This window comes from Paraburkholderia sp. Ac-20340, assembly GCF_017104965.1.
Classification (GTDB): Bacteria; Pseudomonadota; Gammaproteobacteria; order Burkholderiales; family Burkholderiaceae; genus Paraburkholderia.
The window spans coordinates 1-57374 of record NZ_JAAGPR010000022.1; the positions used below are offsets into that span (position 1 = coordinate 1).

52 protein-coding genes (1 of these 52 running past the window's edge) are annotated in these 57374 nt (G+C 63.7%); 37 read left to right on the forward strand and 15 right to left on the reverse strand.

Going from position 1 to position 57374, the window contains the following annotated elements; genetic code table 11:
• Both sdhC and G3N59_RS24055 read right to left on the reverse strand, forming a co-directional pair.
• Positions 1 to 235, reverse strand: a 235-nt coding sequence (gene sdhC, locus G3N59_RS24050; RefSeq protein ID WP_205985180.1) for a succinate dehydrogenase, cytochrome b556 subunit, incomplete at its 3' end; no start/stop codon positions are given.
• Positions 236 to 382: 147 nt separating this feature from the next.
• The gene (locus G3N59_RS24055; RefSeq protein ID WP_205985308.1) at positions 383 to 1192 is read right to left on the reverse strand and encodes a GntR family transcriptional regulator; all 810 of its coding nucleotides are present in this window, start codon (positions 1190 to 1192) and stop codon (positions 383 to 385) included.
• Between the two features lie 545 nt (positions 1193 to 1737).
• Here G3N59_RS24055 and G3N59_RS24060 point away from each other — a divergent pair.
• The 7 genes from G3N59_RS24060 to G3N59_RS24090 all read left to right on the forward strand — a co-directional run bounded on the left by G3N59_RS24060 (position 1738) and on the right by G3N59_RS24090 (position 9891).
• Positions 1738 to 2721: a malate dehydrogenase gene (locus G3N59_RS24060; protein ID WP_205985310.1), complete on the forward strand. Its 984-nt coding sequence runs from the start codon at positions 1738 to 1740 to the stop codon at positions 2719 to 2721.
• 181 nt (positions 2722 to 2902) lie between these two features.
• Positions 2903 to 3904 (forward strand): aldolase/citrate lyase family protein, encoded by a 1002-nt coding sequence (locus G3N59_RS24065; protein ID WP_205985311.1) that lies wholly within the window; start codon positions 2903 to 2905, stop codon positions 3902 to 3904.
• Between the two features lie 236 nt (positions 3905 to 4140).
• Positions 4141 to 4668: a hypothetical protein gene (locus G3N59_RS24070; protein ID WP_205985313.1), complete on the forward strand. Its 528-nt coding sequence runs from the start codon at positions 4141 to 4143 to the stop codon at positions 4666 to 4668.
• An 18-nt stretch (positions 4669 to 4686) separates the two neighbouring features.
• Complete coding sequence (locus G3N59_RS24075) at positions 4687 to 5412, forward strand: MmgE/PrpD family protein (protein ID WP_205985317.1); 726 nt, start codon at positions 4687 to 4689, stop codon at positions 5410 to 5412.
• 121 nt (positions 5413 to 5533) lie between these two features.
• Positions 5534 to 8251, forward strand: a complete 2718-nt coding sequence (gene acnA / locus G3N59_RS24080) for an aconitate hydratase AcnA (RefSeq protein ID WP_205985318.1) — start codon at positions 5534 to 5536, stop codon at positions 8249 to 8251.
• Positions 8252 to 8748: 497 nt separating this feature from the next.
• Positions 8749 to 9342 carry a YigZ family protein gene (locus tag G3N59_RS24085; protein WP_205985319.1) on the forward strand — a complete coding sequence of 198 codons (594 nt, stop codon included), beginning with the start codon at positions 8749 to 8751 and terminating at the stop codon, positions 9340 to 9342.
• A gap of 309 nt (positions 9343 to 9651) precedes the next feature.
• On the forward strand, positions 9652 to 9891 hold the full coding sequence (locus G3N59_RS24090) for a hypothetical protein (protein WP_205985320.1): 240 nt from the start codon (positions 9652 to 9654) through the stop codon (positions 9889 to 9891).
• Positions 9892 to 9979: 88 nt separating this feature from the next.
• On the opposite strand, the gene G3N59_RS24095 is transcribed toward G3N59_RS24090, so the two are convergent.
• Together G3N59_RS24095 and G3N59_RS24100 are read right to left on the reverse strand one after the other, a co-directional pair.
• Positions 9980 to 10555 carry a hypothetical protein gene (locus G3N59_RS24095; RefSeq protein ID WP_241023947.1) on the reverse strand — a complete coding sequence of 192 codons (576 nt, stop codon included), beginning with the start codon at positions 10553 to 10555 and terminating at the stop codon, positions 9980 to 9982.
• Between the two features lie 124 nt (positions 10556 to 10679).
• Positions 10680 to 11069, reverse strand: coding sequence for a hypothetical protein (locus tag G3N59_RS24100; RefSeq protein ID WP_205985322.1), 390 nt, complete (start codon positions 11067 to 11069; stop codon positions 10680 to 10682).
• A gap of 650 nt (positions 11070 to 11719) precedes the next feature.
• On the opposite strand from G3N59_RS24100, the gene G3N59_RS24105 reads away from it, so the two are divergent.
• Positions 11720 to 12124, forward strand: a complete 405-nt coding sequence (locus G3N59_RS24105) for a helix-turn-helix domain-containing protein (RefSeq protein WP_205985323.1) — start codon at positions 11720 to 11722, stop codon at positions 12122 to 12124.
• Positions 12125 to 12133: 9 nt separating this feature from the next.
• On the opposite strand, the gene G3N59_RS24110 is transcribed toward G3N59_RS24105, so the two are convergent.
• Positions 12134 to 13816, reverse strand: a complete 1683-nt coding sequence (locus tag G3N59_RS24110; protein WP_346777926.1) for a sensor domain-containing diguanylate cyclase — start codon at positions 13814 to 13816, stop codon at positions 12134 to 12136.
• 216 nt (positions 13817 to 14032) lie between these two features.
• On the opposite strand from G3N59_RS24110, the gene G3N59_RS24115 reads away from it, so the two are divergent.
• A complete protein-coding gene (locus G3N59_RS24115; RefSeq protein WP_205985324.1) occupies positions 14033 to 15622 on the forward strand; it encodes an inorganic phosphate transporter in 1590 nt (529 codons plus the stop codon).
• Positions 15623 to 15690: 68 nt separating this feature from the next.
• Here the strand turns inward: G3N59_RS24115 and ppk2 are convergent, their stop codons facing one another.
• From ppk2 to G3N59_RS24130, 3 genes are all read right to left on the reverse strand, one after another.
• Entirely contained in the window at positions 15691 to 16644 is a 954-nt protein-coding gene (ppk2, locus tag G3N59_RS24120) for a polyphosphate kinase 2 (protein ID WP_205985418.1), read from the reverse strand.
• 153 nt (positions 16645 to 16797) lie between these two features.
• Positions 16798 to 17196 carry a VOC family protein gene (locus G3N59_RS24125; protein WP_205985325.1) on the reverse strand — a complete coding sequence of 133 codons (399 nt, stop codon included), beginning with the start codon at positions 17194 to 17196 and terminating at the stop codon, positions 16798 to 16800.
• Between the two features lie 139 nt (positions 17197 to 17335).
• Complete coding sequence (locus G3N59_RS24130) at positions 17336 to 18115, reverse strand: FCD domain-containing protein (RefSeq protein WP_205985326.1); 780 nt, start codon at positions 18113 to 18115, stop codon at positions 17336 to 17338.
• A 253-nt stretch (positions 18116 to 18368) separates the two neighbouring features.
• On the opposite strand from G3N59_RS24130, the gene G3N59_RS24135 reads away from it, so the two are divergent.
• The 12 genes from G3N59_RS24135 (at position 18369) to G3N59_RS24190 (ending at position 31566) form a co-directional block, all read left to right on the forward strand.
• Positions 18369 to 19190: a (Fe-S)-binding protein gene (locus G3N59_RS24135; protein WP_205985327.1), complete on the forward strand. Its 822-nt coding sequence runs from the start codon at positions 18369 to 18371 to the stop codon at positions 19188 to 19190.
• Positions 19187 to 19966, forward strand: coding sequence for an LUD domain-containing protein (locus G3N59_RS24140; RefSeq protein WP_241023952.1), 780 nt, complete (start codon positions 19187 to 19189; stop codon positions 19964 to 19966). Before G3N59_RS24135 ends, G3N59_RS24140 begins: the two co-directional genes overlap by 4 nt.
• On the forward strand, positions 19963 to 21429 hold the full coding sequence (locus tag G3N59_RS24145; RefSeq protein ID WP_205985328.1) for a LutB/LldF family L-lactate oxidation iron-sulfur protein: 1467 nt from the start codon (positions 19963 to 19965) through the stop codon (positions 21427 to 21429). The genes G3N59_RS24140 and G3N59_RS24145 overlap by 4 nt, the downstream gene beginning before the upstream one ends.
• 97 nt (positions 21430 to 21526) lie before the next feature.
• Positions 21527 to 23236: a lactate permease LctP family transporter gene (locus G3N59_RS24150; RefSeq protein ID WP_205985329.1), complete on the forward strand. Its 1710-nt coding sequence runs from the start codon at positions 21527 to 21529 to the stop codon at positions 23234 to 23236.
• A 172-nt stretch (positions 23237 to 23408) separates the two neighbouring features.
• Positions 23409 to 23870, forward strand: a complete 462-nt coding sequence (locus G3N59_RS24155; RefSeq protein ID WP_205985330.1) for a carboxypeptidase regulatory-like domain-containing protein — start codon at positions 23409 to 23411, stop codon at positions 23868 to 23870.
• Positions 23871 to 24342: 472 nt separating this feature from the next.
• Positions 24343 to 27144, forward strand: a complete 2802-nt coding sequence (locus G3N59_RS24160; RefSeq protein WP_205985331.1) for a monovalent cation/H+ antiporter subunit A — start codon at positions 24343 to 24345, stop codon at positions 27142 to 27144.
• Complete coding sequence (locus G3N59_RS24165) at positions 27144 to 27503, forward strand: Na+/H+ antiporter subunit C (protein ID WP_205985332.1); 360 nt, start codon at positions 27144 to 27146, stop codon at positions 27501 to 27503. The genes G3N59_RS24160 and G3N59_RS24165 overlap by 1 nt, the downstream gene beginning before the upstream one ends.
• Positions 27500 to 29125 (forward strand): monovalent cation/H+ antiporter subunit D, encoded by a 1626-nt coding sequence (locus G3N59_RS24170; protein ID WP_205985333.1) that lies wholly within the window; start codon positions 27500 to 27502, stop codon positions 29123 to 29125. Before G3N59_RS24165 ends, G3N59_RS24170 begins: the two co-directional genes overlap by 4 nt.
• A 3-nt stretch (positions 29126 to 29128) precedes the next feature.
• Complete coding sequence (locus tag G3N59_RS24175) at positions 29129 to 29623, forward strand: Na+/H+ antiporter subunit E (protein WP_205985334.1); 495 nt, start codon at positions 29129 to 29131, stop codon at positions 29621 to 29623.
• Positions 29617 to 29892, forward strand: a complete 276-nt coding sequence (locus tag G3N59_RS24180; protein WP_027816980.1) for a K+/H+ antiporter subunit F — start codon at positions 29617 to 29619, stop codon at positions 29890 to 29892. The genes G3N59_RS24175 and G3N59_RS24180 overlap by 7 nt, the downstream gene beginning before the upstream one ends.
• A gap of 24 nt (positions 29893 to 29916) precedes the next feature.
• Positions 29917 to 30372: a Na+/H+ antiporter subunit G gene (locus G3N59_RS24185; protein WP_205985335.1), complete on the forward strand. Its 456-nt coding sequence runs from the start codon at positions 29917 to 29919 to the stop codon at positions 30370 to 30372.
• Positions 30373 to 30780: 408 nt separating this feature from the next.
• Positions 30781 to 31566, forward strand: a complete 786-nt coding sequence (locus G3N59_RS24190; RefSeq protein WP_205985336.1) for a DUF4397 domain-containing protein — start codon at positions 30781 to 30783, stop codon at positions 31564 to 31566.
• Between the two features lie 40 nt (positions 31567 to 31606).
• Here G3N59_RS24190 and G3N59_RS24195 read toward each other — a convergent pair whose 3' ends face one another.
• A complete protein-coding gene (locus G3N59_RS24195; RefSeq protein WP_205985337.1) occupies positions 31607 to 32509 on the reverse strand; it encodes a LysR family transcriptional regulator in 903 nt (300 codons plus the stop codon).
• 182 nt (positions 32510 to 32691) lie between these two features.
• Here G3N59_RS24195 and G3N59_RS24200 point away from each other — a divergent pair, with 182 nt between their 5' ends.
• The 7 genes from G3N59_RS24200 (at position 32692) to G3N59_RS24230 (ending at position 42701) form a co-directional block, all read left to right on the forward strand.
• Entirely contained in the window at positions 32692 to 34827 is a 2136-nt protein-coding gene (locus tag G3N59_RS24200) for a 3-hydroxyacyl-CoA dehydrogenase NAD-binding domain-containing protein (protein ID WP_205985338.1), read from the forward strand.
• Between the two features lie 57 nt (positions 34828 to 34884).
• A complete protein-coding gene (locus G3N59_RS24205; protein WP_205985339.1) occupies positions 34885 to 36081 on the forward strand; it encodes an acyl-CoA dehydrogenase family protein in 1197 nt (398 codons plus the stop codon).
• A gap of 11 nt (positions 36082 to 36092) precedes the next feature.
• On the forward strand, positions 36093 to 37235 hold the full coding sequence (locus tag G3N59_RS24210; protein ID WP_205985340.1) for an acyl-CoA dehydrogenase: 1143 nt from the start codon (positions 36093 to 36095) through the stop codon (positions 37233 to 37235).
• 93 nt (positions 37236 to 37328) lie between these two features.
• A complete protein-coding gene (locus G3N59_RS24215) occupies positions 37329 to 38555 on the forward strand; it encodes a CaiB/BaiF CoA-transferase family protein (RefSeq protein ID WP_205985341.1) in 1227 nt (408 codons plus the stop codon).
• 42 nt (positions 38556 to 38597) lie between these two features.
• On the forward strand, positions 38598 to 39347 hold the full coding sequence (locus G3N59_RS24220; protein WP_205985342.1) for an electron transfer flavoprotein subunit beta/FixA family protein: 750 nt from the start codon (positions 38598 to 38600) through the stop codon (positions 39345 to 39347).
• Between the two features lie 25 nt (positions 39348 to 39372).
• A complete protein-coding gene (locus tag G3N59_RS24225) occupies positions 39373 to 40308 on the forward strand; it encodes an FAD-binding protein (protein ID WP_205985420.1) in 936 nt (311 codons plus the stop codon).
• Positions 40309 to 40436: 128 nt separating this feature from the next.
• Complete coding sequence (locus G3N59_RS24230) at positions 40437 to 42701, forward strand: VTT domain-containing protein (RefSeq protein ID WP_205985343.1); 2265 nt, start codon at positions 40437 to 40439, stop codon at positions 42699 to 42701.
• Between the two features lie 5 nt (positions 42702 to 42706).
• On the opposite strand, the gene G3N59_RS24235 is transcribed toward G3N59_RS24230, so the two are convergent.
• Positions 42707 to 42982, reverse strand: coding sequence for a hypothetical protein (locus G3N59_RS24235; protein ID WP_205985344.1), 276 nt, complete (start codon positions 42980 to 42982; stop codon positions 42707 to 42709).
• Between the two features lie 245 nt (positions 42983 to 43227).
• On the opposite strand from G3N59_RS24235, the gene G3N59_RS24240 reads away from it, so the two are divergent.
• The 5 genes from G3N59_RS24240 (at position 43228) to G3N59_RS24260 (ending at position 47262) form a co-directional block, all read left to right on the forward strand.
• On the forward strand, positions 43228 to 44304 hold the full coding sequence (locus G3N59_RS24240) for a Dyp-type peroxidase (protein WP_205985345.1): 1077 nt from the start codon (positions 43228 to 43230) through the stop codon (positions 44302 to 44304).
• Positions 44297 to 45118, forward strand: coding sequence for a family 1 encapsulin nanocompartment shell protein (locus G3N59_RS24245; protein WP_205985346.1), 822 nt, complete (start codon positions 44297 to 44299; stop codon positions 45116 to 45118). The genes G3N59_RS24240 and G3N59_RS24245 overlap by 8 nt, the downstream gene beginning before the upstream one ends.
• A 604-nt stretch (positions 45119 to 45722) precedes the next feature.
• Complete coding sequence (locus G3N59_RS24250) at positions 45723 to 46004, forward strand: hypothetical protein (RefSeq protein ID WP_205985347.1); 282 nt, start codon at positions 45723 to 45725, stop codon at positions 46002 to 46004.
• A complete protein-coding gene (locus tag G3N59_RS24255; protein ID WP_205985421.1) occupies positions 46004 to 46630 on the forward strand; it encodes a type VI secretion system amidase effector protein Tae4 in 627 nt (208 codons plus the stop codon). The genes G3N59_RS24250 and G3N59_RS24255 overlap by 1 nt, the downstream gene beginning before the upstream one ends.
• Positions 46627 to 47262: a hypothetical protein gene (locus G3N59_RS24260; protein ID WP_205985348.1), complete on the forward strand. Its 636-nt coding sequence runs from the start codon at positions 46627 to 46629 to the stop codon at positions 47260 to 47262. The genes G3N59_RS24255 and G3N59_RS24260 overlap by 4 nt, the downstream gene beginning before the upstream one ends.
• Before the next feature lie 84 nt (positions 47263 to 47346).
• Here G3N59_RS24260 and G3N59_RS24265 read toward each other — a convergent pair whose 3' ends face one another.
• Entirely contained in the window at positions 47347 to 49392 is a 2046-nt protein-coding gene (locus G3N59_RS24265; protein ID WP_241023954.1) for a TonB-dependent siderophore receptor, read from the reverse strand.
• Between G3N59_RS24265 and G3N59_RS37360 the strand changes: the two genes are divergently transcribed.
• From G3N59_RS37360 to G3N59_RS24275, 3 genes are all read left to right on the forward strand, one after another.
• Positions 49391 to 49522, forward strand: coding sequence for a hypothetical protein (locus tag G3N59_RS37360; protein ID WP_277397932.1), 132 nt, complete (start codon positions 49391 to 49393; stop codon positions 49520 to 49522). The genes G3N59_RS24265 and G3N59_RS37360 overlap by 2 nt on opposite strands.
• Before the next feature lie 475 nt (positions 49523 to 49997).
• A complete protein-coding gene (locus G3N59_RS24270; protein WP_205985350.1) occupies positions 49998 to 50327 on the forward strand; it encodes a pyrimidine/purine nucleoside phosphorylase in 330 nt (109 codons plus the stop codon).
• 314 nt (positions 50328 to 50641) lie between these two features.
• Complete coding sequence (locus tag G3N59_RS24275; RefSeq protein ID WP_205985422.1) at positions 50642 to 51913, forward strand: chloride channel protein; 1272 nt, start codon at positions 50642 to 50644, stop codon at positions 51911 to 51913.
• Positions 51914 to 51925: 12 nt separating this feature from the next.
• On the opposite strand, the gene G3N59_RS24280 is transcribed toward G3N59_RS24275, so the two are convergent.
• The 4 genes from G3N59_RS24280 to G3N59_RS24295 all read right to left on the reverse strand — a co-directional run bounded on the left by G3N59_RS24280 (position 51926) and on the right by G3N59_RS24295 (position 56785).
• Complete coding sequence (locus G3N59_RS24280; RefSeq protein ID WP_205985351.1) at positions 51926 to 53074, reverse strand: enoyl-CoA hydratase/isomerase family protein; 1149 nt, start codon at positions 53072 to 53074, stop codon at positions 51926 to 51928.
• Positions 53075 to 53077: 3 nt separating this feature from the next.
• Positions 53078 to 53863, reverse strand: coding sequence for an enoyl-CoA hydratase (locus tag G3N59_RS24285; protein ID WP_205985352.1), 786 nt, complete (start codon positions 53861 to 53863; stop codon positions 53078 to 53080).
• A gap of 19 nt (positions 53864 to 53882) precedes the next feature.
• Positions 53883 to 55586 carry an AMP-binding protein gene (locus tag G3N59_RS24290; RefSeq protein WP_205985353.1) on the reverse strand — a complete coding sequence of 568 codons (1704 nt, stop codon included), beginning with the start codon at positions 55584 to 55586 and terminating at the stop codon, positions 53883 to 53885.
• Between the two features lie 65 nt (positions 55587 to 55651).
• Positions 55652 to 56785: an acyl-CoA dehydrogenase family protein gene (locus G3N59_RS24295; RefSeq protein WP_205985354.1), complete on the reverse strand. Its 1134-nt coding sequence runs from the start codon at positions 56783 to 56785 to the stop codon at positions 55652 to 55654.
• A 252-nt stretch (positions 56786 to 57037) separates the two neighbouring features.
• On the opposite strand from G3N59_RS24295, the gene G3N59_RS24300 reads away from it, so the two are divergent.
• Positions 57038 to 57374, forward strand: partial view of an AraC family transcriptional regulator gene (locus tag G3N59_RS24300; RefSeq protein ID WP_241024004.1) — the beginning only. 656 nt of this gene lie beyond the right edge of the window; only the first 337 of its 993 coding nucleotides appear in the window; its start codon is at positions 57038 to 57040; its stop codon lies off the right edge, out of view.

The window sequence follows — 57374 nt, forward strand, 5'->3', positions numbered from 1 at the left end:
CGAGCTTGACGATGATGTTGGAGAGGAAGCCCCGGAAGACTTCGAAGCTGAGTTCCGAAGTGAGGCTCTGGTCAAACAGGAACAACAGGAAAGGCAGGAAAATGAATAGAAGTGCACCGCTCACGCGATGACCGATCGATACGCGACCGGCCAACGGCAGGCGGTATGCGAACAATATCTGCCCAAGCCCGATGTTCCGGTATTCCGGCCTCGGTTTTTTTGCGGCTTCTGCCATGCTAGACCCCTACTATGTGTTAACACTAATACGCAATTTTACCGCCATTTCTTTTCGCGCTGCAGCGAAATCAGCCCTGCTAACCGCTGATGCGCGCACGAAAAGACCGGCGCTGGGGAGAGCCCGCTTGTCTCCTGCGGGCATTTTTCAACTCAAGTCATTCTGATAGTAGTACCCAGTTGTGACATACCAACCTCGGCGTACCTCGACCGGTCGGTCTCCATAGGTATAGGACACCCGATCGACGGAAAGCAATGGAAAGCCAGCCGGCACATTGAGCAGATCGGCCACTGCGGGCTCGGCGGCCACGGCGCGGATCTTCTCGGTCGCACGGATCATGCGCGTGCCGAAGTCGGCTTCGAACATGGCGTAGAGCGGGCCTTTGTATTCAGCGAGGCGCTCGGCCGTGAGGCCGCGAAACACGCCGCCCGGCAGCCAGATTTCGTCGAGTACGGTACTCTCGCCGTCGAACTGCAGCAGACGCTTGATGAGCACCACCGGATCGGCGGGCTTCAAATCGAGCTGACGTGCGATCTCGGCGGAGGCGCGCATGCGGCGGCATTCCAGCAGACGGCTGACGTGCGGATGCTCCGCGCCGTCATCTGCCAGCAATCTAAGAAAGCGAAACTGGGCGCGCTCTTCGTTGTGCGTCGCAACAAATGTGCCCTTGCCTTGACGCCGCACCAGCAGGTTGTCGGCGGCCAGTTCGTCGATCGCCTTGCGCACGGTCCCCTGGCTGACCTTGTATCGGGCAGCCAGTTCGACTTCGCTGGGGATGATTTCACCGGGCTTCCACTCGCCGGTTTCGAGGCTCTGGGTGATGAGCCCTTTGATCTGCTGGTAGAGTGGACTGAAGGTAGGGGACGGCGAAGGCGCCGCGGACGCGGACGCAGGCGTTCCGCTCTCAGGAGCGGAAGAGTTCGCGTTGCTGACCGGGTTCGCATTCATGGCGCGCATTTCAACATAAAGCCCTCTGGAAATCTACCCTTTTGGGCACAACAGATATGTCTTATATAAGACATAAGATAGTGTTGACTTTACCCATTGCGAATCCTAAACTCCCGATCGAGCAAGGGTTTGCGGGTGCCCGCGGGCAATTCATTTGTCGCCGCCGGCTGCATCCGCACTTCGTGGCGAATGCGCCGCAGTCCGCCTTGCACATGCTGTTCCTTCTAGCAGTCATGCAGTAGCGGTTTCGATCCGCCCCGCCCGCGCACCCTCCGCGCGGCGCGCCTGTGGACCGTCCCAGCCGAGCTGTTGCAGGAATCGGCACACGCAAGCGGTCCGCGTCAGGCGCCCTGTCAAGGGCGTTCCAGTTCATTCCCAGGCTTCGTCGTACAGGTTACCGGCATGGCGGCCCGCCCGCCGGCGCGCACACCAGGCCCAGCAAGGCCTCGGCAGCACGCCGACAAGAGACCGTCTGATTCACGAACGCTTCGCGTAACGCGCATATAGAATGGCGCTTTACCCTGGCGAATAACGCATCTTCCTGGAGATTTTCAATGGCTAAGCCCGCAAAGCGCGTTGCCGTCACCGGCGCCGCAGGTCAGATCGCTTACTCCCTGCTGTTCCGCATCGCCAACGGCGACCTGCTCGGCAAGGACCAGCCCGTCATCCTGCAACTGCTGGACCTGCCGCAGGCGCAAGCCGCCGTCAACGGCGTCGTGATGGAACTGGACGACTGCGCATTCCCGCTGCTCGCGGGCGTGGTCATCACGGACGACCCGAAGGTCGCGTTCAAGGACGCCGACGTCGCACTGCTGGTTGGCGCACGTCCGCGCTCGAAGGGCATGGAACGTAAGGATCTGCTGTCGGCCAACGCTGAAATCTTCACGGTTCAGGGCAAGGCGCTGAACGACGTCGCCAGCCGCGACGTGAAGGTGCTGGTCGTCGGCAACCCGGCCAACACGAACGCCTACATCGCCATGAAGTCGGCGCCGGATCTGCCGAAGAAGAACTTCACGGCCATGCTGCGTCTGGACCACAACCGCGCGCTGTCGCAACTGGCAGCCAAGTCGGGCAAGCCGGTCGCTTCGATCGAAAAGCTCGCCGTGTGGGGCAACCACTCGCCGACGATGTACCCCGACTTCCGTTTCGCCACGGTCGAAGGCCAGTCGCTCAACGCGCTGATCAACGACGACGAATGGAACCGCAACACGTTCATCCCGACGGTCGGCAAGCGCGGCGCGGCGATCATCGAAGCGCGCGGCCTGTCGTCGGCAGCTTCGGCCGCCAACGCAGCGATCGACCACGTGCGTGACTGGGTCCTCGGCACGAACGGCAAGTGGGTCACGATGGGCATCCCGTCGGACGGCTCGTACGAAATCCCGGAAGACATCATCTACGGCGTGCCGGTTACCTGCGAAAACGGCGAGTACAAGCGCGTCGAAGGCCTGGAAATCGACGCATTCTCGCGCGAAAAGATGACGGGCACGCTCAACGAGCTGCTCGAAGAGCGCGACGGCGTCGCTCACCTGCTCAAGTAAGCTCGATGCAGGCAAACCGGAACCCCGTTGCAATGCGGCGGGCTCCGGTTCTTGCGCGGGAATCCGTGGCCTTCGATGCCGCCGTCCCGCGCACTGATCCGCACGCGCCTTGACCCGCTCATGGCGCACAGGACGCGTACGAATCAGGTTTTCCCCCAAACTACGATCCCTGACGCCGAAGATGCGCGCCATTCTCCCAGCCGAAGTGCTGTTTGACGGCGAAGCGCCGCCTACCCTCCTGCCCGCGTGCGATCACTACGCCGGCAGCGAGAAGCTGATGCTGAAGTCTCTCGCGCTGCAGCAGCAGCTCGGCCCGGTATTCGACATCACGCTCGACTGCGAAGACGGCGCCCAGGTCGGCCGCGAAGCCGAACACGCGGAACTCGTCGCTTCCCTGCTCGGCAGCGAACACGACCGGTTCGGGCGTGTCGGCGTCCGTATCCACGATTTCCATCATCCGCACTGGCGCGACGACGTCCGCCTGATCCTGCGCGCCGCCAAACGCGCGCCCGCCTTCATCACGCTGCCGAAGATCCGCACCGTGGGCGACGCCGCCGAGATGACTGCGTTCATCGAAGCCACGCGCGTCGAAATGGGCATCGACAAAGCCATTCCCGTCCAGTTGCTGATCGAAACGCATGGCGCACTCGCGCGCGCCTTCGATCTGGCCGCGCTGCGCGGCGTGGAATCGCTGAGCTTCGGGCTGATGGACTTCGTTTCCGCCCACGACGGCGCGATTCCCGACAGCGCCATGCGCTCGCCCGGCCAGTTCGATCACCCGCTCGTGCGGCGCGCCAAGCTGGAAATCGCCGCGGCTTGCCACGCCTTCGGCAAGGTTCCGTCACACAACGTGAGCACCGAAGTGCGCGATATGGACAGCGTCGCGAATGACGCCCGTCGCGCGCGCAACGAATTCGGCTACACACGCATGTGGAGCATTCATCCCGCGCAGATTCCGGTCATCGTGACCGCTTTCGCGCCGCGCGACGAAGAAATTACGACCGCCGCCGAGATTCTGCTGGCCGCCCAGCACGCCCAGTGGGGCCCGACGCGCCACGGCGATACGCTGCACGATCGCGCGAGTTATCGCTATTACTGGTCGGTGCTGCGCCGTGCGCGCTCGACCGGCCGCGCGGTGCCGCTCGAGGCCGCACCGCTGTTCGGCGAGACAACCAGCGCATGAGGCAAAGACGTGCGAGGAGACAGGAGCAGATCGCACATCATCGGGTTGCCCGGAACCTGGGGTTCTCCCTGGTCTCGCGCATTTTTTTGCGCACCGGAAAAACTGAAGTTCGTACCCATAAATAGGTGAAAATAGCGTCCGCTGCGCGCTCACGGGGCGCGCGCAGTGCAACCGGCGGCCGCCGCTTTGCGGCCGCGCACTGATCAACCGATTTAAGAGATAAAAGGTCTGACTCCATGAAGAAACTGCTGATCGCTACCGTCATCGGCGCGCTGTCCTCGACGCTGCTGCTGGCCGCTACCGACGCTGCCGCGCAAGGCACCACGACGACCGCCAAGAAGCCCGCGAAGCCGGCTCCGAAGCACCGCATCATCAAGCGCAAGGCCAACCCGGCCAAGGAAGCCAAGGTCGACGCGATCCCGGAAGGCTCGGAACACTGGAGCTGCGCTGAAGGCATGCAGTTCGACCTGAAGGGCGACATGGCACGTGACCAGATCGTCACCGTTCACTGGGCGAACAAGAACTACAACCTGCCGCGTCAAACCACGACGACGGGCGCGGACCGCTTCCACGACGCCGCTACCGGCCTCGACCTGGTCGTGATCCCGACCAAGGCGATGCTGTTCTCGGACAAGGACAGCTCGCGTCTGGCCGACGAGTGCAAGACCGCGGCCATGCAACAAGGCGCGATGGCGCCGACGCAAGCCAACGCGCTGAACCGCGCGGCTCCGGCTGCTGGCGCGAGCGCGGCTTCGGGTCAGTAAAGGCCGCGGGACGCCTCGATGTCCGCACCGGTCGCCAACGTCAGGCCGCAGCCCGATCCGGTACTCGTCGATATCGTCGACGATGTGCTTGACGGGTTTGCCAAAGACGGGCTCGACAGCGCGCGCGCGCTGCCGACGGCCCGGCACTGCCTGATCGACACGCCCGGCTGCGGATTCGAGGCGCTCTCCTCCCCGCCCTGCAACAAACTGCTGGGCCCTTACGGCACGCACGCGATGGAAAACGTGCCGTTCAAGATGGCGTTTCCCGCCGAATTCCACGCCCAGACTGCCGCCGAAGCCGCCATGACGCTGCACGGCCAGCTCGCGCAACGGGGCAGAACGGCGCAAGACATCAAGCGCATCACCATTCGGACGCACGCCGCGGACTACGAAGACGACGTGGCGCGCGACGTGCGCATCGACGCATTGCGCGCGAAAACGGTCTGCGTGGAAGACGCGCAATTCACGCGCGACTATCACGATCCCGCGAAGCGTTCGATCGCCAACGCGCTCAGCGTCGAATTCAACGACGGCACGACGCTGCCCGAAGTCGTGGTGGAATATCCGATCGGCCATCAGCGACGCCGCGCACAAGGCCTCCCGCTGCCGATCGAGACGTTCCGCGCCAACCTCGCGCACCGTTTCGCGCCGAAGCAGCAACAGGCCATTCTTGAAGTTTCGCTCGATGCGGCACGGCTTGACGCCATGCCGGTGCATGAATACGTAGACTTGTATGTGATCTGAGTTACGAGGCAACTCGCAGGCAATTCGCAGGTAACTCGCAGGCAACAAGCAGGCAGAATCCGGTATCAGCAGCACACGTGAAGTAAAGCGTTATTTCCGCGATTAAACGAAGGAAAACACCATGGCCCACAACCTCCACAAAACGCTAAAGGAATTCGACAGCGGTTCCGGCAAAGGCAAGTTCTACTCGCTGCCGCAACTCGGCAAGCAGCTCGGCGTGAAGATCGATCGCCTGCCGGTTTCGATCCGTCTCGTACTCGAGTCCGTGCTGCGCAACTACGACGGCAAGAAGATCGCGGAAGAGCACATCGAGCAGCTCGCCAACTGGAAACCCAATGCGGCGCGCGTCGATGAAATCCCCTTCGTCGTTGCCCGTGTCGTGCTGCAGGACTTCACCGGCGTGCCGCTGCTCGCCGACATCGCGGCCATGCGCGGCGTCGCGCAGCAGGTTGGCAAGGACCCGAAGGTCATCGAGCCGCTGGTGCCGGTCGACCTCGTGGTCGACCACTCGGTACAGATCGACTACTTCCGCCAGAAGGACGCGCTCGACCTGAACATGAAACTGGAATTCCAGCGCAATAACGAGCGCTACCAGTTCATGAAGTGGGGCATGCAGGCATTCGACACGTTCAAGGTCGTGCCGCCGGGCATCGGCATCGTGCATCAGGTGAACCTGGAATACCTCGCGCGCGGCGTGCACAAGAAGGCTGAAGGCGACGATACGGTCTACTACCCGGACACGCTCGTCGGCACCGACTCGCACACCACCATGATCAACGGTATCGGCGTGGTGGGCTGGGGCGTGGGCGGCATCGAGGCGGAAGCCGGCATGCTCGGCCAGCCGGTCTACTTCCTGACGCCGGACGTCGTGGGCGTGGAACTGAAGGGCAAGCTGCGCGAAGGCTGCACGGCCACCGACCTCGTGCTGACTATCACGGAAATGCTGCGCAAGGAGAAGGTCGTCGGCAAGTTCGTCGAGTTCTTCGGCGAAGGCACCGCCTCGCTGTCGCTGCCGGACCGCGCGACCATCGGCAACATGGCGCCGGAATACGGCGCGACCATGGGCTTCTTCCCGGTCGACGATAAAACCATCAACTACTTCAAGGGTACGGGCCGCACGCAGGCTGAAATCGACGCGTTCGAGAACTACTTCAAGGCGCAGGAGCTGTACGGCATTCCGAAGGCCGGCGAGATCGACTACACGAAGACGCTGGTGCTGGATCTCGGCACGGTTGCGCCTTCGCTGGCCGGTCCGAAGCGCCCGCAGGACCGCATCGAAATCGGCAATGTGAAGTCGACCTTCACGGACCTGTTCTCGAAGCCGGTCGCGGAAAACGGCTTCAACAAGAAGGCCGCCGACCTCACCGCCGAATACGACGTGGCCGACAAGGTCAAGCTGCACAACGGCGACGTGCTGATCGCCGCCATTACCTCGTGCACGAACACGTCGAACCCGTCGGTGCTGCTGGCCGCCGGTCTGCTGGCGAAGAAGGCCGTGGAAGCCGGTCTGACGGTGGCACCGCACATCAAGACCTCGCTCGCGCCGGGATCGCGCATCGTCACGGAATACCTGACGAAGACGGGCCTGCTGCCGTATCTGTCGAAGCTCGGCTTCGAACTCGCAGCTTACGGCTGCACGACCTGTATCGGCAACGCAGGCGATCTGACGCCGGAACTGAACGAGTCGATCGTCAAGAACGACGTGGTCGCGGCGGCCGTGCTGTCAGGCAACCGCAACTTCGAAGCGCGGATTCACCCGAACATCCGCGCGAACTTCCTGGCTTCGCCGCCGCTGGTCGTGGCTTACGCGATCGCCGGCAACATCACACGCGACCTGATGACCGAGCCGGTCGGCAAGGGCAAGGGTGGCCGTGACATCTACCTGGGCGACATCTGGCCGACCAGCGAAGAAGTCAACGCGCTGCTCAAGTACGCGCTGGACGCCGACGTCTACCAGAAGAACTACGCCCAGCTCACGAAGAAGGGCGACCTGTGGAGCAAGATCGAGGGCGAGGAAGGTCAGGTCTACGACTGGCCGAAGTCGACCTATATCGCCGAGCCGCCGTTCTTCGGCGCGGACTTCTCGATGACGCCGTCGTCGGAAGTGGCCGAGGTCAAGGGCGCGCGCGCACTGGGCATCTTCGGTGACTCGGTCACGACCGACCACATCAGCCCGGCCGGTTCGATCAAGGAAGACTCGCCCGCCGGCAAGTGGCTCAAGGAAAACGGCGTGCAGAAGGCCGATTTCAACAGCTACGGCTCGCGTCGCGGCAACCACGACGTCATGATGCGCGGCACGTTCGCGAACGTGCGGATCAAGAACCTGATGATCCCGGCGAAGGCCGACGGCACGCGCGTCGAAGGCGGCCTGACGATCCATCAGCCGAGCGGCGAACAGCTCTCGATCTACGACGCGGCGATGAAGTACATCGACGCCGGCACGCCCACCATGGTGTTCGCCGGCGAAGAGTACGGCACGGGTTCGTCGCGCGACTGGGCGGCCAAGGGCACGCAACTGCTGGGCGTGAAGGCCGTGGTCGCACGCAGCTTCGAGCGTATCCACCGCTCGAACCTGGTCGGTATGGGCGTGCTGCCGCTGCAGTTCAAGGGCTCGGACAGCGTGCAGTCGCTCGGCCTGACCGGCGAGGAAACCTTCGATATCGAAGGTCTCACGGACGACTTCAAGCCGCAGCAGGATCTGACGCTCGTGATCCACCACAAGGACGGCAAGGATCAGCGCGTCGACGTGCTGCTGCGTATCGATACGCCGATCGAAGTCGACTACTACAAGCACGGCGGCATTCTGCCGTTCGTGCTGCGTTCGCTGCTCGCAGCGTAAGCAAAGCTTTTTTGCAGGTGCCGCGCCCGGCAACGGGTGCGGTCACACTTGGAGCCCGGCGCAAGTCGGGCTTTTTTTTCGCGTTGCCGGCGAATTTTGATCGGCGTAACGTTGAATCGCCTCTTGAGAACAGGCGAGCCTTATGAACCCCGGTCTACGGACAACGTCCAGACCGGGATTTTTTTTGGATGCTTCGGGGAAGGTCGCGCGCCGGGCAGGAAAAAAAAGCGGGCGCTGCGGGAGGAATTCTTGAAATGACGGATCACCGAATGAGGAGTTCGGCATCGCCCCAGCCAGAGCTAGACCCGTCACGAACACCATTATCGGGCCTCGTCCCGAACCCGTCATTAGCACAAGGCGCAAGAATCCATTACGGATATTGTCAAGATATGGAGACGCGTCCTGTGGTCGCAGTTTTTGGCGGGGTTTTCGGGAAACCCAGGCCGCTGCGCCGCATCCGATAACATGACGGTTTCGTCCACGTCGCCGCGCCTGCCTTGCCCACCTTCACCCTAGCCTCTACCGTCAGCGCGGAGCTCGAGATCCGCAAGAGCCGCTTTATCGGCCTCGCGATTCCGGTCGCCGACCGCGACGCGGCCATGATCGAGCTGCGCCGTCTGCGCGACGAACACCCGACCGCCACGCACGTCTGCTGGGCGCTGCTGGCGGGCGGCCAGTCCGGCATGTCCGACGATGGCGAGCCTTCCGGCACCGCAGGACGGCCGATCCTCGAAGTCCTGCGCCACCACGATCTGGACGGCGTGCTGGCCGCCGTGGTGCGCTATTACGGCGGCGTCAAGCTGGGCGCGGGCGGCCTCGTGCGCGCCTATACCGACGCCATCGCCAGCGCATTGCAGGACGCGCCGCGCGTGGAGCGCATCGCCCAGGCCAGGTTCATGGTGGAAGTCGGCTATCCCGACGAGACGCGCGTGCGCCACTGGATCGAGCAGAACCAGCACACACTCGTGGACAGCCGCTACACGATGACGGTGCGGCTGACGATCCAGTTGCCTGCTACGGCCGTGGACGCCGCGCGCGACGTGCTGCGCGACCTTACGCAAGGGCGCGCGGGCTTTCCCGAGCACGAGTAAAAGCGCAGCCAAAGCGTGCGCACAAAAAAAAGCCGCCGATAAAGATCGGCGGCTAACAGGGGACGTGAAGAACAACCGCGAATCGACTATCGAATCGACCCGACGCACCCATCATGGCTTCGCAAAATTAAGGCAAACTTAAACGCGCATAAAAGCATGCGAAATCTTGCGTAGCTCGAAATGACACGCACGCGCTGAAAGCGCCGAAATTTCCGATCGCTATAATCGATTCGAGTCCTGATTCGAGTCCGACGGCGCACCGCCTGCTGGCGCGAGCCGCCCGGTTGTTACCCACGGGGAAGAACCGCCATGATTTTCGATCGTCTGAGAGCCGGTGCCGGTCCCGAACGCCGCCATCGCGTCTGGAGCAAACTGCGTATTTTCGTCGCCGCTATCGGCACGCTGGGTTCGGCTGCGGGCATCGCCATCGCTGTGATCGGGCTGGTGGAGTTCAATCACACCAAGGTCGTGGTGGGCGCGCTGGTGATCATCTTTTCGACCGCCGTGTACGTGTCGATTCTCGCGCGCGATCGCAATCGCGTCGATTGACGATCGACGATCGATGCGGATATCCAGGCAGTTTGAGTTGCCGCGATGAATCGGGCGCGCCGTGTTTCAGGCGCGCCTGTCCCGGCTTTTATTGCACGCGCTCGCCGTTGCGCGTCACTTCTACAGCGGTCGCGCCCACGTAATCTGCGCGGACGTTGTCGCCCACTTTGAGCGTGCCCATCGGCACGTCTTTGGGTACGTTCACCACCACCGTGCGCGTCGGCCCACGCAGCGTCACCTTGCGGTTCTTGTGGTCGATCTTCTGCACCGTCGCCACCACCTGCACGGAGCGCGCCGTCGCCGTCACGCCGTCCGAAGTTGGCGTGGCCGCCGTGGTTTCCACGCGCTCGCGAATGCCCTTGGTATCCACTTTGTCCGCGCGCAGCAGCAGCGCGTCCTTGTAGAGAATGTTCACCTGGTCGCCGGGCGCGAGTTTGCTGACATTCGCAACCGCCGGGTCGACCGCGACCGTCACCGCCTTGCCGCTCTGGCCGCGCAAGGTGACGGAATTCGTCGCGGGATCTACTTTCACCACATGCGCCACAGTCTGGATTTCGCCCAGTTGCAGCACGCCGGCGGGGGCGCTTGCAGCAGCGTCAGCTGCCGCAGCCGTTTGCGCACAAAACGGCGCGGTTATCGCAAGTCCAAGCAGCACAGCGGTCATACGCAACATCGGTTTCGCATGTTCGTTGAAGCGCATTGCATGTTCCCCTTATTGGTGGATATTCATCGCGACGGTGAATTCTATATGCATAGCTAATTATTTTTGAATCGCTGCGGGCGAAACATCATGCAGGTACAGGCACTGGCACCGCACTGCGATAGTGATCGTACACGCGCTGCCGCTCTTCGCTCGCCAATGCGCGCTTTTCCGTGAGCTTGAGCATGCGATGACGATCCGCGCCAAGCGTGGCGTAATAGCGATCGCTGTGCAGGCGTCTGAAACGCGTATAAAAGTCGGGGCCGGGCAAGCCCGAATCGGTGGCGAGCAAAGAAGCGTAATCGGCTACCTGAGGCTCGCACAATGCCGCAGCCGCGGCTTCCAGCATTTCGTAGCGCTCGCGTAGCGGCACAGTTTGCCCAAACAGCGCGTGGAACGCGCCATACGGCACCAGACCGCGCCGGCTTGCGGCGCGACGCAGCAACCGTTCAACCTTGTCGTCGAGTTCCTTGTTCATCTCCGGTGGCCGTCAAGCGGATTGCGCCATTTGAATGCGCGCTTTCCGTCAGCTTAGAAATAGCCAGTTTGCATTAATTGCATCGACTCAAAGACGTAATTAAGCAATTCCAGCAAACCCATTTAAATCCGAATGAAATCGGAGATGGAATCCCATTCAATCCCATTCAGAAAAGTCATTCTGCCCAAATTTTCCGATGGGCTCCCGTTATGTGTGCCGAAATTCCCGAAATAAAGGATTGCAAACATAAAAGATAGGATGAATCGGGGCTTTATCATACGAATGCGCAACGTTTGCACGCATTGTTGAATGTTTTGGACACGATCATTTTTTCCGATAGACCAGGAAAAACGCTAAGTCAAGCAGACTATTTTTCCGCCAGCTATACACAATCCATACAAAAACAATTATTAATAACCGCTGCGGGACAACCTGGAACCTGTGACCGTCAAGCACACCGGGGACAACCCGCAAACGCTCCACGTGGGCGTTTCGTTTCGCCGTCCGCAATGGCCCCGCACTTTGCAGAAGCCGTGCAACAACAATGCAGGACCGTAGCAAGCGACAAGACCCGCATGCACTGAGAGGGTTGACTGGAGCGGCGCTTCCGTAAGCCGCATGTCCGGAATCTTTCGTCGACGAGTGATCACATGCTTACCCGAACCGAGAATTTGCCGAGCGTCGCGCGCCGAATGGCTGCCGGCCAGATGTTGGTGGATGGCGCCACGGTGCACGCCGTGGCCGACTCCTTGCACCTGTCTGCCCAGACGGTGCGCCGTTATAAAACCATCGTGGAGGACGGCGGGCTCGCTGCGCTACAGCAGATGAGCGTGGGCGGCCGTCCATCGGTGCTCGATCAGGCGGCGCTAGGCTGGATCGCGCTCGCTCTGCACGGCTCCGCCCGCGATCATGGCTTTGCCAGCGATGCCTGGACCAATAGCCGCGTGCGCGAATTGATCGGCCGGCAATTCGGCGTGCACTATTCGCGCGTCTATACCTGGCAGATCGTGTCGAACCTGGGACTGGGCCATCGCCTGTCGAAATCGGCGCGCTAAAGGCGCGTGCTAGCCGATATCCGGCGCGGCGGCCGATCCCGCCTCGCCGGTCTCATCGCCAGTCCATTCTCTTGCGTGCACCTGGTTGCGCCCCGCCGTCTTCGCTTCGTAGAGCAAAGCGTCGGCCGCAGCGAGTAACTGCGCGCCGCTGCCGCCGCTTCTGCCCACGGGCGGCGCGCAACTCGCACATCCCACGCTCACGGTGACCCGGCCATAGCGCGAGCCGCTGTGCGCCAGATTGGCCGCCTCCACCCGCCGACGAATCTTTTCGGCGATCTTCTGCGCGCCTTCAAGCGGTGTGAGCGGCAGCACGACGGCGAATTCCTCGCCGCCGTAACGCGCGGTCATGTCCGTCGCGCGCCGCGTGCCGGAGGCGATGCGTTCGGCGACCAGCGCCAGCACTTCGTCGCCTGCCGCGTGCCCATACGTGTCGTTGAACAGCTTGAAATGATCGATGTCGAGGAACAGCACGGAAAGCGCGGACTGCCCGCGCGTGGCGCGCTGCCATTCGGCGATCAGGCGCTCGTCCAGCGCGCGCCGGTTCGCCAGACCGGTGAGCGGGTCGGTCAACGCCAGACGCTCGAGCGCGGCCTGCGCGAGCACCTTGTCGCGCAACGCGAAGGCCAGAATCCACGACACCGCGACCCACGCGCCGCCGAACACCGTGGTCATGGCCAGCGCGAGCCAGGACCTGCGCCGCCAGCTCGCGAGGATATCGTCCACGGCAGGCGCAACGCCGACGATGATCGGCGTGCCCTCCGCGCGCGCGTAGGTATAGAGGCGCTCCACGCCGTCCGCGTCCGAATGCGCCGTGAAGGTGCCGGAATCGTGCTGTGAAATGATGCGGTAGTTCTGCCAGTTCGCGTAGCTCGTACCCGCGCCATGCGGCATCATCGGCCTGCTCGCGAGCAGCGTGCCGTCCTGCATGATGATGAACACCCCGCCACGACGTCCCACGTCGATGCGCTCCACAAGCTGCTGAAAATAATCGAGCCGCACACCAAGCAACGCCACTCCCTCGAACGCGCCATCAGGCGCATCGATACGACGCGACAGCGCGATCGACTGCACGCCCTTGCGCAAACGCGATAGATAGGGCTTCGAAATAAACAGACCGGCTTGCGGATTGCTTGCCTGCGCAACGAAGAAGTCGCGATCGGCCAATGAAACGTCGCCGGGCACCGCATCGCTTTGCGACGCCTTCACATGACCCTGCGCATCGAGCACATACGCGCCGCCCAGAAATGACGCCGCCGTTGCGCGATCGAATAGCATGCGCTGACGCAAGGCATCGGGCAGCCGCCAGGTTTGCGGCTGCTGCGCGCCCGACACCACCGCTTGCAGCGAAAGATCGTAAAGCTCGACATTGCGCGTGATATCGGCCGTGACGATCCGCACGATATTCGACGAGTTCTCGATCGCGTGGCGCAGTTCGTCGGCGCGACCGCGATAGAGCGCCGCGTAGGTCAACGCCGCCATCGCCGTGGCGATCAGCGTGCCGCACCACGCCGCAAAAAACGGATGATTGCCGATCAAACCCGTGACGCTCTTGCCACGCGCAAGCAGCCAGCGGCGCACACGCAAGCGGCGGCCCGGCGCGAACACGCTCAAGGCCAGTACATGCCGATGCGAACGGCTGCGGTGCGCATGCGCGGACGGGTCTTGCACAGTTTCATCGGCGCGCTCGGCCACGTCCGCAATCCTCCTATGAATAGCCGCCTTTTATGGCCTTTTTTACCGTGAACGTACGCCATCCGGCATGTCTTGCACACCGATGTCATCAATCCGTCACGCATGCTCCGCATGATCGGAAGCGTTGCTTTCACCGCCGCTTTCGAAGCGGTTTCGAAGCGGTTTCGACTGACCAATCCCCTCGTTCTACCCGCCAGATACAGGAGCCTGCTCGTCATGCCGGACCTTTCCCTGTCACCGCAGCCGGGCGCCGCGCCCACGCGTGGCCGTAACGTGAGCCTGCTCGTTTTCCTGCTCGTGATTGCCGCGGGCGCTGTCTACGTAGGCATGCATCTCGCCGACGATCTTTCCCCCGTGCGCGAAAGCTCCGCGCTGCCGTGGCTGTTGCTGGGTATCGCCCTGCTGATCGCGCTGGGCTTCGAGTTCGTCAACGGCTTCCACGATACCGCGAATGCCGTCGCGACCGTCATCTACACGCACTCGCTCTCGCCCAACCTGGCCGTGATCTGGTCGGGCGCCTGGAACTTCCTGGGCGTGCTGACTTCGAGCGGCGCCGTGGCCTTCGGCATCCTGCAGTTGCTGCCGGTCGAACTGATCCTGCAAGTGGGCAGCAGCGCGGGCTTCGCGATGGTGTTCGCACTGCTGATCGCCGCCATCATCTGGAACCTGGGCACGTGGTATTTCGGCCTGCCGTCGTCGAGCTCGCATACGCTGATCGGCTCGATCATCGGCGTGGGTTTGATGAACCAGTTGATGCACGGCGCCAACGGCACGAGCGGTGTGGACTGGAGCCAGGCGATGGGCGTGGGCAAGTCGCTGCTGTTCTCGCCGATCGTCGGTTTCCTGCTGGCCGCGCTGCTGCTGCTCGTGCTCAAGGCGCTGGTGAAAGTGCCCGCGCTCTATAGCGAGCCGAAGGGCAACGAGCCGCCGCCGTTCTGGATTCGCGCGCTGCTGATCCTCACCTGCACGGGCGTGTCGTTCGCGCACGGCTCGAACGACGGCCAGAAAGGCATGGGCCTGATCATGCTGATTTTGATCGGCACGGTGCCCACTGCCTACGCGCTCAACAAGGCCGTGACGCCCGCCGAAACGCAGACCTTCATCGCCGTCGCGCACGAAGCCGCCAATACGCTCGGCAAGTACGCCAACGGCGTGGCCGCACCCGCCGATGCCCGCGCCGAAGTCGAACGCTTCGTTGGCTCGCGCACGCTCGCACCGGCCACGGTGCCGGCGCTGGCCGCGCTTTCCAACCAGTTGGGCGAGCAGGTGGGCGGTTATGGCTCGATTTCGGCGGTACCGCAGTCGGTCGTCGATAACGTGCGCAACAATATGTACCTCGCCTCCGAAGCGATCCGCCTGATGGACAAGGCGAAGCAGCCCGCGTTCTCCGCCACGGACGCCAAGGCTATCGACAACTTCAAGGCGCAGACCGATCACGCGACCAAGTTCATCCCGACGTGGGTGAAGGTGGCCGTGGCCATCGCGCTGGGGCTGGGCACGATGGTGGGCTGGAAGCGCATCGTCGTGACGGTGGGCGAGCGCATCGGCAAGACGCATCTGACCTACGGCCAGGGCGCCAGCGCCGAACTCGTTGCGATGGCAACGATCGGTGCCGCCGACGTCTACGGCCTGCCGGTTTCCACCACCCACGTGCTGTCCTCGGGCGTGGCGGGCACGATGGCCGCGAATGGCTCGGGCCTGCAATGGAACACCGTGCGCAGCCTGGTGCTCGCATGGGTGCTCACGCTGCCGGTGTCGATCGTGCTCGCGGGCGCGCTCTACTGGGTGTTCCGCCACCTGTTCTGAGGTTCGCCCCATAAAAAAGCCGCGCTTCTCACGAAGTGCGGCTTTTTCTATTGGGTTTCAGACAGCGATCAATAGAGTTCCGGCACGAACATTTCGGGCGGCACCGGCTGGCGAATGTAATCCGGATGATGCACGCGCCCAGGCAGCGTGACCTGCGGATGCTCGATCTCGTGATACGACACCTGGCTGAGCAGATGGCTGATGCAGTTCAGGCGCGCGCGCTTCTTGTCCACGCCCTGCACGACCCACCACGGCGCCTCGGGAATATGCGAGCGCTGCAGCATTGCTTCCTTGACGTGCGTGTACGCTTCCCAGCGGCGGCGGCTTTCGAGGTCCATCGGCGAAAGTTTCCACTGCTTGAGCGGATCCTCGATACGGCTCTGGAAGCGGACTTCCTGCTCGTCGTCGGTAATCGAAAACCAGTATTTGACGATCTGGATGCCGCTGCGCACGAGCATCTTTTCGAACTCCGGCACCGAGCGGAAGAACTCTTCGTACTCGTCGTCGCTACAGAAGTTCATCACGCGCTCGACGCCCGCGCGGTTGTACCAGCTACGGTCGAACAGCACCATTTCGCCGCCTGCGGGCAGATGCTGGACATAGCGCTGGAAATACCATTGCGTGCGTTCGCGGTTGTTCGGTGCGGGCAGCGCGGCCACGCGGCACATGCGCGGATTCAGACGCTGCGTGATGCGCTTGATGACGCCGCCCTTGCCCGCCGCATCGCGGCCTTCGAAAATCACCACGAGACGATGCCCGGTGCTGGCGATCCAGTCCTGCATCTTCACGAGTTCGCCTTGCAGGCGGATCAACTCGCGGAAATAGACGCGGCGCAGCGCGCGCGTTTCTTCGGTGATTTCGAGGCCGCTTTCCTGCAGGCGGTCGTCGACTTCCATTTCGAGCTCTTCGTCATAGGCGTCGATCAGCTCTTCGTTGAGACGGCGACGACGCTCGCGCTCGGCGTCGGACTGCTGTTGCGCGTCGAAATCCGCTTGCTGGGCGGCCTCGGCACCGCGCTCCATTTCGTTCATGGCGACTCTCCTCTTTCGATGAATGGCAACCCGCGGCGCTCGCGCCTCGCGTGCATCCCGATATCGGACCTCACGCGCGCGGACGGACACGGCCACGCGCCACTATCGGCGCTACGGGTGTCACACATATTTCAAATGCATCGATCACTTGCCATGGATCGCTTGACCGAGCGGCCTGGCGAAGCTCAACTCATGCCCGTCCGGGTCGAGCAGATGAAAATAACGCTCGCCCCAAGGCGCGTCCTGCGGCGCGAACTCGGGCGTGAGGCCCGCCGCGCAAACCTGCGCATGGAAGACATCGACGTCGCTTACATAGAAAATCGCGCGGCCCCAGCCGTCGACCTTGCCATGCTGCCCTTCGAGCAGATTCAGATAGCACGCCGCCGCGCCCTGGCCCAATTCGAACGACGCAAATCCGGCGATGGCGGCCCCGGCTTTGTGCGTGAAACCCAGCGCCTCGTAAAAGCGCACCGAACGCGCGATGTCGCTCACGGTGAGCGTAATGGCATTCAGCGATTCGATACGCGCGGTGGGCGGGTTCATGGCCGTGGCTCCTTATTGTTTGGGTCGATGCGTTGTGTCGCTGCGACGGATCGATGCGTTCAGCCTGTGCGCCGACTTTAGCAGCCTTTGGCGGCGCCAGGCTTCAGGTTGGCGTATGGCGGGCCCGCGGCAAATCGGTCTAAGCCGCACTGGCCCGGCGCGTGCGCCGTTTTGGGGCGATGGCTGCGCGGGCCTTCGGCGTCGCGCCCGGCCAGCTATTGCGCTCACTGGTTGGACCAGTTTCGATCAGGCCGCTCTCCTCGCCCACCCGCGCGCGCACGAAATCGATATGCGTCTGCATGGCCGTGCGCGCCTCTTCCGGGCGCCGCGCGAGAATCGCATCGCATAGCGTGCGGTGTTGCAGAAGCAGCAGACTCGACGCCTCCGCGTTCTGTTCGCGCAGCCCCGTGCCATTGATTGTGATGTGCTCGCGCAGCACGCCCAGCACGCTCGTATGCAGGTGCAAAAACATCGCGTTGTGCGACGCCTGGGCGATGACTTCGTGCAGCTTCGCATCGGCATCGGCTTCCGCGCTTTTATCGTCGCTGGCGCGCGTACGCTCCAGTTCGTCCATCAGCGTGCGGATGCGCGCGAGATCGTCGTCGCTCGCGCGCAGCGCCGCGAAATACGCGGTCGCGCCTTCCAGCACGCGGCGAAATTCGAGGATGTCATCGCGCAGCGCCGGATGATCGGCCACCAGTTGCCCCCACGGCGAAGCAAAGCCCGTGCGCAACTGATCGGTGACGAAAACGCCCGCCCCGGCACGGCTCGCCACCAGACCGCGGGCGGCGAGCCGCTGGGTCGCCTCGCGCACCGTATTGCGCGCGACGCCATAGTCCTGCGCGAGCACGCGCTCGGACGGCAGCTTCTCGCCCGCGCGCCACGTCCCGTCGAGCAGCGCGGTTTCCATCCGGCGCATTACCGTTTCGACGCGCCCGCGCGCGCCAGCCCTGTCCCTCATTGCCTGTCCCCGAACCTGTCCTGTGTTTCGAAGGCCGCGTGGCGTATTTCCCAACTGGTCCAACCAGTTTGAAGCCGCTGCCCGAAGCGGGAATTATGCGCCACAAACCCGCCGTCGCCGCGCCCGAGCCAGCCGGACGCCAACGAGACGCCAGCACGACGCGCTCCCCGACATCGATTCGTCGAGGAGCGCCCTTCGATACGAGCGAGACATGAAGCCACGGCAATACCCCACCGGCCCGCGCCCCACCGACGTCTACCTGTTCGCGACCTGCCTCGTGGACCTGTTCGTGCCCCAGGCAGGCATCGACGCGGTCAAACTGCTTGAGCGCGAAGGCCTCACCGTCCACTTTCCGCGCGGCCAGAGCTGCTGCGGCCAGCCCGCCTACAGCAGCGGCAACCCGCGCCAGGCGCGCGAAGTCGCCCGTGCGCAACTCGGCCTGTTCGAGCAGCCGTGGCCCGTGATCGTGCCTTCGGGTTCGTGCGCGGGCATGATGCGGCATCACTGGCCAGCCCTGTTCGATAGCGACGACGCCGGCGACCCAGCCCGCGATAAAGCCGATGCCGCACGGGCCACCGCCATCGCCGGGCGCGTCTATGAACTGACCGAATTCCTCGTGCGCGTGCTCGACATCGACCTGGGCCCGCACGGCGCCTACAGCGACGCCGCGCGCGATCAGCCCGAAGAACGCGTGGTCCTGCATACCTCGTGCGGCGCGCGCCGCGAAATGGGCACGCGCGTGCATGGCGTCGAAGCCGTCGATGCGCTGCCCGGCGTCACGCGCATCGAGCACGAACGCGAATCCGAATGCTGCGGCTTTGGCGGCACGTTCTCGCTCAAGCACCCCGACATCTCCGGCGCGATGGTCGCCGACAAGATCGCCTCGGCCTGCGCGACGGGTTGCAACCGCCTGGTATCCGCCGATTGCGGCTGCCTGCTCAACATCGGCCACGCTGCGCAGCGCAAGGGCTCGCCGCTTGAAGTCGAGCATCTTGCGTCGTTCCTGTGGCGCCGTACTGGCGGAGAAGCATGAGCATGGATAACTTCGATACCCTCGATGCACGCGAGCGCATGCTGGGTCGCCTGCGTGCCAGCGCGCCCGCTGCCGCAACGCCCGTCGCCGAGCTAGACCAGCGCATCGACGCTCACTATGCACAGCGCCGCGCGCACGACGCGGCCACGCTCGCTACGCCATCCGCACGCATCACGCAGTTCCAGCACATGCTCGAAGCCGCACACGCCGATGTCGTCTGCGCAAGCGCACAAGCATGGCCAACGGCGCTCGCGCAACGCCTCGCTTCTTCGGGCGTCAAGCGGATGCTGCTCGATACGTCGAACGCCGAAGGCAACGCGCTCGCCAACGCACTGCATGAGCACGCGAGCGCGATCGAAACCCGCGATTACGCAGCGCCGATAGAAACCTGGAAGTCCGAACTATTCGACACGATCGACGCGGGTTTTACGGTGGCACGCTCCGGCCTTGCCGCCACCGGCACGCTGATCGTCGTCCCGGACGCTAACGCGCCTCGCACCGTTTCGCTCGTGCCGCCGCTGCATATCGCGCTGATTCACGCCCACACCCTGCACGCCGACCTGCACGCCGCCGTAGCCGCCGAACGCTGGCGCGACGGCATGCCGACCAATCTCGTGATGATCTCCGGCCCCTCGAAGACCTCGGACATCCAGCAGACCACGGCCTACGGCGCACACGGCCCGCGCGCCTTGTGGGTGATCGTCGTCACCGGCGACGAAGCCGATGCCGATGCCGATGCCGCAAAGCCCACGCCTTCGAACGGAGCCGCGCAATGAGCACGACCGAACACGCCAACGCCGAAAACACGCTGCATTTCGTGCCCACGGCCGAATTTCGCCAGCGCGCCCGCGCCGCGCTCGACGACCCGCAACTGCGTAAAAGCTTTCGCGGCGCAATGGATTTTCTGCAAGGCAAACGTGCCGCGCAGTTTCCCGAAGCGGACGAACTCGAAGACCTGCGCGACCTTGGCGAAGCGGTGCGCCAGCACGCGCTGTCCCGCCTGCCCGAACTGCTCGAACAGCTCGAAACGAAGCTGCGCGCCAACGGCATCCAGGTCCATTGGGCCGAAACCGCCGACGACGCCAACCGCATCGTTCACCGCATCGCGCAACAGCACGCGGCCACGCGCGTCATCAAGGGCAAGTCGATGGCGAGCGAGGAAATCGAGCTGAATCATTATCTGGGCGAGCGCGGCATCGATTGCATCGAATCGGATATGGGCGAGTACATCGTGCAGCTTGCCGGCGAAAAGCCTTCGCATATCGTCATGCCCGCGATCCATAAGACGAAGGGCGATATCGCGCATCTGTTCGAAGAGCACATTCCCGATACGCCCTATACCGAAGACGTCGACGCGCTGATTCAAACCGGCCGCCGCGCGCTGCGCCGCGCCTTCGTGGATGCGCAGATCGGGCTCTCCGGCGTGAACTTCGCCGCCGCCGATACCGGCACGCTCTGGCTCGTGGAAAACGAAGGCAACGGCCGGCTTTCGACCACGGTGCCTGACGTGCATGTTGCGATCATGGGCATGGAAAAGGTGGTGGCGAAGCTCGAACATATCGTGCCGCTATCGAGCCTGCTGACACGCTCGGCCACCGGCCAGCCGATCACGACGTACTTCAACCTCATCAGCAGCCCGCGCCGCGAAGGCGAAAAAGACGGCCCGCGCGAAGTGCATCTCGTGCTGCTCGACAACGGCCGCAGCCAGGCTTATGCCGACGAACAATTGCGCGCCACGCTGCAATGCATTCGCTGCGGCGCGTGCATGAATCATTGCCCGGTGTACACGCGCATCGGCGGGCATGCTTATGGCACGACCTATCCTGGCCCGATCGGCAAGATCATTTCGCCGCACTTGCTAGGCCTCGACGCGACTGCCGATCTGCCCACCGCGTCGAGCCTGTGCGGCGCGTGCGGCGAAGTCTGTCCCGTGCGTATTCCGATTCCGCAATTGCTGGTGCGCCTGCGTACCGAAGCGAATCGCGACCCCGAAGAATCCGTCGCGCATCCACTGCGTGGCCAGGGCGCAAACCATAGCCGAAGCGAGCAGTTCATCTGGCGTTTCTGGAGCGGCGCGTTCGCGCATCCGCGTGCCTATCGCGCGCTGCGCTGGGCGGCGACGCGTCTGCGCGGCCTCGCGCCTTCGCAGCAAATGGGCTGGACGCAGCACCGAACGCCGCTCAAACCCGCGCCACGCAGCCTGCACGACCTGCTGCGCGACCGCGATCAACCGCAATAGCGGTACACGCAAATATCGTCAGTCATGCGAAATATATTCCAAGCCATGTCTGACGATTTTCATTTCGTTTCGAACCGCATCATCGGAGGAGACCGTAGTGCAACCCTGGCATCAGATTTACACCCCGCTCGGCAGTGTGTGGCTGTCCGCGCTTGTGGCCGCCGTGCCCATCCTGTTCTTCTTTGTCGCACTCGCCGGCCTGCGTCTCAAGGGCCACGTGGCAGCCGCAATCACGCTCGTGCTCGCGCTGGGCGTGGCCATCTTCGAATACGGCATGCCCGTGCGCCAGGCGCTCGTGTCCGCGGGATTCGGCTTTGCCTATGGTCTCTGGCCGATTGCGTGGATCATCGTCACCGCCGTGTTTCTCTACAAGATCGTGGTGAAGACCGGGCAGTTCGACATCATTCGCGCTTCGGTCCTGTCGATTACCGATGACCAGCGCCTGCAACTGCTGCTGATCGGCTTTTCGTTTGGCGCCTTCCTGGAAGGTGCCGCGGGCTTTGGCGCGCCGGTCGCCATTACGTCGGCGCTGCTGGTCGGACTCGGTTTCGAGCCGCTTTATGCGGCCGGTCTGTGCCTGATCGCCAACACGGCGCCGGTGGCATTCGGCGCGATGGGCATTCCCATCATCGTCGCGGGACAGGTCACGGGCATCGATCCGTTCCTGATCGGCGCGATGGCTGGCCGCCAGTTGCCGCTGCTCTCGCTGTTCGTACCGTTCTGGCTGGTCTTCATCATGGACGGCAAGCGCGGCCTCAAGGAAACATGGCCCGCAGCGCTGGTCGCAGGCGGCAGCTTCGCGGTGACGCAGTATTTCACGTCGAATCACATCGGGCCGGAACTGCCGGATATTACTTCGGCGCTCGTGAGCCTCGTTGCGCTGGCTGCGTTTCTCAAGGTGTGGTCGCCGCGTCGTGCAGCGCAAGGCGCGACGTCGAACGTTCGCATCAGCGGCGGCGCTGCTGCCATGGGCGGTTTCGGTGGCGGCGCGCGGAACACTGCGCCGTCGAGTCGACAGGCTTCGCCGTACAGCATCGCGCAAACCGTGCGCGCATGGTCGCCGTTCATTCTGCTGACCGCCATCGTCACGGTCTGGAGTGTCAAGCCGTTCAAGGCGCTATTCGCCGCGAAAGGTCCACTCGCGGGCACCGTGCTGAGTTTCCATGTGCCGGGCCTCGATCAACTCGTCGTGCGTACCGCGCCGATTGTCGCGACCGCCAAGCCCTACGAAGCCGTGTTCAAGATCGACTGGCTTGCCGCCGTGGGCACCGCGATCATGCTGACTGCCATCGTCTCCGCGCTGATCCTCAAGATGAAGCCGCGCGCCGCTATTTCGGCGTTCTTCGAAACGCTCGGCGACCTGCGCCGTCCGGTGCTGTCGATCGGCCTCGTGCTGGCCTTCGCGTTCGTGGCGAACTACTCGGGCATGTCGTCGACGCTCGCGCTGGCACTCGCCGGCACAGGCGCCGCGTTCCCGTTCTTCTCGCCGTTCCTCGGCTGGCTGGGCGTATTCCTGACTGGTTCGGATACCTCATCGAATGCGCTGTTCTGCTCGTTGCAGCACACCACCGCGCATCAGATCAACGTATCGGACACGCTGCTCGTGGCGGCCAATACATCGGGCGGCGTGAGCGGCAAGATGATCTCGCCGCAATCGATCGCGGTGGCCTGCGCGGCGACGGGTCTCGTCGGCAAGGAAGCTTCGCTGTTCCGCTTCACGCTGCGTCATAGCCTGTTCTTCGCCGCAATCGTGGGTATCGTCACGCTGATCCAGGCTTATGTGCTGACGGGAATGATCCCGCAGTAAGCGGATCGACACTGCATTGAAAGGCCGTTGTTCGCGTCGTTCACACACGCGCGCAACGGCCTGAAACATTTCTTCATCGCACTTTTAAGCCGTATTTAAGGCATGAAACCTACGCTTGATTCGTCCGGCATCTGCAACCCGGGTCTGATCGACGAATCGATGGAGGTGAAAAATGAATGCACGCTCAGTTCAATACAAGACCGCTGCGCTTTCGCTGGCTGCCACGCTCACGCTCGCGCTCGGTGCACAAGGCGCCTTCGCCGCCACCATGAATAACGCCGTAAATGGTTTGCCTCCGGCGCAGCACGCGGGCGGTATCGCCTTTATTTCCGGCGGTATCGGCAGCGATCAGTCGGCGGCATTCAAGGCCGCCACCGCGCACTATCCGCTCTCGCTCGAATTCGCGCGCCAGTCCGCGAGCGGTAACGAATATCTCGCCGATGTCCCGGTGACGATTGCCGATGCGCACGGCGATACGCTGCTTTCCACGCGCACGCATGGGCCGTTCATGCTGGTCGCGCTGCCCCACGGAGAATATGTCGTGAGCGCGAGTCACGACGGCAAGACCGTCAAGCGCACGGTAGAAGTCGGCAAGACCACGCACGAGCACGAAGCTTTCGTCTGGCCTGCGTAAAAAGCGGCGCGCCAATATCGCGTCGTTCGTGCTGTTATCACCAGCGTTCGAAAATCCGATGCGCGTTTTCAGGGCCTAAAACAAAGCTCGCAGAAAACGCGCACGTACACCTGGCCGTCGCGCCCGCCACGCATTTCGTCGAACTGGGTCAGGCGATCCTGTTTCGCGGCGCAGGCATTTCGGTGATCTGGCAGCCCTTCCTGTGGCTCGCCGTGATCGGCGGCGTGCTGTTTGCCTTTTCGCTGATGCGCTTTCGCAAGACGCTCAGCCGCACGGCCTGAATCCGCGTTAATCGAGCCTCTTTGCGCGCCTGGCGCACATTGCGTTTGCGCGAGGTTTGCGTTCATGCCACATAGATGAACTCCGTCCCCGTTTGCGGCTATGATCGTGATCTGCGGTCGGCCGGCCAACGCGCCGGGCAAGCGACCCGCATCGTCCAGACACACGCGGTCGAATTCCCGGAGAGCATCGAATGGCATTGGGGTGGCTGGTCGTCCTTCCGTTTATCGCTGCGGCGCTGGTCGCGCTCACGGCCCATCGCCTGCGTGCGCTGTCGACCTGGATCGCCTTCGCAGCCGCTCTATTCGGTCTGGGTCTGCTGCTGAGCGAACGCGTGGGCATGGCCACCTTCGGCGTCATGCAGTGGCGGCACGAATGGGTGCCCGACATCGGCCTCGCGCTTTCGCTGCGTCTGGACGGCCTCTCCTTCATGTTCGCGCTGCTGGTGCTCGCCATCGGCCTGCTGGTGTTTATCTACGCGCGCTACTACCTCGCGGGCAACGATGCATTGCCGCGGCTTTATCTGCTGCTTCTGCTGTTCATGGGCGCGATGCTCGGCGTGGTGCTCGCGAACAATCTGCTGCTGCTCGTGATTTTCTGGGAACTGACGAGTCTGGTGTCGTTCCTGCTGATCGGCTTCTGGCCGTCGCGGCCCGATGCGCGGCGCGGCGCGCGCATGGCGCTCACCATCACGGGCGCAGGCGGGCTGGCGCTGCTGGCCGCCGTGCTGCTGATCGGCCATGTCTGCGGCAGCTATGAACTCAACGATGTGCTCGCGCAGGCGCCCAAAATCCAGCATGATCCGCTTTATCCGGCCATTCTGCTGCTGACGCTATTCGCGGCGTTTACGAAGTCGGCGCAATTTCCGTTTCACCTCTGGCTGCCGCACGCGATGTCCGCGCCCACGCCGGTTTCGTCCTACCTGCATTCGGCGACGATGGTGAAAGCCGGTATCTTCCTGCTCGCGCGCCTCTATCCGATCTTCGAAGGCACGCATCTCTGGACCTATACCGCCACGCTCGCCGGTCTCGTCACACTGGTCGGCGGCGCGTCGATGGCCTTGTTCCAGCGCGATCTCAAAGGCCTGCTGGCGTATTCGACGATCAGCCATCTCGGCCTGATCGTGCTGCTGTTCGGTCTCGACACGCAACTCTCCACCGTCGCCGCGCTCTTTCACACCGTCAATCATGCGGTGTTCAAGGCTTCGCTGTTCATGGCCGCCGGCATCATCGATCACGAAACCGGCACGCGCGATCTCGGACGTCTACGCGGCCTGCGCAAAACCATGCCGCACACGGCCGTGCTGGCGAGCGTCGCCTCGCTGGCGATGGCGGGCGTGCCGCTGCTCAACGGCTTTCTATCGAAGGAAATGTTCTTCGGCGAGACGCTGGCACAAGGCATGTTCGGCCCATTCAACTGGGCGATTCCGGTGGTCGCGATTGCGGCCGCGGCGCTCTCCGTGGCCTATTCGCTGCGCTTCGTCTGGGGCGTGTTCTTCGACGGCGCGACGCCGCACGACCTGCCCCACTATCCGCCGCACGAACCGCCGCGCTTCATGAAGCTGCCGGTCGAAATCCTCGTGGTGATCTGTCTGCTGATCGGCCTGTTTCCGCAGCATACGATCGGCCGCCTGCTGGCGTCGGCGGCGTGGTTCACGCTGGGCGGCAAGCTGCCCGAGTACAGCCTGAGCATCTGGCACGGCATCAACACGCCGCTGATCATGAGCGTGGTGTCGTTCGTGGCGGGCGGCGCGCTGTTCTTCCTGCGCCGCGACGCCTTCCGCCATCATCGCTCGATGCTTTCCGATATGAACGCCAGCGAAGGCTTCGATCAACTCGTGCAGCGCCTCGAAAAAGGCGCCGCAGTGATCGTGCGCGTCTTCGAAACGCGTTCGCTGCCCGCCTATCTGTCGTGGATGATCGCCGCGATGCTGATCGTACCTGGCGCGTATTTCTTCGCGCTGGGCGCGTGGGGCGGAACACTGCCGCGCCTGCCCGTCGATGCACTCACGCTCAGCGGCCTCGTGCTGATGGCGCTGCTCGCGGTGGGCGTGGTGCTGGTGCGCCAGCACACGCTCTATGCGCTGGTGATGCTGAGCACCTGCGGCTTGCTCGTGACGCTGGCGTTCGCGCGCTTTTCCGCGCCCGATCTCGCGCTCACGCAAGTGAGCGTCGAAGTCGTCACGGTGCTGCTGCTCGTGCTGGCGATCTACTTCCTGCCCAATCTGCAAACCGTGATCGAGCCGATTCCCGCGCGTCTGCGCAACGGCCTGCTTGCGCTCGCGGGCGGCGGGTTGCTCGGCAGCGTGGCCTACGAAGTGATGACGCGCGAACCCGCACAAGGCATCGCGCCGTACTTCCTCGCGAACGCGTTGCCGGGCAGCGGCGGTCATAACGTGGTGAACGTGATCCTCGTCGATTTTCGCGGCTTCGACACCATGGTCGAAGTGAGCGTGCTGGTGGTCGCGGGCCTCGCGGTCAAGGCGCTATTGCGCGGCCTGCGCCTGAAAGCGCCGGGCACGGGGCCGGGCGGTTTGCCGTGGTCGTCGCAATCGCATCCGCTGCTGCTGGCGATTCTCGCGCGGCTGATGTTGCCGCTCACGATGCTCGTCGCCGTATTCGTCTTTCTGCGCGGCCACAATCTGCCGGGCGGCGGTTTTATCGCTTCGCTGATCGTGTCCATCGCGCTGCTGCTTCAGTACGTGGCGAGCGGCGTGCTCTGGACCGAATCGCGCATCCGCCTCAATTACCGCGCGCTCGCCGGTCTCGGTCTACTCGTTGCGGCCGCAACGGGTCTGGGCAGCCTCGCATTCGGCTATCCGTTTCTCACCAGCGCGTTCGGGCATTTCCATCTGCCGCTGATCGGCGAAATCGAATTGAGCACGGCAATGCTCTTCGATCTGGGCGTGCTGGGCGCGGTGGTAGGCACGACGCTTACGATCGTTTCGCACCTGGGCGTGCGCGACAAGGACATGCAATCCGTGGAGAAAAGCTGATGGAAGCCGCCTTCGCCGCCGCTATCGGAGTGCTGTGCGCCAGCGGCATCTATCTGCTGCTGTGCGCGCGTGTGTTCCCTGTGATTCTCGGCATCACGCTGTTTTCCTATGCGATCAATCTGTTCCTGCTGGGCATGGGACGGCTCACGACAGGCCAGCCGCCCGTGATCGCCCCCGGCGCGCAATACGCCGATCCCGTGCCGCAGGCGCTCGTGCTCACGGCCATCGTGATCGGCTTTGCGATGACGGCGTTCACGGTCGTGCTCGCGCTGCGCTCGCTCGCCATCACCGGCAGCGACCACGTGAACGGCGAAGCCAGCACGCCCAACGTCACCGGTCAGGAGACGCGCGGCGCATGAATCACGCCCTTCTGCTTCCCATCCTGATCCCGCTTTTCGCGGCCGGCGCCATCGTGGCGCTGCCGGTACGGGCCAAGCGTCTGCAGCGCGCGATCAACGCGGTGGCGATCATCGCGCTGCTGCCCGTCGCGGCCCTGTTGACCGCGCACGCCGCGCAAGGCGAGATCGCCAGTTACGCGCTCGGCGGCTGGCGCGCGCCATTCGGCATCGTGCTTCAGCTCGACCGCCTGGGCGCGCTGATGCTACTGCTCACCGCCGTGCTCGCCTGCTGCTGCCTGCTGGGCACCTCGAGCGCCGACGCGCGGCGCGGCCGTTATTTCCGCGCGCTCTTCCAGTTCGAATTGATGGGCCTGAACGGCGCCTTTCTCGCGGGCGACCTGTTCAACCTGTTCGTGTTCTTCGAACTGCTGCTGATCGCGTCCTATGCGCTGCTGCTGCATGGCGGCGGCGCGCGACGCGTGCGCAACGGCCTGCATTATCTGCTGATGAACCTGGTGGGATCGTCGTTCTTTCTTATCGCGCTGGGCGTGCTGTACGGCATCGCCGGCACGCTGAACATGGCCGATATGGGCGAACGCCTCGCGCATCTGGACCCGGGCATGCTGCCGCTCGCGCGCTTCGCAGGCGCCACGCTGATGCTGGTATTCGGCCTCAAGGCCGCCGTGTTTCCGATGTCGTTCTGGCTGCCGCAGGCGTACCGCAGCGCAATCGGCCCGGTGGCGGCGCTATTCGCGATCATGACGAAGGTCGGCATCTACGCGATGCTGCGTTGCGATGCGCTGGTGTTCGGCATCGGCACGGGCAGCGTGCTCGATTCGTTTATGCGCGACTGGGCGTGGTGGATGGCCATCGCGACAATCGCCTTCGGTGCGCTGGGCGCGCTGGCCGTATCGAGTCTGAAAACGACCACCGGCTATCTGGTGCTGGTTTCCGTGGGTCTGCTGATTGCCGCCATCACGCAGCAATCGCCGCTCGCGTGGAGCGCGGTGCTCTACTACTTGATCAGCACGACGCTCTGTTCGGCCGCGCTGTTCCTGCTCGCCGATACGCTCGAACCGGAAGCCATCGCGGCAGCGCACACCGCCGGCCATGAAGCGCTGGAGCCCGCCTCGCTCGAAGCCCTCGACGACACCGCCGCCGCCGCGATCTCGCCCGAATCCGATGGCGTAGCCGCCTCGCGCGCGAAAGCGGCTTTCGCGCCCTGGCCTTCGAATATCGCCGGGATGCTGTATCTGATTGCCGCCGTGGGCGCAGCGGGCCTGCCGCCGCTTTCCGGCTTTATCGGCAAGGCGATGGTGCTCTCCGCCACGCCGATGAGCGAAGCCGTAGTGCTGTGGCCCGCCGTGCTGCTCTCCAGCCTGCTGCTGATCGTCGCCTTGAGCCGCACGGGCACGCGCCTGCTGTGGGCCGAACCGGCAGCGCGCGCCGAAGCCAGCGCACCCGCCCGTGCGCCGCGCGGCAGTTCGGCGAAACTGGCGGCCTGCGCGCTGCTGCTCGGCTGCGTGGCCGCCGCGACGCTGGGCGCGGGATCGCTGCGCCAGTATCTGGACGCCACCGCCGCGCAGCTGTTCGACCGCGCCGCCTACGTGCACGCGATCCTGCCTGCAACGAACGGGAGCTGACGCATGCTCAAACGGCTCTTTCCGCATCCCTGGCTCAGCGTCGTGCTGCTGGTCTGCTGGGTATTGCTGATGAACGACGTCTCGCCGGGCAATCTGCTGCTCGGCGCGGTGCTCGGTATCGTCATTGCGTTTTGCGTCGGCGAGGGGCTGTGGCTCGCGCCCGTGCGCTTCGGGCGGCCGTGGCTGCTGCTGCGTCTCTTTGGGCACGTGCTGATCGACATCGTCGTCGCCAATGTGGAAGTCGCGCTGCTGGTGCTCGGTCCCACCCAACGCCTGCGGCCCGCGTTTATCGAAGTGCCGCTCGACAGCACGCACGAAATCGCGCTCACGGCGCTGATCAGCATCGTGTCGCTGAGCCCCGGCACACTCTGCGCCGAACTCAGCGACGATCGCACGCGCCTGATCGTGCACGTGCTCGATCTCGCGGATGAAGCCGCCCTGGTCGCGTCGATCAAGTCGCGCTACGAAGCCCCTTTGCTGGAGATATTCGCATGCTAGCCATCGTGATTCCTGTCTCGTTCGCGATCCTTGGCGTCGCGTTTCTGCTCACGCTCGCGCGCCTCGTGCGCGGGCCTTCGCTGCCCGATCGCATCGTCGCGCTGGACACGCTCAATATCAACGCCATTGCGCTGATCGTGGTGTACGGCATCAGCCTGCGCTCGACGGTATTTTTCGAAGCCGCCTTGCTGATCGCCGTAATGGGTTTCGTAGGCACGGTTGCGCTCACGAAATACCTGCAGCGCGGCGACATCATCGAACTCAACTGAAGCACGCCATCAGGAGGCAAGCCGATGCAAACCGCCGTTGAAGCGATCGTGTCCGTGCTGCTGCTCGTGGGCAGCCTGTTTACGCTGATCGGCGCGATCGGGCTTTTTCGCCTGCCCGATTTTTTCATGCGCCTGCACGGCCCGACCAAGTCGACCACGCTCGGCGTGGGCGGGATTGTGCTCGCCTCGGTGATCTACTTCAGCACGCAAAACAACTACGCAAGCCTGCATGAACTGCTGATTCCCGCTTTTCTCTTTCTCACCGCGCCCATTAGCGCGCATATGCTCGCGAAAGCCGGCATCCAGCAACGCGTACCGTTGACGGGCGCCACACGCGGACGCCCGCCCGTCACCGGCGCGTGCGCCGAACACGGCGACACGCGCGAGCCGGAAGGCCACAACGGCGACGACGCACACGGCGCATCCGATGCGCTTGCGCAAAACGTGCGCCCGGCGCAAAAGCCGCCTCAGGACGACTGAGCGCACGTCAAAGCCGTGCAGTCCCGTTGTAAAAGCAACCTCAATCGCTTCTTCTCGCAGCACACTTAAAGCGCGTTTAAAGCCTCTTTAAATCGCGTTCCAGATATTTCGCTTTAAATCTTCCATCGATGCGGGCACGCGCGCGACGCCGTGCAGCATGCCTTCGGCGCTTGCCGCTTACGCCTCGTTACGACTTCGCTTGCGCGCAAGCCACGCAGCGGCACACCGATTGCTGAGTTCGCTCGCCTGCATGCCATTTCGTTCACCCAATTCCGGCGTGGCGATGAAACGCAAAACGGCACCATCAGAAATAAAACAACGCGCGCGAGAATTCGCTGCAGACAATGCAGCACACAAAAGAGCGCGCGACTTCGACAGCCATAACCGAGACTCGATGAGGTGGATGAGATGAAGACAATTCGCACTTTGGCCGTGCTCGCAAGCGCGGCAGCACTATTGACCGCCTGCGGCGGCGGCGGCAATGACGTAGGCAAGGAACTGGGCCTGCAAAACCCCGAAATCCATTTCGTGCACGCCCTGCCCGGCAGCTCGAACGTGGACTTCCTGGTCAACGGCAGCGCACTGCAAACCAATATCGCGTACAAGCAGGTCACGAACTTCGCGAATATCAACACGGGTAGCACCAACGTGTCCTATGCGAGCACCGGTACGACCACGGCCATCGCCAGCGGTAATTTCCCTGATGTCGCCAAAGGCCACGAATACACGGTGCTGGCGTTGCCCGCATTATCGGGCGGCGATATTGGTTTGATCGACGATCCGTTCGACAAGGGTCTGCTGTCCAATAGCGCACGCGTGCGGGCCTTCAATGCCACGGTGAATGCGCAGAACCTCGATATCTATATCGTCGCGCCCAATACGGATATCTCGACCGTTTCGCCGACCATGGCAGGCGTCGCTTTCAAGAACGCCGTGCCGGCCAGCGGCCAGGATTCGAATTATCTGAACGGCGGCACCTACGTGGCGATTGCGACGGTAGCAGGCTCGAAGACGGCGATCTTCCAGTCCGCCTCGTTCAGCCTGGGCAATAATGCCGACTGGCTGATTACCTCGGTGCCGATCTCCGGCACGCTTTCGCAACTCGCCGTTGGGCAGATTCACCTGCTGGTCGCGCAAGGCGGGAATACCTCGCAACCGGCGCTGGAGTTGACGAACCAGTTGACGGGTCAGTAAGCGCGCTTCAGGCGGAAAACACGCGGGGCAAAGGGCGATTTCACGCCCCGCGCCCCGTTTTTTGCGCTTCGGCCAGCACGAAATCGATAAAGGTGGACGCCGCGCGCGTGTGATGCCGGTTGGGCATATAGAGCATGTACATATGCGTGCCGAAAATGCTCAGGCGCCACCCATCGAGCGAAGTCACCACCTGCCCCGCGCGCATGTCGTCGTGCACGACGTAATCGGGCACGATACCCACGCCCAGGCCCGCCAGAATCGATTGCCGCAGGAACAGGAAGTTCTCCGAAATAATCGACGGCTCCAGCAATACTTCGTGGCGCTCCTCGTTCAGATAGGCCGCCAGGCGCAATTGCCGCCCCACCACCGTTGCGGTAATGAGCGGCGCTTTCGCCAGATCTTCGAGCGTTTCCGGCATGCCATGCTGCGCCGCCCATTGCGCCGACGCGCAGGCGATGTACTTCACCGGCCCCATATCGCGCGCCACCAGGTTCTGCGGCGGCTCGTGCATCACGCGCACGGCGATATCGACTTCATCGCGCAACAGATCTTCGACGCGATTTTCGAACATCACGTCGAGCACGATGCCCGGATACAGCCGCTTGAAGCGGATCAGCCAGTCCGACATCACCAGTTGCCCATAGCCGCTGGGCACGGAAAGCCGCACGCGCCCTTGCAGACTCTGCCCGAGAGTGGACACCGATTCGTGCGCGGCCAGCAGCGCATTCTGGATCGTGCGGCCGTGCTCATAGAGCTTCAGGCCGATTTCGGTGGGCTCGACGCGGCGCGTGGTGCGCCGCACCAGTTGCAGGCCGATCGACTTTTCCAGGTGATTGAGGTGATAGCTCACGTTCGCGCGGCTCATCTTGAGACGGCGCGCCGCCTCGCTCAGATTGCCCGCATCGAGGATTTCCACCAGCAAGGTCAGCGCATTGACGTCCACGGTTCCACCCGGCAAATCGGCCACACAGCGCCAAACATCGGTTCATTGTCAAAAATTCTTTGACAGCATGTCAACGAACCATGGGATTGTCAATAAACCTTGGCATCCACACAATGAAGTCCATGATTGGATAACCGCCGCCCGGACCCATCCGGCTGGCCCACTATCTGGAGACACGCTTCATGGCACTCGACACGGCCGCATCCCCGCATTCCGCCTCGCCCGTCACGCACGAACTGCGCGGCAAGGTGCTGCTCGTTACCGTGGACAATCCGCCCGTCAACGCGCTGGGCGTCGATGTGCGCCGCGGCCTCGCCGCCGCCATCGAGCACGCCGAAGCCGATGCGGCTGTGCAGGCCGTGCTGATCGTCGGCGCGGGGCGCAACTTTATCGCCGGTGCGGATATCCGCGAGTTCGGCAAACCGCCGCAGTCGCCCGCGCTGCCGGACGTCTGCAACCGCATCGAAGCCAGCCACAAGCCCGTGATCGCGGCGATTCACGGCGCGGCGCTGGGCGGCGGCCTGGAAATCGCGCTCGCGTCGCACTATCGCCTGGCGGTGGCGGGCGCGAAGCTCGGCCTGCCCGAAGTGCAACTGGGTCTGCTGCCCGGCGCAGGCGGCACGCAGCGCGCGCCGCGCCTGATCGGCGCAGAAGCCGCGCTCTCGCTGATGTTGAGCGGCAAGCATATCGGCGCGCAGGAAGCGCTCAAGCTGGGCCTCGTCGATCGCGTGGGTTCGAGCGACGACGTGCTCGCCGAAGGTCTCGCCTACGCGCAGGAACTGCTGGCCGCGCACGCGCCCGTGCGCCGCACGCGCGATGCGCAAGGTCTGGCCGAGCGCGCCGCCGCGCAAGCCGCCATCGACGCCGCGCGCGCCGACACCACGAAAAAATCGCGCGGCCTGTTCTCGCCGCTGAAGATCGTCGATTGCGTGCAGGCCGCGCTCGATCAGTCGTTCGAGGAAGGCCAGCGCACCGAGCGCAAGCTGTTCGTGGAATGTCTCGACAGCCCGCAGCGCGCCGGGCTCGTGCACGCCTTTTTCGCCGAGCGCGAAGTGCAGAAAACGCCGGAGGCGAAGACCGCAAAACCGCGCGCCATCGAAACCGTCGGCGTGGTGGGCGGTGGCACGATGGGCGCGGGCATCGCCGTGGCCGTGCTCGACGCAGGCCTGCCCGTGACGATGATCGAGCGCGACGACGCCTCGCTCGCACGCGGGCGCGCTCACGTGGAAAAGGTCTACGACGGCCTGATCGCGAAAGGCCGCATGACGCCCGAAGCCAAGGCCGCGATTCTCGCGCGCTTGAGCGGCAGCACCTCGTACGACGCGCTCGCGCAGGTCGATCTGGTGATCGAAGCCGTGTTCGAAGAGATGGGCGTCAAGCAGGCCGTGTTCGCGGAACTCGACCGCGTCTGCAAGTCCGGCGCCGTGCTCGCGACCAACACCTCGTATCTCGACATCGACGCCATTGCCAACAGCGTGAAGCGCCCGCAGGACGTGATCGGCCTGCACTTCTTCTCGCCCGCCAACATCATGAAGCTGCTGGAAGTCGTGGTGCCGAAGCAGGTCAGCGCCGATGTCGTGGCCACCGCCTTCGAGCTCGCGAAAAAGCTGCGCAAGGTGCCGGTGCGCGCGGGCGTGTGCGATGGTTTTATCGGCAATCGCGTACTGGCCGTGTATCGCACCGCCGCCGATCATCTGATGGAAGACGGCGCCTCGCCGTATCAGATCGACAAGGCCGTGCGCGAATTCGGCTATCCGATGGGCCCGTATCAAGTGGTCGATCTTGCGGGCGGCGATATCGGCTGGGCCACGCGCAAACGCCGCGCCGCCACGCGCGATCCCAAAGCGCGTTACGTGCAGATCGCCGACCGCCTGTGCGAGCGCGGCTGGTTCGGCCAGAAGACCGGGCGCGGTTTCTATCTGTATCCCGATGGCGCGCGCGTCGGCACGCCCGACCCGGAAGTGGAAGCGATCGTTCGCACCGAGCGCGAACGCGCCGGCATCGAGCCGCGCAGCTTCACGAGCGAGCAGATCATGCGCCGCTACATGGCCGCGATGATCAACGAAGGCGCCAATGTCGTGCACGAAAAGATCGCGCTACGCCCGCTCGATGTGGATGTGACCTTCCTGTACGGCTATGGCTTCCCGCGTCATCGCGGCGGCCCGATGCATTACGCCGATACCGTGGGCCTCGCGAACGTGCTCGCCGATATCCGCGAATTCGCGAAGGAAGACCCGCTGTTCTGGAAGCCGTCGCCGCTGCTGGTGGAACTGGTGGAACGCGGGGCGAATTTCGCCAGCCTCAATCAGCCGCTTTGATTGCTGAATTGATCGCTGACTTGATTGCGCGCGCAACTAAAAAGGAAATAGCCGGACATGGACCTTAAATTTACCGCCGAAGAAGAAGCCTTCCGCAGCGAAGTGCTCGACTTCCTGCGCGAGCGCCTGCCGCAGCGCATCGCCAGCAAGGTGCGCAACGGCCAGCACCTCACGCGCGACGACATGGCGCAATGGCACGCAATCCTCAATGAGAAAGGCTGGCTCGCCAATCACTGGCCGCAGCAATACGGCGGCCCGGGCTGGAGCGCCGTGCAGAAGTTCATCTTCGAAAACGAATGCGCGATTGCCGCGGCGCCACGTATCGTGCCGTTCGGCCTGAACATGCTCGGGCCGGTGCTGATCAAGTACGGCAACGAAGCGCAAAAACGCCACTGGCTGCCGCGTATTCTCGATGGCTCGGACTGGTGGTGCCAGGGTTATTCGGAACCGGGCGCGGGTTCGGATCTCGCGGCGGTGCGCACCACCGCCGTGCGTCAGGGCGATCACTATGTCGTGAACGGCCAGAAAACCTGGACCACGCTCGGCCACTACGCGAACATGATTTTCTGCCTCGTGCGCACCGCCACCGATGTGCGCAAGCAGGAAGGCATCAGCTTTCTGCTGATCGACATGAATACGCCGGGTATCGAAGTGCGCCCGATCATCACGCTCGACGGCGAGCATGAAGTCAACGAAGTCTTTTTCACCGATGTACGCGTGCCGGTGGAAAACCTCGTCGGCGAAGAGAACAAGGGCTGGACTTACGCGAAATATCTGCTGACTTACGAGCGCACCAATATCGCGGGCGTGGGCTTTTCGGTGGCGGCGCTCGCGCGTCTGAAGCAGGCCGCGCAAAAGGTCACGCGCAATGGCAAGCCGCTCGCGCAGGACCCGCAGTTCGCCGCGCGCCTCGCCAAAGTCGAGATCGATCTGGAAAACATGAAGACCACGAATCTGCGCGTGATCGCGGCCGTGGCGGGCGGCGGCGTGCCGGGCGCGGAAAGCTCGATGCTGAAGATTCGCGGCACGGAAATCCGCCAGGAAATTTCTTCGCTGCTGCGCCGCGCGATGGGCCCGTACGCCGCGCCGTTTATTGAAGACGCGCTGCAGGAAGGCTATGCCGAAGCCGCAATCGGCCCCGACGAAGCCGCCAGCGCCGCCGCGCTCTACTTCAATAACCGCAAGCTGTCGATTTTCGGCGGCTCCAACGAAATCCAGAAGAACATCATCTCCAAGATGATTCTCGGTCTTTAAGAGGTCTTGCGATGAATTTCCAGCACACCGAAGACCGCCGCATGCTCGCGGATACGCTCAATCGTTTCATCGCCGAGCAGTATGGTTTCGAAACGCGCGATAAAATCGCGCGCTCCAGTGAAGGTTTTAGCGCGGATTTGTGGGGCCGTTTCGCGGAACTCGGCGTGATCGGCGCGCTGTTCGACGAGGCCGATGGCGGTTTCGGCGGCCAGGGTTTCGACGTGGCCGTGGTGTTCGAAGCGCTCGGGCGCGGGCTCGTGGTCGAGCCGTTTCTCGATACGCTGATGGTGGGCCGTGCGCTCGCGCATGCCGGCAACGAAGCGCAGCGCGCGCGGATTGCAGCGCTGATCGACGGCTCGCAGATCGCCGCGCTCGCGCACGACGAACCGGGCTCGCATTACGAAGCGTCGCGCGTCGCCACGCGTGCCGAAAAGAACGGCGACGGCTGGCTGCTGCATGGCGCGAAAGGCGTCGTGCAGCACGCCGAACATGCCGATGTATGGCTCGTTTCGGCGCGCACCTCGGGCAGCGAATTCGACGAAAGCGGCATTTCGCTCTTTCTCGTGCCGCGCGATGCAGCGGGTGTGAGCGTGCGCGGCTATCGCAAGATCGACGGCGGACGCGCGGCGGAAGTCACGCTCGACAACGTATCGATTGGCGCGGAGGCGCTGCTCGGCGCAACGGGCAGCGGCTTCGCCACGCTCGAATATGCGCGCGGTTACGGCCTGATCGCGCTCGCCGCGGAAGCGCTCGGCGCGATGGACGTCACGCGCGATTTCACGCTCGAATATCTGCGCACGCGCAAGCAGTTCGGTCTGCCGCTCGGCAGCTTCCAGGCCTTGCAGCATCGCATGGCCGATCTGCTGCTCGAAATCGAACAGGCGCGTTCAGCCGTGATCAACGCGGCCGCCGCCGTCGATGCGCCGCGCGTGCAGCGCGAACGCGCGCTCTCGGCCGCGAAGTACACGATCGGGCGGATTGGCGCGCGCGTGGCCGAAGAAGCGATCCAGCTGCATGGCGGCATCGGCATGACGTGGGAGCTGCCGCTCGCGCATTACGCCAAGCGGCTCGTGATGATCGATCATCAACTCGGCGACGAGGATCATCATCTCGCGCGCTATATCGCACTGGAAAACGCCGCTGCAACGGCATGAACCTGGCGTACTGAGCACGACGATGCGAAGGCGCGCGCCAGCTTCATGCTCACGCGCGGCCTTCCATACATAACGATTCAGGAGTGCCTGCTGATGCAGTCGGAAAACAAGGGCGGGCAAAGCGGCCTGCCGCTCGCGGGCATACGCGTGCTCGATCTCTCGCGCATTCTCGCGGGGCCGTGGAGCGCAATGGTGCTCGGCGATCTGGGCGCGGAAGTCATCAAGGTCGAGCATCCCGATCGCGGCGACGATACGCGCGATTGGGGCCTGCGTATCGGCCAGACCGAGACCGCGTATTTCAACAGCGTGAACCGCAACAAGCGCTCGATCACGCTCGATCTGCAAACGCCCGAAGGCCAGCAGATCGCGCGCGATCTGGCCAAAACCTGCGATGTCGTGGTGCAGAACTTCAAGTTCGGCGGCGCGGAAAAACTCGGGCTCGGCTACGCGCAATTGAGCGCGGAGAATCCGCGTCTGGTTTATTGCTCGATCTCGGGCTATGACCGTTCGGGGCCCGAAGCAAAACGTCCGGGCTACGATCTCGTGGTGCAAGGCGAAGCCGGTTTGATGGCGCTGAATGGCGACGCCAATCAGCCGCCGCTGAAATTCGGCGTGGCCGCCGTCGATCTGTTTACCGGCATGTATTCCGCGCAGGCGATGCTCGCGGCGCTGTTCGAGCGCGAACGCACCGGGCGTGGACGTCACGTCGAAATGGCGCTTTTCGACTGCGGTCTGATGATCACGTCGTACTACGGGCTGGAAGCGCTCGTGATGGGCGAAGATCCGCCGCGCTATGGCAACGCGCATCCGTCCATCGTGCCTTATGGCGTGTTCGATGCGGCAGATGGCCCGCTTGTCATTACGGTCGGCAATAACAGTCAGTTCGAGCGTTTCGCGCGCGAAGTGCTCGAGCGCCCCGATCTCGCCGACGATGCGCGCTACAAGACCAATATTCTGCGCTCGCAGAATCGCGCGGTGCTGTTGCCCGAACTCACGCGCGAACTCGCCAGCCGTCCGCGCAAGCTGCTGCTCGAACGCCTCGCGGGCGCGGGCATTCCGTGCGGCGAAGTCGCGGGCTTGCGCGAAGCGCTGCTGTCGCCGCGCGCGACCGAAGCGGGGCTCGTTACGCAACAAGCGCATCCGCATACGGAAAGCGGCACGACGCCCGTGCTCGCGCCGCCCTGGCGCTTCGACGGCGAACGCATGCCGGTGCGCCGCGCGCCGCCGCAACTGGGCGAAGGCACGCGCGAAGTGCTGGCTGAAACGCTCGGTTACTCGGACGATCAGCTTGCGCAGTTGAAGAACAAAGGCGTCATTTGATTATTTAACCGATTTAAAACCTGTTGGATCAGGAGGCGTGTTGTGAAGATTCTGGTACCCGTCAAGCGCGTAGTCGATTACAACGTGAAGGTTCGTGTGAAGTCGGATGGCACGGGCGTCGACATCGCGAACGTGAAAATGTCGATGAACCCGTTCGACGAAATCGCTGTTGAAGAAGCGGTGCGTCTGAAGGAAGCGGGTGTGGCGACGGAAGTGATTGCTGTGTCCGCAGGCGTGACGCAGGCTCAGGAAACGCTGCGCACGGCGCTGGCGATCGGCGCGGATCGCGCGATCCTGATCGAGTCGAACGAAGACCTGCAACCGCTGGCTGTCGCGAAGCTGCTCAAGGCGCTGGTCGACAAGGAACAGCCGCAGCTCGTCATCCTGGGCAAGCAGGCGATTGACGACGATTCGAACCAGACCGGCCAGATGCTCGCCGCACTGGCGGATCTGCCGCAAGCGACGTTCGCTTCGAAGATCACGGTGGCAGACGGCAAGGCGACGGTTGCGCGTGAAGTCGATGGCGGCGCGGAAACGCTCTCGCTGACGCTGCCTGCAGTGGTCACGACGGACCTGCGCCTGAACGAGCCGCGCTACGTCACGCTGCCGAACATCATGAAGGCGAAGAAGAAGCCGCTGGAAACGATCAAGCCGGAAGACCTCGGTGTGGACGTCACGCCGCGTCTGAAGACCCTGAAGGTTGCCGAGCCGCCCAAGCGCAGCGCAGGTGTGAAGGTCGCGGACGTGAAGACGCTGGTCGAGAAGCTGAAGACCGAAGCCAAGGTGCTGTAAGGGGAGCGAGAAGAAAATGACGAATCTGGTTAATCTGGTAATCGCTGAACACGACGGTCAGTCGATCAAGGCCGCCACGCTGAATACGGTGGCAGCGGCACAGAAGATCGGCGGCGACGTGCACGTGCTGATCGCAGGTCACAACGCGCAAGCGGCTGCAGATGCAGCAGCGAAGATCGCTGGCGTTTCGAAGGTGCTGCTCGCCGACGCGCCGCAACTCGCGCAGGGTCTGGCCGAGAACGTCGAAGCCACGGTTCTCGCCATCGCGAAGAACTACTCGCACATCCTGGCTCCGGCAACGGCAGCGGGCAAGAACGTCACGCCGCGTATCGCTGCGAAGCTCGACGTCGCGCAGATCAGCGACATCACGGCAGTCGATTCGCCGGACACGTTCGAGCGCCCGATCTACGCTGGCAACGCGATTGCGACGGTGCAATCGGCTGATCCGGTCAAGGTCATCACGGTCCGTACGACGGCATTCGACGCAGTGGCGGCCGTTGGCGGCAGCGCAGCCATCGAAAAGCTCGGAGCTGCAGCCGACAACGGCAAGGCAGCCTTCGTTGGCCGCGAAGTCACGAAGCTCGACCGCCCGGAACTCACGAGCGCGAAGATCATCGTCTCGGGTGGCCGTGGTCTGGGTAGCGGTGAGAACTACACGCAAGTGCTGGAACCGCTGGCCGACAAGCTGAACGCCGCGCTGGGCGCATCGCGTGCAGCCGTCGATGCTGGTTATGTGCCGAACGATTACCAGGTCGGTCAAACCGGCAAGATCGTTGCGCCGCAACTGTATGTTGCGGTGGGCATCTCGGGTGCGATCCAGCATCTGGCCGGCATGAAGGACTCGAAGGTCATCGTCGCGATCAACAAGGACGAAGAAGCGCCGATCTTCAGCGTGGCCGATTACGGCCTCGTCGGCGATCTGTTCACCGTGACGCCTGAACTGGCCGCCGCGCTCGGCTAAACGCCACACCGCGCGCAAAAGCGCGCAAACCCCGCCCCGCCGCGTATGCAGAACGCACGCGCGCGGGGCGTTTTCATTGGCGCCGACACCGCATCGCCCACACATCGCCGCACCCGGTTATATTGCGCGTGGAACCGCGCAAAGCCTCGCCTGCGCCCGCCGCCATTCCATCGGCACTGATCGACACACTCGCCAGCCAAGCAAACGCCCTCGCGATGGAGCACGCCTACGTCCAGTTGCTGCACCTGCTCGCCGATTACCCCGGCTGGACGCTCGCGTTCGTGGTGCTCGCAGCTTTCCTGGAGTCCCTGGCGCTGATCGGCACGTTCTTCCCCGGCAGCACCGCCATGTTCATCGCCGGCGCTTTCGCGGGCACCGGCACGCTCAATCTGGGCTGGCTGTTCGTCTGCGCCATCGCGGGCGCGGTGGCCGGCGACGCGCTGAGCTTCTGGATCGGCCATCGCTACCGCGACTCCATCGCGCGCGTCTGGCCGTTCAGCAAGCATCCGGCGATCCTCGAAAAAGCCCAGGCGTACTTCGTGAGCCACGGCACGCGCAGCGTGATCCTCGCGCGTTTCGTCGCGCCGCTGCGCGCCGTGGTGCCCATCGTCGCGGGCATGGCCGGCATGGCGCCGTGGCGCTTCTTCGTGATGAACGTGGTGTCCGCACTGGTCTGGGCGCCCGCGCACATCCTGCCGGGCGTGGTGTTCGGCGCGTCGCTGCAACTGGCGGGCGCGGTGTCGTTCCGGCTGGTGGTCGCCCTCGCCATGATCGTGCTCGCGCTCTGGCTGATCTGGCGGTTCACGCACATCCTGCTGGAACATCTGGACAACTGGGCCAGCGCCTCGCGGCGCGGCGTGTCGCGCTGGGCGTCGCAGCATGAAGGCACCGCGGCGCGCCGCCTCGTGCGCCTGCTCGATCCGAAACAGCCCGCGCTGGGCGCGGTGCTCGTCATCACCGCGCTCGTGCCGCTGTGCGCGGCGGTGTTTTCGTACATCCTCGGCAACCTGCTGCGCGGCGATCCGCTCGTGCAGATCGACCAGTCGGTGCGCCAGTTCCTGCAGTCGATCCACACGACCTGGGCGGACACCGTGCTCGCGCACGTCGAAACGCTGGGCAGCAACTACACGCTCGCCGCGCTCGTGCTGACCGTGACGGCGTGGATGGCCGTGGAGCGGCGCTGGCGCACCATCACCTACTGGATGCTGGCGGCGGCGCTTTCGCAGGTGCTGATCCTGCTGCTGCGGTTCGCGATCCACCACGGCTCGCCGGGCGCCGCGCACGTGGGCGCCTACGTGTTCCCGAGCGACCGCGTGGCGTCGATGGTGATCGTCTACGGCTTCACGATGTTCCTGCTGGTGCGCCGCGTGAAGATGATCGAGGCGGCCATCGTCGCGACGGTCGGCAACGGCATCGTCGTATCGGTTACGTTCGCGGGCCTGTATTTCGACCGCTTCCTGTTCTCGGACGCCATCGGCGGCGCGGCCTTTGCGTCGATCTGGGTGGCGGCAGTCGTGCTGCTGTCGCTGTGGCGCTATCCGGCGCGGCCCTCCGAGCGCAACGCGATGCCCGCCATCGTGTTCGCGGTGCTGGCGCTCGCGTTCGTGCTGCAGCGCGGCGTAGCCGAACGCGAGGCGGAGCGCGCGTCGAGCGCCACGGCCACGCCCACGGTGGTCGCGCAGATGACGTGGACGGACACGCTCTGGCGCAATTTCGCCTGCTACCGCGTGGACATGAAAGGCGAGCGCCGCGAACCGATGACGCTCCAGTGGGCCGCCAGCGCCGCCGATCTGCGCGCCGCGCTGCACGAAGCGGGCTGGAGCGAAGGCGAGCAGATATCGGCGAAAAGCGTGCTTTCGCTGATCGCGCCGAACGTGGATGCGCTCTCGCTGCCGCTGCTGCCCAAGCTCAACAACGGCCTGCCTTCGACGCTGATGTTCGCGCGCGTGCACATCCCCGACGATCCGCAGCGCCCCGGCAGCCGCCGCGACGTGCTGCGCTTCTGGCCGACCGGCTATGCGCTGGCCGCGCGCGCGGGCTCGACGGCGGCGCAGGACGCGCGCAACGCTTTACAGACCGATGCGGTCACGCCCGCGACCATCGTCGCGAATGACGCGAGCGGAGCCAGCGACGCCAAACCCGTCATCGCAGCGCAGCAAGGCCCGGAACTCACGCCGATCTGGGTGGGCTCGCTGGTGCACGAGCGCCTGCGGCGCGCGTCCTGGCCTTTCAATGTGCTGACGACCTACGTCGACCACAAGCCGACGCTCATCCTCGACGCCGGCAGCAGCGCGAAAGACGGCGCACCGCCCGGCTGGCGCATCATCACGATGCCGGGCAGCGAGGGATGCGAGGGACGTCCGGTGATGCTGGTGGTCTCGGGCGGACGCTGAGCGCGTCAGCCTTCGGGGCCGTCGCCCCAGTTGCCTGAAGCGTGATAGCGGTCGATGCGCTTGCGGGCATCGGTATAGGCCGCGTCCAGCGCGGCATCGGGGCCGATGTAATTGCGCATCAGATCGTGAAAGCGCACGCTGCGCCCTTCCAGATGCGCATCCGCGCCGTGCTTGCAGATATAGCCGCTGTAGTGGAACAGCGGCTCGGGCGAGCGCGGCCCGAATGCCGGAATCGGCAATACCCAGATTTCGAAGCCTTCGTGCTCGGTGTGATCCCACATGGTGCGTCTCCTCTAGCGTCGGCACTCACCCTGGTTCTGGAAAAAACAGACCGCACGGCGACTATCCTCCCATGCCGTGACACCGTGCTGCAAACCGCGTTTGCCATGCTTGCCGCTTAAGCGCCTGCTTTTTAGAGTTTGGCTACACTATGCGAGCCCCGTGCGAGCACGCCCCGCGCGGGCGCACATGCGCAGGCACCCCGCAGCAGACTATTCAGCAGACTACTCGAGCGATACCCCACATCATGACGCCGGCCTCACTCACGCAGGAACCGCAGTCCGTCTCCAGCGCCGTTACGCGCAGCGCCTTTTTCATCGTCGCGACCATCAACGAAGATGCCACGAGCCGCGCCGCCGTGCGCGCCTGGTGCGCAGACGTCGCCAATCTCGTGCGCGCGGTCGGCAAGCGCGTGCCGGGCGGCAATCTCTCGTGCGTGGTGGGCTTTTCCTCCGACGCCTGGGACAAGCTGTTCGGCGAGCCGCGCCCTGCCGCGCTGCATCCGTTTCGCGAATTCGGCTCGGGCGAGCGCAAGGCCATCGCCACGCCGGGCGACATCCTGATGCACATCCGCGCCGATCAGACCGATCTCTGTTTCGAACTGGCCACGCAACTGATGAAGCGCCTCGAAGGCGCGGTCACGACCGTGGACGAAGTGCACGGTTTCCGCAACTTCGACATGCGCGCGATGATCGGTTTCGTCGACGGCACGGAAAACCCGGTCGGCAACGAAGCCGTGCATTTCACGGTGATTCAGGATGAAGACGCCGAATTCGCGGGCGGCAGCTACGTGCTGGTGCAGAAGTACCTGCACGACATGAAGGGCTGGAACGCGCTGCCCGTGGAGGCGCAGGAACACATCATCGGGCGCACCAAGCTGCAGGACATCGAACTCGACGAAGGCGTGAAGCCGAGCTGGTCGCATAGCTCGCTCACCACGCTCGACGACGCCCAGGGCAACGAGATCAAGATCCTGCGCGACAACATGCCGTTCGGCCGTCCGGGCCAGGGTGAATTCGGCACCTACTTCATCGGCTATGCGCGCGATCCGCAGCCCATCGAACAGATGCTGGAGAACATGTTCGTCGGCCTGCCGCCGGGCAATTACGACCGTCTGCTCGACTTCAGCCGCGCGGTGACCGGCGGGCTGTTTTTCGTGCCGTCGCAGCCGCTGCTCGAAGCGCTCGCGGATCAGGAGCCGGGCGCGGCGCCCACGATCGACGTGGACAGCCACGATCAAACTGAATCCGAGCCCGCCACCGCAATTTCCGCGGACGGCTCGCTCGCCATCGGTTCCCTTAAAGGAGCACCCCGGTATGAATAATCTCCATCGCGAACTCGCGCCCATTTCCACGGCCGCGTGGTCGCAGATCGAAGAAGAGGTCGCGCGCACCTTCAAGCGCTCGCTCGCAGGCCGCCGCGTCGTGGACGTGAGCGGCCCCGGCGGCGCGGATCTCGCGGGCGTCGGCACCGGTCACCAGAACGGTATCGAAGCGCCGTTCGACGGCATCCGCGCGCGCCAGCGCGAAGTGAAGGCGCTGGTCGAACTGCGCGTGCCGTTCGAACTCTCGCGCGAAGCCATCGACGATGTCGAACGCGGCGCCGAAGACTCCGACTGGCAGCCGGCCAAGGACGCGGCCACGCGTCTCGCCTTTGCGGAAGACCGCGCGATTTTCGACGGCTACAAGGCCGCGCAGATCACCGGCATTCGCGAAGGCACGTCGAACCCGGTGCTGCATCTGCCCGCTGAAATCGCCGATTACCCGGCGGTGATCGCGCGCGCGCTCGAGCAACTGCGTTTGCAAGGCGTGGATGGGCCGTATGCGGTGCTGCTGGGTTCGGATGCCTATACGGCGGTGAGCGAGGCGAGCGATCAGGGCTATCCGATTCTCGAGCATATTCGCAGGCTCGTGAATGGCGAAATTCTGTGGGCGCCGGCTATCGAGGGCGGCGCGATCGTGACCACTCGCGGCGGCGATTTTGCACTGCATCTCGGCCAGGATGTGTCGATCGGCTATTCGTCGCATGACGAGAAAAGCGTGCGGCTTTATCTGCAGGAGAGCTTCACGTTCATGATGCTGACTGCTGAGGCTTCGGTAGCAGTGACCGGCGAGGTCGAGGAAGCGAAGGCCAAATAGGCGTCTTTCGCTTGTAGAGAGGTAAAGAGCGCTTGATTAGCGCTGATGCCGTTCAGTCGAATGACTGAACGGCATTTTTGTTTTTGAGGTGCGCAAATTTCATGGCTTGTTGCGTAACGAATTCGGACGTTTCTTATATTGCCGCCCCTTCCTGATCGCGAAGTATCGAGGTAGCGAGCGAGTCCTCGCTCACTGCCGCATTCGCTGGCTATTTCAGCGATTGCTCTCGTCTACCTGGAGGAGATATCGGAATGTCGAATCAGAAACAGCGCAATAACGCGATCATTGTGGAAAGGCAAATAAACCAAGGGAGCGAAGCATGATGAGGCGCGCATTCCTTGGAGTCGGCGATAGAGCCGCAGACGCCGTAGTCATGGAAGGTTTGCCTGATGTCACATGCTCCGATCCCCCGCCTTTAGTGCAGATCTCAACCCTTTACATGAAGACGTGGTGCAACGCATGCAAGCGGGAAGGTCACATCGCACCACGAGGGCCGCGCCACGAAGGTACTGGATCGAACGGCCAGAGATGGGCGCTTAGCGGCGACATCAACATATGCGGTTGCTCTCCACCGCCCGTGTTTTACGCTGAACGAAATATGGCCATGATTTTTACGGAGCATGAGTCAACCGCGCTGACCGCTCTGGCTATTGCGACGGCATCGATCGGCACTGCTACCGGAAAGGTTTGCGATGAGCAAGTCCGAATCACCAGCACGTTACCCGCGCCGATCGGCTATCCGTATTGCATCGAGACATCGTCAGGCGCACTCCATAGCGGGCGAGTTGACTTGCACGGACTCTTACCGCGCGTGTTCACAGACAATGCCGAGACCTACACCGTTCATTGGGGAGAGGAAGCCTTGGATCATGAGGGGTGGAAGTGATGCCAAATGCGAAAACTGTTGTTCTCACTAACACCACGCCCGGGTCGATCAAGGAAGTCTCTTTGAAGGTCGTCACCTTCTCTGAACTTTGGGAAAACTATCCAATGGGCGATCCCTACGATAACCCTGACTACGAAAATCAATGCGCAATTCGCATGAGCGTTACGCTTCATCGTGTCGGCATCGGGATGAAGTCGTTCTCCCAAAAGCTGGTTCGGCCAATGAACGGGGACAAGATCGGGAGAATTCTGCTTGACGGAAAACCAACGGCTACCCGCGCGGATGAAATGGGACAATGGCTCAAACTGCAACCATTCGCCGGCCTTCCCAAGCCTGAAGACATTACGGGATCGGACTGGGAAGCAAGAGTCAAGGGCCGCACAGGGATCATTCAGTTTTCGCGCTACTGGACACGCGGAAGCGAAAGCGCTGCGAATGCGAGTGGCGGACACATCGACCTGTGGAACGGATCGCGACTTACGATAAGCAGCGCATCCGATGCGTTGGCAACGATAGGCCGCTTCTTCGGCAAGGCTTCATTTCGCCAGGGAGCCACTTTTGCGCCCAGAGTAAGCTGGTCCGATCTTGCGGGTTCGAAGTCGATTCTGTTCTGGGAAATCAAATGAGAAGACTTGTAATACTTTCAGTATTCACGATCGCAGGGTGTATCACTGCTATAGCCGTTATGGGCATACTTCTCGCTTTTGACAAAAACCCCGGATGTGGTCTGGATTGCCCAAGCGCAAAGTCTACAGTTGCTATTTACTCAGGCATCTTAACTGTGCTGGCATTCCCAGTATTGAGTTATCTGCTTTTGCGTCAGGGAAAGGATGGATTTCGCCGTGCTTCTGTTGTTCTGGCGGCGATGATCGTGATTGCGCTACTTGGAGCCGGTACTCACTACGTCATCGAATTGCACGAACAATATCGCGCAGCTGAAACCGCAAGACCCGTCGTTGCAGACTTCGACTTTATGTACATGGCAATAGCAACCCGGGACGTTCAGACATATACCAAGGCAGAGGAAAGCAAACCGAAAGCCGCCAGCGTCATCCCGCAATGGCAGCGCTGTGTGATTGACGGTGCATCATGCGACCGTCAAACCGTGCAGGCGCATATGCGCTGCAAAGCCGGTGTGGTGTACGTCAATCAGGCTGACTGGCAAGCATTTGCGTTGATTCCACGCGAAAACCTACGCGGCGCAGTTGCAATGAAATCCATGAATCTTTGTGCACCCGACAACACCCCGGACGAATAAGACTATCATCGCGGTTACGAAAGCCCCGCAGTTGCGGGGCTTTCTTTAATCGGGCGTGAACCGGTTCACAAACTGCTCAAACCCTCACTGATAAAAATTCAACGTCACAACCGCCGAGCGACCCGGTGCCCACGTTGCGTAGATCGGGTACGCGCTCTGGTAGTACTCCTTGTCGAAGATATTGTTCACGTTGAGTTGCAGATCGATCTTCTTCGACACACGCCACGTCGCCGATGCATCGAAACGCGCATAGCCCGGCGTCCACTTGCGCGTCGTCGACGACACCGAAGCGTAGGTCAGGCTCGACACCGTCGCACCCGCGCCCAGCGTGAGCTTCGGCAGCACGTCATAACTCGTCCAGAGCGTGAAGTTGTGCTTGGGCACCATCACCATCGGCAGACCCGAGTTTTGCGGCGCGGTCGGACCGGCGTTGGTCGTGATCGCATCCAGATACGAGTAACCGCCGAACACGGCCCACTTGTTCGTCACATTGCCCGCGAAGCCAAATTCAAAGCCGCGCACGCGCTGCGAACCCGCGTTGATCGTGCCGCCCAGGCCATCGCTCACGCGCGCATTGGTCTTGTCGGTCTGGAACAGCGCCGTGGTCAGCGAAAGACGCTTGTCGAGCACGTCCCACTTCGCACCCACTTCGATATTGCGCGAGCGTTCCGGCGCGAGATCCTGGTTGGTCGCCGTGATCTGGTCGGTGCCGCCGCCCAGGCCCGAGTTCGAGCCCGGCGGATTCGACGAGGTGCCATACGACGCGTACAGACTCACCGTCTCGATCGGCTTGAACACCAGGCCGAACTGATAGCTGAACATGTTCGACGTGTTGCTCAGATCGGCCACGCCCTGCTGCTGCGCGTTCACGTCATAGCGGTCGAAGCGCATGCCGGCGTTGAAGATCCAGCGATCGGACAGTTGCACGCTGTCGAACAGATACGCCGATGCCGTATTCGTGCGCGTATGCGTGGCCGGTCCCGGGAAGCTCTTGTCGCCGTTGAGCGTGATGTTGCCGGTCCACGGGTTGTTCGCGTTCCAGCCATTGACCGTCGTGCAGTTGTACGCGATCGAGCACGGGCCGCCCGAGCGGATGTTGTTGCCCGCCGAATCGGTCACGAGGTAGCCCTCGTAGAGATCCTGCTCGTGGCTGAATTCCACGCCCGCGGTAAGCGTGTGACGCATGCCGTAGAGGTCGAACTTGCCGTTCGCTTCGGTCTGGTTCGACACGCTGTTGGTGGCGTACTTGCCGCTCTTGGCCTGCAGGCTCAGGATGTTCGAGGTCGCGCTGGTCAGCTGCGGATTCGTCGCAATGTAATCGAGCGTCGAGCGGCCGAACATCGTCGTGTTCTTGATCTTCCACGCGTCGTTGATGCGATGCTCGACCTTGATTTCGCCGGTGTCGTTCTGGCCGCGGCGATAATCGCGCGAATTCAGGCCGTAAAACTGGCTGCGATTGCTCGAGATCGGCGTGCCGCCCGTCGAACGGAACGGCACGCTGAAGTCCGGCATGTCGTACGTATTCAGATGGTAGTAGCTCAGCGTGACCGTAGTCGGCGAATTCAGGCCGAACGCGACCGACGGCGCCACGCCCCAACGCTTGCTGTAGACATTGGTGCGGCCCGCCACATCGGAATCGTGGCCCATCACGTTCAGGCGGAACGCGGTGGTGTCGTTGACCTTCTGGTTCCAGTCGATGGTTGCGCGGCGGAAGCTGTCCGTGCCCAGTCCGACGCTGCCGTTGATGAAGTTATCGGCCGTCGGCGTCTTGGTGGTGATGTCGATGCTGCCGCCCACCGATCCGCGCCCCGCGTACACCGAATCCGGGCCCTTCACGACGCTGATGTTTTCCACGTCGAAGGTCTCGCGGTTCTGCACGCCCGAGTCGCGCATGCCGTCCACGAAGATCGAATTGCGCGATTCGAAGCCGCGAATCACCGGACGGTCCGCCGACGGGTTCGCCGCCGCGTCGCCGCCCAGGAAGGTGATGCCGGGCACCGTGCGCAGCGCGTCTTCGAAGGTCGACACGTTCTTCTGCTTGAGCACTTCCTGTGGGATCACCGTGACCGAACGCGGCGTGTCGATGAGCGGCGAGGTGAACTTGTACGAGGACAGCGACTTCGTCTGCATGTCCGAAGGCGCCGACGAACTCACCTTGACCGCAGGCAGCGTGGCATCGGCCGACGAGGTGGTCGAAGCGGCACTGGCGGCGGCAGCGGCGCTGGCGGAAGCCGGCACGGCAGGCGCAGCCTGCGCGTGAGCCGCGGACGTGGCGAAGAAACCGGAGCAATACAGGGCTGCTACGGACGCGACTGTGCGCATCCGCGTCGGGATGATGACGGACATGGTTAGGCGGTTTGATCGAAGGCGCGAGCCTATGCGCAGCCGATGCAGGGCGTCATGCCCCCGCCGCGCCAGCGCCAGGAAAAGCCTTGTAGTTGTCGTGTTTTGTCGTACTTGCGAATGCGAATGTTTCTCATTCGCTTAAGCAATTGTAATTATTCGTGACACTCATGTAAACACTGAATAGTGAATTTGTAGGGAAACGCTGACAGAATTTGGGAATAGCGTCCCGCCCATCTGGCCGGCCGAAGCACCGCGCGGCGATATTGAGCGCTACGCCAGCCACGCGCGGACCGGTATGATGGCGGGCTCGCACCGGGCACGCGGGCCAGCCTGAAGCCGCGCCCGGCCGCGCACTGCATCCATTCACGTACGACCCAGAGGAAGACGCCATGACGGCCGCAGCACAATCCACCCAATTCGACCAGGTTTCCGTAGTCAAACGCGCCAACGTTTATTTCGACGGCAAGTGCGTGTCGCATACCGTGCTGTTCGCAGACGGCAGCCGCAAGACGCTCGGCGTGATCCTGCCGTGCCAGCTGAATTTCGGCACCGACGCGCCCGAACTGATGGAAGTGCAGGCCGGCAAATGCCGCATCCGCCTCGACGGCAGCGAAGAGTGGAATACGTACAGCGCGGGCGAGTCGTTCTCGGTGCCGGGCAAGAGCCGCTTCGACATCGAAGTGATCGAGACGCTCGACTACGTCTGCAGCTACCTGTAAGCGTCGGCGCACCCGCGCTCCCGTTTCGTACGCCCGCCGTGCCTTGTGTACGGCGGGCGTTTTCGTTGGTGCCGGGTCGGTGTCGAATCCTTGCCGGTGATTTGCGGCCTGAGCGCGTCTGAAAGACGCCATCGCTACAATTGACGCCGTCGTTTCCCCTTCCCGCTTCCTTCTCCCGCTACACCGTGCTGCCCATCGATCCCGCTCCGCGCCCGCGCGCTCGTCCCGATTCCGAACGTCCTGCCGCGCGCAGCCCGCTGCTCACGCTTGGCGTGGTGACCGTGCTGACCGGCATCGGCGCGGGTCTGGGCGGCATGTCGCTCGCGCTGCTGCTGCACGCGATCCAGCACTTCGCGTACGGCTATAGCCAGGCGCATCTGATCGGCAACGAGAGTTTTCTGCAGGGCGTGACAGGCACTGCGCCGCTGCGGCGTGTGGCCGTGCTGGTGGCGTGCGGGCTGATCGGCGGCGGCGGATGGTGGACGCTGTATCGCTATGGCCGGCCGCTCGTGAGCATCAACGCGGCGATCAAACCGGGCGGCCCGCGCATGCCGGTCGGCGCCACCGTCGTGCATGCGCTGCTGCAAATCGTGACGGTGGCGATGGGCTCGCCGCTCGGCCGCGAAGTCGCGCCGCGCGAGATCGGCGCGGTGATCGCAAGCTGGCTCGCGCGGCGCACCGGCCTGACCGCCGCCGAACGCCGCGTGATGATCGCCTGCGGCGCGGGCGCGGGTCTCGCCGCGGTGTACAACGTGCCGCTGGGCGGCACGGTGTTCGTCCTCGAAGTGCTGCTGGGCACTTTCGGCTGGTCGGCGGCCGTGCCTGCGCTCACGACGTCGGCGATTGCCGCCGTCATCGCGTGGATCGGCCTCGGCGACGAGCAGCAATATCACGTGCCCGCCTACACGATCAACGCGCAACTGGTGGTGTGGTCGGTGCTGTGCGGGCCGCTATTCGGCGCGGCCGCGCATCTCTTTACGCGCGTGACGAGCCGCGCGCGCGACGCCTCGCCCAGGGACTGGCGCCTGCCTTTGTACGCGGTGCTGAATTTCGCGGCCATCGGCGTGCTGGCAATCTGGTTTCCGCAATTGCTGGGCAACGGCAAAGGGCCGGCCGGGCTGAGTTTCGACGATAACCTCGGCATCGGCCTCGCGGCCAGCTTGCTGGTGCTCAAGGTGCTGATCACGACGGGCACGCTGCGCGCGGGCGCCAAAGGCGGCCTGCTCACGCCGGGTCTCGCGAACGGCGCGTTGCTCGCGATCGTGATCGCGGGCCTCGTCAATCACCTATGGCCGGGGCTTTCGGCGGGCGCGTTTGCGATCGTGGGCGCGGCGGCGTTCCTCGCCGCGTCGATGCAGATGCCGCTGACCGCCACCGTGCTGATGCTGGAATTCACGCACGTGAACCACGATCTGGCGATTCCGATGCTGCTGGCCATCGCCGGATCGGTGGCGACCTTGCGGCTGCTCGCGCGTGCGCAACGGCCTGCGCGCGGCACCACGGCGGGCCGCATGTCGGATGAAGAACGGCAGCGCCGCCTCGCGGCCCTGCGAGACCCGACGGCGGCGCGCGAAGCGTCGGACTGACGCTTCAAACCATCACGCGCCCAGATCCGCGAGCGGATGCACCTGGGCGCGCCACGGCGAGCAGAGGAAATGCTGCACGCGTTGGTCGCGCACTTCGGCGAGCGTGGCCGGCGCCCAGCGCGGTTTGCGGTCTTTATCGATCAGATGCGCGCGCACGCCTTCGCAGAAGTCGCCCTCTTCGATTGCGCGCGCAACGATCCCGAGTTCCATGCGAAAGCTCTCCGCGAGTGTCATCTGCCGGCCGCGCAACAGCGCTTCGCGCGTGACTTCGAGCATCGTCGGCGAATAGTGCGTGAGCGCTTCGAGTGTGGCTTCGAGCCATGCGCGATCGGCATCGGACGGTTCGCGCTCGAGATCGGCGCGCAAGGACGCCACGATGTCGAACACGCGCAAGCGGCGATTGAAATGCTTCGCGATCAGCGCTGCGTGCGCGCTCAACGCACCCGCGTTCGCTTCGTGACACGGCGCGTCGAACACGCGGCGCAGCGTTTCGCGCACATTGCCATCGACATGCGTTTGCGCGAGCCGCGCCTCGTAACCGTCGAGCCATTCGCCCGGCACGCAGACATCGGCGAGATGGCAGTGAAGCGCATCCGCGCCGCTGAGCATCGCGCCCGTGAGGCCCACGTAAAGCTCGGTTTCCACCGGCATTCTGGCGAGAAAATGCGTCGCGCCCACATCAGGCAGCAAGCCGATGCGCGTCTCCGGCATGGCGATCTTCGTGCGCGTGGTCGCCACACGCAGCGCCGCCGCCTGGCCGAGGCCCATGCCGCCGCCCATCGTCACGCCATCGAGCAACGCCACGAGCGGCTTGTCGAAGGTATGCAGCGCGTAATCGAGCCGGTATTCGTCGACGAAAAACTGCTGCCAGCCCTCTTCGCCCAGACGCTCGCCCGCGCGCGCCAGCCGGTCGATCGCACGCACATCGCCGCCCGCGCAAAAGCCCTTCGGCCCCGCGCCTTCGAGCACCAGCGCGACGATGGCGTCATCGCGGCGCACGCGTTCGAGCAACCCGGCGATCTCGCGCACCATCGCATGCGACAGCGCATTGAGCGCAGCCGGACGATTCAAGGTGACGATCGCAACGCGGTTGACGACGCGAAATAGCACGTCCGGCTCGGCTTCCGTTGAAACCTGCGTGGAAGCGGGTATTGCATTCATTACTTAGCTCTCCGTTTCAATATGCCAGCGCGGCTTGCGTTTCTCCAGAAACGCATTGACGCCTTCGCGCTGGTTGGGCGAATCGAACAAATCGACCATCATCTCGCGCTCGACTGCCAGTGCAGCGTGGCGCGGCACGCCGTTGCGCGCCTGATGAATCAAGGTCTTGCTGGAGGTCACCGCCTGCGGGCTCAGCGTCGTCACGCGCGCGGCCATCGCCAGCGCCGCGTCGCGCGCGCCGCCCTGCGGCACCACTTCCTCGACCAAGCCGATGCGCAGCGCCGTGGCCGCATCCACGCGCTCGCCGGTCAGGATCATGCGTTTGGCCCAGCCTTCGCCCACGAGCCAGGGCAGCGTCTGCGTACCACAACCGCACGGCAGCAGGCCGACAGCAGGCTCGGGCAAGGCCAGCTGCGCGTGTTCTTCGGCGATGCGGATATCGCAGGCCAGCGCGCATTCCAGCCCGCCGCCCATTGCATAGCCGTTGATTGCGGCGATCACCACGGCGCGCGCGTTCTGCAAGGCCTCGAAGGCGGCGCCGAATGCGCTGGCCGCCGTGCGTGCGACGTCGCGATGGCCATCGGCGAACGCGTTGAGGTCGGCACCGGCGCTGAAGAACTTCGGGCCGCTGCCGGTGATGACGATGGCACGCACGCGCGCCTCGCGATTGAACGCCTCGATCACCTGCTGAAGCTGGCGCAGGCCGTCGATCGTGAAGGCGTTGGCGGGTGGCCGCGCGAGCGTGACAAGCGCAACCGCGCCGTCGTGCACGTACTCGAATTCGATCATTTCGGACTCTGTCTTTATTTCAGCGCAGATCCGGGAAATCTTCTTCCCAGTATTCGTCGGGCTGGCGTGCAGGCTCTGCCGTGCGCTCCATCTCGCGGCGGCGCAGTTCGACGCGGCGAATCTTGCCTGAAATCGTCTTCGGCAAATCGCTGAATTGCAGACGGCGGATGCGTTTGTACGGCGCGAGTTTTTCGCGCGAGAAACGGAACACTTCGCGCGCGAGTTCGGGGCCGGCTTCATAGCCCTGACGCACGATCACGAAGGCTTTCGGCACGCAAAGACGCAGTTCGTCCGGGCTTGGCACGACGGCGGCTTCCGCAATGGCTTCGTGTTCGATCAGCACGCTTTCCAGTTCGAACGGGCTCAGGCGGTAGTCGGACGATTTGAATACGTCATCGGCGCGGCCGACGTAGACGAAATAGCCGTCGTCGCGGCGCAGCGCCACATCGGAGGTGTGGTAATAGCCGTTGCGCATGGCGTATTCGCTGGCCTTCGCGTTGTTCGCATAGCCCGTCATCAGACCGAGCGGACGCTGCGCCAGCGGCAAGGCAATTTCGCCTTCGCTCGCGGGTTGATCGTCGGCATCGACGAGTTCGACGCGATAACCGGGCAGCGGCCGCCCCATCGATCCGGCCACCACCGGCTGGCCCGGCGAATTGCCGATCTGGCAGGTGGTTTCGGTCTGCCCGTAACCGTCGCGGATCGTGATATTCCACGCGTGACGCACGCGTTCGATGATCTCGGGATTGAGCGGCTCGCCCGCGCCGACGATCTCGCGCAGCTTGACCGCGTGACTCGCCAGCGGTTCCTGCACGAGCATGCGCCAGACCGTGGGCGGCGCGCATAGCGTGGTCACGCCGCATTGCACGAGCGCAGCGAGCGTGTCTTTCGGCACGAAGCGCGCGTAGTTGTAGACGAACACGCAGGCCTGCGCATTCCACGGCGCGAAAAAGCAACTCCACGCGTGTTTGGCCCAGCCCGGCGAGCTGATATTCCAATGGATATCGCCGGGCATCAGGCCGATCCAGTACAGGGTCGAGAGATGGCCGACAGGATAGCTCTGGTGCGTATGTTCGACGAGCTTGGGCTTCGAGGTCGTGCCCGACGTGAAGTACAGCAGCATCGGATCGGTGGCGCGCGTGGGGCCATCGGATTCGAATGCCGCGCTCGATGCGTAGGCCTGCGAAAGATCGATCCAGCCTTCGCGCGACGCCCCCACCGCGATGCGCTTCACGCTCGTATCCAGCGCGTCGAACTTCGCGAGTTCGGCCGCGTCGACCACGACAAACCGCGCGCCGCCTGTTTCTACACGCTCGCGCACATCGTCGGGCGAAAGCTGCGTGGTGGCGGGCAGCACGATCGCGCCCAGCTTCATCGCCGCCAGCATCACGTCCCAGAGTTCGACGCGGTTCGGCAACATCAGCAGCAGACGGTCGCCGCGCCCCACGCCGTGCTCGCGCAGAAAATTCGCCATGCGCGAGGAGCGTTCGGCCATCTGCGCATAGGAATATTTCGTGCCGCCATCGGCGAGGTCGTCGACGATCCAGAGCGCCGGCTGATCGTTATCGCGCGCAATCACGTCGAAGTAATCGAGCGCCCAGTTGAAGGTGTCGAGTTGCGGCCACTCGAATTCGGCATAGGCGCGATCGTAGTCGGTGCGGTGGCGCTGCAGCAGATCGCGCGCATCGATGAAGGCCTGCGCGGAAGGGGTGAACCTGTTCATCGCCGATGTCTCCAGTTTATGCGCCGTTTCGCGCTTTTTATTTGATTCGCAATCCTTTGTTTATTTCAAAGCTGCCGCGCAATCACCATCCGCTGCACTTCGCTCGTGCCTTCGTAAATCTGCGTGATGCGTGCGTCGCGGTAATGACGCTCGACCGGATAATCGTTGAGGAAGCCATAGCCGCCATGAATCTGGATCGCGTGCGAACAGACTTCCTCGGCCATTTCGGAGGCGTAGAGCTTGGCCTGCGAAGCCTCCGAAAGACAGGGCTTGCCCAGCGAGCGCAGCCGCGCCGCATGATGCACCAGATGCCGCGCCGCGTTGATGCGCGTGTGCATGTCCGCCAGCATGTTCGCCACGCTCTGATGCCCGATGATCGCCTCGCCGAACTGCACGCGCTCGTGCGCGTACGCGCGCGCCGCATCGAAAGCCGCGCGTGCGATCCCCAGCGCCTGCGCCGCGATGCCAATGCGCCCGCCCTCCAGATTCGACAGCGCGATCTTCAGCCCTTCGCCGCGCTGGCCAAGCAGATTCGCTTCGGGAATCGCGCAATCGACCAGCGAGATCGGGCAGGTATCGGAAGCGCGAATGCCCATTTTCTTTTCGGGCGGCCCGACGTTGAAGCCCGGCGTGCCGGTCGGCACAACGAAGGCGGACAGACCGCGCTTGCCCGCATCGGCATCGGTCACGGCAAACACGATCGCGAGGCTCGCGCGCGAAGCATTGGTCACGAACTGCTTGTTGCCGTTGAGCACCCACTGGCCGTCGCGCAGTTCGGCGCGGGTGCGCAGATTGCTGGCCTCCGAACCGGCCTGCGGCTCGGTCAGGCAGAACGCGCCGATCATCTCGCCGCTCGCGAGCTTGGCCAGCCAGCGGTCTTTCTGCGCATCGCTGCCGTACTGCAGGATCGGGCCGCAGCCCACCGAGTTATGCACGCTCACGAGCGTCGCGCACGAGGCGCAACCCGCGGCGATCTCTTCCATCGCGAGCGCATAGGCCACGTAGTCGGTGTAGGAACCGCCCTGCTCCTGCGGCACGATCATGCCGAGAAAGCCCAGTTCGCCCAGTTGCGCGACGATCTCGTCGGGCAGCTTGCCCTCGCGGTCCCATTGCGCCGCATTGGGCGCGAGGCGCTCGCTCGAAAAATCGCGCGCGGCGTCGCGAATCATGCGTTGATCGTCGGTATAGAACTCGTCCATCGCTGTCTCCTTCCTGACCACTCTTTGCTGTCTGTGCGCAGGCTCGCGCGGCCGCATGACATGCACTGTCGCGCGGCGCGGCGCTGGCCGCAAGGCTCCTGAAAAGTGTAGGCAGGAGCGCGCCCGCATTCGATGCCCGCCACGCTCAAAAGTGCCGATCGGATTTGCCATAATGGCTTCGATATCCGCTACAGAGGCCCATCCGTGCAGCCAGGGAAAACCAGCAAAGTGAGCGAAAAAGGCACGATCGCGATGAGCCTCGTGCAGGAAACGGTCGCCCTTGCGCGCTCGCGCGGGCTGGACGCGACGCCGATCGCCCACGCAGCCGGCATCGCGCTCGACGCCCAGACACGCGTGAGCGCCGCGCAATATGGCGCACTGTGGGCCGGCATCGCCCGCGCGCTCGACGACGAATTCTTCGGCCAGGATTCGCACGCGATGAAGAGCGGCAGCTTCATCGCCATGACGCACGCCGCGCTGGGCGCGCGCACGGGCCGCCAGGCCTTGCAGCGCACCGTCCACTTCATGCGGCTCGTGCTGGACGACCTCGCGGGCGACATCGACATCGACGCCACGCGCGTGCGCATTG

Excerpts from the sequence above, each read along its gene's own strand:
- G3N59_RS24055 (WP_205985308.1), bottom strand. The coding sequence starts at position 1,192 with ATGCGCGCCATGAATGCGAACCCGGTCAGCAACGCGAACTCTTCCGCT.
- G3N59_RS24060 (WP_205985310.1), top strand. The coding sequence starts at position 1,738 with ATGGCTAAGCCCGCAAAGCGCGTTGCCGTCACCGGCGCCGCAGGTCAG.
- G3N59_RS24065 (WP_205985311.1), top strand. The coding sequence starts at position 2,903 with ATGCGCGCCATTCTCCCAGCCGAAGTGCTGTTTGACGGCGAAGCGCCG.
- G3N59_RS24070 (WP_205985313.1), top strand. The coding sequence starts at position 4,141 with ATGAAGAAACTGCTGATCGCTACCGTCATCGGCGCGCTGTCCTCGACG.
- G3N59_RS24075 (WP_205985317.1), top strand. The coding sequence starts at position 4,687 with ATGTCCGCACCGGTCGCCAACGTCAGGCCGCAGCCCGATCCGGTACTC.
- acnA (WP_205985318.1), top strand. The coding sequence starts at position 5,534 with ATGGCCCACAACCTCCACAAAACGCTAAAGGAATTCGACAGCGGTTCC.
- G3N59_RS24090 (WP_205985320.1), top strand. The coding sequence starts at position 9,652 with ATGATTTTCGATCGTCTGAGAGCCGGTGCCGGTCCCGAACGCCGCCAT.
- G3N59_RS24095 (WP_241023947.1), bottom strand. The coding sequence starts at position 10,555 with ATGACCGCTGTGCTGCTTGGACTTGCGATAACCGCGCCGTTTTGTGCG.
- G3N59_RS24100 (WP_205985322.1), bottom strand. The coding sequence starts at position 11,069 with ATGAACAAGGAACTCGACGACAAGGTTGAACGGTTGCTGCGTCGCGCC.
- G3N59_RS24105 (WP_205985323.1), top strand. The coding sequence starts at position 11,720 with ATGCTTACCCGAACCGAGAATTTGCCGAGCGTCGCGCGCCGAATGGCT.
- G3N59_RS24115 (WP_205985324.1), top strand. The coding sequence starts at position 14,033 with ATGCCGGACCTTTCCCTGTCACCGCAGCCGGGCGCCGCGCCCACGCGT.
- ppk2 (WP_205985418.1), bottom strand. The coding sequence starts at position 16,644 with ATGGAGCGCGGTGCCGAGGCCGCCCAGCAAGCGGATTTCGACGCGCAA.
- G3N59_RS24125 (WP_205985325.1), bottom strand. The coding sequence starts at position 17,196 with ATGAACCCGCCCACCGCGCGTATCGAATCGCTGAATGCCATTACGCTC.
- G3N59_RS24130 (WP_205985326.1), bottom strand. The coding sequence starts at position 18,115 with ATGCGCCGGATGGAAACCGCGCTGCTCGACGGGACGTGGCGCGCGGGC.
- G3N59_RS24135 (WP_205985327.1), top strand. The coding sequence starts at position 18,369 with ATGAAGCCACGGCAATACCCCACCGGCCCGCGCCCCACCGACGTCTAC.
- G3N59_RS24140 (WP_241023952.1), top strand. The coding sequence starts at position 19,187 with ATGAGCATGGATAACTTCGATACCCTCGATGCACGCGAGCGCATGCTG.
- G3N59_RS24145 (WP_205985328.1), top strand. The coding sequence starts at position 19,963 with ATGAGCACGACCGAACACGCCAACGCCGAAAACACGCTGCATTTCGTG.
- G3N59_RS24155 (WP_205985330.1), top strand. The coding sequence starts at position 23,409 with ATGAATGCACGCTCAGTTCAATACAAGACCGCTGCGCTTTCGCTGGCT.
- G3N59_RS24160 (WP_205985331.1), top strand. The coding sequence starts at position 24,343 with ATGGCATTGGGGTGGCTGGTCGTCCTTCCGTTTATCGCTGCGGCGCTG.
- G3N59_RS24165 (WP_205985332.1), top strand. The coding sequence starts at position 27,144 with ATGGAAGCCGCCTTCGCCGCCGCTATCGGAGTGCTGTGCGCCAGCGGC.
- G3N59_RS24170 (WP_205985333.1), top strand. The coding sequence starts at position 27,500 with ATGAATCACGCCCTTCTGCTTCCCATCCTGATCCCGCTTTTCGCGGCC.
- G3N59_RS24175 (WP_205985334.1), top strand. The coding sequence starts at position 29,129 with ATGCTCAAACGGCTCTTTCCGCATCCCTGGCTCAGCGTCGTGCTGCTG.
- G3N59_RS24180 (WP_027816980.1), top strand. The coding sequence starts at position 29,617 with ATGCTAGCCATCGTGATTCCTGTCTCGTTCGCGATCCTTGGCGTCGCG.
- G3N59_RS24185 (WP_205985335.1), top strand. The coding sequence starts at position 29,917 with ATGCAAACCGCCGTTGAAGCGATCGTGTCCGTGCTGCTGCTCGTGGGC.
- G3N59_RS24190 (WP_205985336.1), top strand. The coding sequence starts at position 30,781 with ATGAAGACAATTCGCACTTTGGCCGTGCTCGCAAGCGCGGCAGCACTA.
- G3N59_RS24200 (WP_205985338.1), top strand. The coding sequence starts at position 32,692 with ATGGCACTCGACACGGCCGCATCCCCGCATTCCGCCTCGCCCGTCACG.
- G3N59_RS24205 (WP_205985339.1), top strand. The coding sequence starts at position 34,885 with ATGGACCTTAAATTTACCGCCGAAGAAGAAGCCTTCCGCAGCGAAGTG.
- G3N59_RS24210 (WP_205985340.1), top strand. The coding sequence starts at position 36,093 with ATGAATTTCCAGCACACCGAAGACCGCCGCATGCTCGCGGATACGCTC.
- G3N59_RS24215 (WP_205985341.1), top strand. The coding sequence starts at position 37,329 with ATGCAGTCGGAAAACAAGGGCGGGCAAAGCGGCCTGCCGCTCGCGGGC.
- G3N59_RS24235 (WP_205985344.1), bottom strand. The coding sequence starts at position 42,982 with ATGTGGGATCACACCGAGCACGAAGGCTTCGAAATCTGGGTATTGCCG.
- G3N59_RS24240 (WP_205985345.1), top strand. The coding sequence starts at position 43,228 with ATGACGCCGGCCTCACTCACGCAGGAACCGCAGTCCGTCTCCAGCGCC.
- G3N59_RS24245 (WP_205985346.1), top strand. The coding sequence starts at position 44,297 with ATGAATAATCTCCATCGCGAACTCGCGCCCATTTCCACGGCCGCGTGG.
- G3N59_RS24250 (WP_205985347.1), top strand. The coding sequence starts at position 45,723 with ATGATTTTTACGGAGCATGAGTCAACCGCGCTGACCGCTCTGGCTATT.
- G3N59_RS24255 (WP_205985421.1), top strand. The coding sequence starts at position 46,004 with ATGCCAAATGCGAAAACTGTTGTTCTCACTAACACCACGCCCGGGTCG.
- G3N59_RS24260 (WP_205985348.1), top strand. The coding sequence starts at position 46,627 with ATGAGAAGACTTGTAATACTTTCAGTATTCACGATCGCAGGGTGTATC.
- G3N59_RS37360 (WP_277397932.1), top strand. The coding sequence starts at position 49,391 with ATGTCCGAAGGCGCCGACGAACTCACCTTGACCGCAGGCAGCGTGGCA.
- G3N59_RS24265 (WP_241023954.1), bottom strand. The coding sequence starts at position 49,392 with ATGCAGACGAAGTCGCTGTCCTCGTACAAGTTCACCTCGCCGCTCATC.
- G3N59_RS24270 (WP_205985350.1), top strand. The coding sequence starts at position 49,998 with ATGACGGCCGCAGCACAATCCACCCAATTCGACCAGGTTTCCGTAGTC.
- G3N59_RS24275 (WP_205985422.1), top strand. The coding sequence starts at position 50,642 with ATGTCGCTCGCGCTGCTGCTGCACGCGATCCAGCACTTCGCGTACGGC.
- G3N59_RS24280 (WP_205985351.1), bottom strand. The coding sequence starts at position 53,074 with ATGAATGCAATACCCGCTTCCACGCAGGTTTCAACGGAAGCCGAGCCG.
- G3N59_RS24285 (WP_205985352.1), bottom strand. The coding sequence starts at position 53,863 with ATGATCGAATTCGAGTACGTGCACGACGGCGCGGTTGCGCTTGTCACG.
- G3N59_RS24290 (WP_205985353.1), bottom strand. The coding sequence starts at position 55,586 with ATGAACAGGTTCACCCCTTCCGCGCAGGCCTTCATCGATGCGCGCGAT.
- G3N59_RS24295 (WP_205985354.1), bottom strand. The coding sequence starts at position 56,785 with ATGGACGAGTTCTATACCGACGATCAACGCATGATTCGCGACGCCGCG.